The sequence below is a fragment of the Sulfurospirillum sp. 1307 genome, from assembly GCF_054408545.1.
Window position 1 is genome coordinate 1,850,172 of record NZ_CP176011.1, and the last position, 57,671, is coordinate 1,907,842.

At 30.1% G+C, this 57,671-nt stretch carries 62 protein-coding genes and 1 tRNA gene (2 of these 63 cut by a window edge); 44 read left to right on the forward strand and 19 right to left on the reverse strand.

Annotated features, from left to right (window positions below):
- Window positions 1-143: the end of a DASS family sodium-coupled anion symporter gene (locus tag ACKGJI_RS09365; protein WP_458700021.1), read on the forward strand. It extends 1,255 nt beyond the left edge of the window; 143 of the gene's 1,398 nt are visible here — the last part of the coding sequence; the start codon falls outside the window, past its left edge; it ends in the stop codon at window positions 141-143.
- Window positions 144-229: 86 nt separating this feature from the next.
- On the opposite strand, the gene ACKGJI_RS09370 is transcribed toward ACKGJI_RS09365, so the two are convergent.
- From ACKGJI_RS09370 to ACKGJI_RS09385, 4 genes are all read right to left on the reverse strand, one after another.
- On the reverse strand, window positions 230-982 hold the full coding sequence (locus ACKGJI_RS09370) for an acyl-CoA dehydratase activase (protein ID WP_458700022.1): 753 nt from the start codon (window positions 980-982) through the stop codon (window positions 230-232).
- A gap of 8 nt (window positions 983-990) precedes the next feature.
- The gene (locus ACKGJI_RS09375) at window positions 991-2,310 is read right to left on the reverse strand and encodes a double-cubane-cluster-containing anaerobic reductase (protein ID WP_458700023.1); all 1,320 of its coding nucleotides are present in this window, start codon (window positions 2,308-2,310) and stop codon (window positions 991-993) included.
- Window positions 2,311-2,497: 187 nt separating this feature from the next.
- Window positions 2,498-4,348, reverse strand: a complete 1,851-nt coding sequence (locus ACKGJI_RS09380) for a sensor domain-containing diguanylate cyclase (RefSeq protein WP_458700024.1) — start codon at window positions 4,346-4,348, stop codon at window positions 2,498-2,500.
- Between the two features lie 72 nt (window positions 4,349-4,420).
- Window positions 4,421-6,433 (reverse strand): thioredoxin domain-containing protein, encoded by a 2,013-nt coding sequence (locus ACKGJI_RS09385; protein WP_458700025.1) that lies wholly within the window; start codon window positions 6,431-6,433, stop codon window positions 4,421-4,423.
- A gap of 146 nt (window positions 6,434-6,579) precedes the next feature.
- Here ACKGJI_RS09385 and ACKGJI_RS09390 point away from each other — a divergent pair, with 146 nt between their 5' ends.
- From ACKGJI_RS09390 to ACKGJI_RS09400, 3 genes are read left to right on the forward strand one after another with little or no spacing between them, the layout of a single operon-like run.
- On the forward strand, window positions 6,580-7,668 hold the full coding sequence (locus ACKGJI_RS09390) for a transglutaminase-like domain-containing protein (protein ID WP_458700026.1): 1,089 nt from the start codon (window positions 6,580-6,582) through the stop codon (window positions 7,666-7,668).
- A complete protein-coding gene (locus ACKGJI_RS09395; RefSeq protein ID WP_458700027.1) occupies window positions 7,665-8,219 on the forward strand; it encodes a mercuric transporter MerT family protein in 555 nt (184 codons plus the stop codon). Before ACKGJI_RS09390 ends, ACKGJI_RS09395 begins: the two co-directional genes overlap by 4 nt.
- A 2-nt stretch (window positions 8,220-8,221) precedes the next feature.
- Window positions 8,222-8,494 (forward strand): heavy-metal-associated domain-containing protein, encoded by a 273-nt coding sequence (locus tag ACKGJI_RS09400; protein ID WP_458700028.1) that lies wholly within the window; start codon window positions 8,222-8,224, stop codon window positions 8,492-8,494.
- 3 nt (window positions 8,495-8,497) lie between these two features.
- On the opposite strand, the gene ACKGJI_RS09405 is transcribed toward ACKGJI_RS09400, so the two are convergent.
- From ACKGJI_RS09405 to ACKGJI_RS09415, 3 genes are read right to left on the reverse strand one after another with little or no spacing between them, the layout of a single operon-like run.
- Entirely contained in the window at window positions 8,498-9,646 is a 1,149-nt protein-coding gene (locus ACKGJI_RS09405) for a GGDEF domain-containing protein (RefSeq protein WP_458700029.1), read from the reverse strand.
- A gap of 5 nt (window positions 9,647-9,651) precedes the next feature.
- Window positions 9,652-10,065, reverse strand: a complete 414-nt coding sequence (locus ACKGJI_RS09410) for a hypothetical protein (protein WP_458700030.1) — start codon at window positions 10,063-10,065, stop codon at window positions 9,652-9,654.
- Window positions 10,062-11,978, reverse strand: coding sequence for a TonB-dependent receptor (locus ACKGJI_RS09415; RefSeq protein ID WP_458700031.1), 1,917 nt, complete (start codon window positions 11,976-11,978; stop codon window positions 10,062-10,064). The genes ACKGJI_RS09410 and ACKGJI_RS09415 overlap by 4 nt, the downstream gene beginning before the upstream one ends.
- A 188-nt stretch (window positions 11,979-12,166) precedes the next feature.
- Here ACKGJI_RS09415 and ACKGJI_RS09420 point away from each other — a divergent pair.
- A tRNA-Phe gene (locus ACKGJI_RS09420) sits at window positions 12,167-12,242 on the forward strand.
- A 140-nt stretch (window positions 12,243-12,382) separates the two neighbouring features.
- Entirely contained in the window at window positions 12,383-12,988 is a 606-nt protein-coding gene (locus ACKGJI_RS09425; protein ID WP_458700032.1) for a LysE/ArgO family amino acid transporter, read from the forward strand.
- Here the strand turns inward: ACKGJI_RS09425 and ACKGJI_RS09430 are convergent, their stop codons facing one another.
- Entirely contained in the window at window positions 12,989-14,392 is a 1,404-nt protein-coding gene (locus tag ACKGJI_RS09430) for a chloride channel protein (protein WP_458700033.1), read from the reverse strand.
- A 100-nt stretch (window positions 14,393-14,492) separates the two neighbouring features.
- A complete protein-coding gene (gene ciaB, locus ACKGJI_RS09435) occupies window positions 14,493-16,379 on the reverse strand; it encodes an invasion protein CiaB (protein ID WP_458700034.1) in 1,887 nt (628 codons plus the stop codon).
- Between the two features lie 20 nt (window positions 16,380-16,399).
- Between ciaB and ACKGJI_RS09440 the strand changes: the two genes are divergently transcribed.
- The 3 genes from ACKGJI_RS09440 (at window position 16,400) to ACKGJI_RS09450 (ending at window position 18,380) form a co-directional block, all read left to right on the forward strand.
- Complete coding sequence (locus ACKGJI_RS09440; protein ID WP_458700035.1) at window positions 16,400-16,690, forward strand: hypothetical protein; 291 nt, start codon at window positions 16,400-16,402, stop codon at window positions 16,688-16,690.
- Window positions 16,690-17,118: a hypothetical protein gene (locus tag ACKGJI_RS09445; RefSeq protein ID WP_458700036.1), complete on the forward strand. Its 429-nt coding sequence runs from the start codon at window positions 16,690-16,692 to the stop codon at window positions 17,116-17,118. Before ACKGJI_RS09440 ends, ACKGJI_RS09445 begins: the two co-directional genes overlap by 1 nt.
- 131 nt (window positions 17,119-17,249) lie before the next feature.
- Window positions 17,250-18,380: a hypothetical protein gene (locus ACKGJI_RS09450; protein ID WP_458700037.1), complete on the forward strand. Its 1,131-nt coding sequence runs from the start codon at window positions 17,250-17,252 to the stop codon at window positions 18,378-18,380.
- Here the strand turns inward: ACKGJI_RS09450 and ACKGJI_RS09455 are convergent.
- The 6 genes from ACKGJI_RS09455 to ACKGJI_RS09480 are packed head-to-tail and all read right to left on the reverse strand — an operon-like array spanning window position 18,377 to window position 22,415.
- Window positions 18,377-19,528, reverse strand: a complete 1,152-nt coding sequence (locus ACKGJI_RS09455) for a sensor histidine kinase (RefSeq protein WP_458700038.1) — start codon at window positions 19,526-19,528, stop codon at window positions 18,377-18,379. The genes ACKGJI_RS09450 and ACKGJI_RS09455 overlap by 4 nt on opposite strands.
- A complete protein-coding gene (locus ACKGJI_RS09460) occupies window positions 19,521-20,177 on the reverse strand; it encodes a response regulator transcription factor (protein WP_458700039.1) in 657 nt (218 codons plus the stop codon). Before ACKGJI_RS09460 ends, ACKGJI_RS09455 begins: the two co-directional genes overlap by 8 nt.
- Window positions 20,178-20,186: 9 nt before the next feature.
- Window positions 20,187-20,618 (reverse strand): HvfX family Cu-binding RiPP maturation protein, encoded by a 432-nt coding sequence (locus ACKGJI_RS09465; RefSeq protein WP_458700040.1) that lies wholly within the window; start codon window positions 20,616-20,618, stop codon window positions 20,187-20,189.
- Window positions 20,611-21,306, reverse strand: a complete 696-nt coding sequence (locus ACKGJI_RS09470) for a hypothetical protein (RefSeq protein WP_458700041.1) — start codon at window positions 21,304-21,306, stop codon at window positions 20,611-20,613. Before ACKGJI_RS09470 ends, ACKGJI_RS09465 begins: the two co-directional genes overlap by 8 nt.
- The gene (locus ACKGJI_RS09475) at window positions 21,299-22,111 is read right to left on the reverse strand and encodes a DUF692 domain-containing protein (protein WP_458700042.1); all 813 of its coding nucleotides are present in this window, start codon (window positions 22,109-22,111) and stop codon (window positions 21,299-21,301) included. The genes ACKGJI_RS09470 and ACKGJI_RS09475 overlap by 8 nt, the downstream gene beginning before the upstream one ends.
- A 16-nt stretch (window positions 22,112-22,127) precedes the next feature.
- A complete protein-coding gene (locus ACKGJI_RS09480; protein ID WP_458700043.1) occupies window positions 22,128-22,415 on the reverse strand; it encodes a hypothetical protein in 288 nt (95 codons plus the stop codon).
- A 160-nt stretch (window positions 22,416-22,575) separates the two neighbouring features.
- Here ACKGJI_RS09480 and ACKGJI_RS09485 point away from each other — a divergent pair, with 160 nt between their 5' ends.
- The 4 genes from ACKGJI_RS09485 (at window position 22,576) to ACKGJI_RS09500 (ending at window position 25,163) form a co-directional block, all read left to right on the forward strand.
- Window positions 22,576-23,553 (forward strand): SLAC1 anion channel family protein, encoded by a 978-nt coding sequence (locus tag ACKGJI_RS09485; protein ID WP_458700044.1) that lies wholly within the window; start codon window positions 22,576-22,578, stop codon window positions 23,551-23,553.
- Window positions 23,554-23,562: 9 nt separating this feature from the next.
- On the forward strand, window positions 23,563-24,018 hold the full coding sequence (locus ACKGJI_RS09490; RefSeq protein WP_458700045.1) for a permease: 456 nt from the start codon (window positions 23,563-23,565) through the stop codon (window positions 24,016-24,018).
- On the forward strand, window positions 24,015-24,506 hold the full coding sequence (locus ACKGJI_RS09495; RefSeq protein ID WP_458700046.1) for a permease: 492 nt from the start codon (window positions 24,015-24,017) through the stop codon (window positions 24,504-24,506). Before ACKGJI_RS09490 ends, ACKGJI_RS09495 begins: the two co-directional genes overlap by 4 nt.
- Window positions 24,507-24,629: 123 nt before the next feature.
- Entirely contained in the window at window positions 24,630-25,163 is a 534-nt protein-coding gene (locus ACKGJI_RS09500; RefSeq protein ID WP_458700047.1) for a DUF2062 domain-containing protein, read from the forward strand.
- Here the strand turns inward: ACKGJI_RS09500 and ACKGJI_RS09505 are convergent.
- Complete coding sequence (locus tag ACKGJI_RS09505; RefSeq protein ID WP_458700048.1) at window positions 25,160-25,978, reverse strand: mechanosensitive ion channel family protein; 819 nt, start codon at window positions 25,976-25,978, stop codon at window positions 25,160-25,162. The genes ACKGJI_RS09500 and ACKGJI_RS09505 overlap by 4 nt on opposite strands.
- Window positions 25,979-26,265: 287 nt before the next feature.
- On the opposite strand from ACKGJI_RS09505, the gene ACKGJI_RS09510 reads away from it, so the two are divergent.
- From ACKGJI_RS09510 to ACKGJI_RS09535, 6 genes are all read left to right on the forward strand, one after another.
- Entirely contained in the window at window positions 26,266-27,495 is a 1,230-nt protein-coding gene (locus ACKGJI_RS09510; protein ID WP_458700049.1) for an IS110 family RNA-guided transposase, read from the forward strand.
- Between the two features lie 614 nt (window positions 27,496-28,109).
- Window positions 28,110-28,532: an acyl-CoA thioesterase gene (locus tag ACKGJI_RS09515; RefSeq protein ID WP_458700050.1), complete on the forward strand. Its 423-nt coding sequence runs from the start codon at window positions 28,110-28,112 to the stop codon at window positions 28,530-28,532.
- A complete protein-coding gene (locus ACKGJI_RS09520) occupies window positions 28,525-28,809 on the forward strand; it encodes a hypothetical protein (RefSeq protein ID WP_458700051.1) in 285 nt (94 codons plus the stop codon). The genes ACKGJI_RS09515 and ACKGJI_RS09520 overlap by 8 nt, the downstream gene beginning before the upstream one ends.
- 58 nt (window positions 28,810-28,867) lie before the next feature.
- Window positions 28,868-29,869, forward strand: a complete 1,002-nt coding sequence (gene pstS, locus ACKGJI_RS09525; RefSeq protein ID WP_458700052.1) for a phosphate ABC transporter substrate-binding protein PstS — start codon at window positions 28,868-28,870, stop codon at window positions 29,867-29,869.
- 104 nt (window positions 29,870-29,973) lie between these two features.
- Window positions 29,974-31,692 carry a lysophospholipid acyltransferase family protein gene (locus ACKGJI_RS09530; RefSeq protein ID WP_458700053.1) on the forward strand — a complete coding sequence of 573 codons (1,719 nt, stop codon included), beginning with the start codon at window positions 29,974-29,976 and terminating at the stop codon, window positions 31,690-31,692.
- Window positions 31,692-33,056, forward strand: coding sequence for a PhoH family protein (locus tag ACKGJI_RS09535; RefSeq protein ID WP_458700054.1), 1,365 nt, complete (start codon window positions 31,692-31,694; stop codon window positions 33,054-33,056). The genes ACKGJI_RS09530 and ACKGJI_RS09535 overlap by 1 nt, the downstream gene beginning before the upstream one ends.
- On the opposite strand, the gene ACKGJI_RS09540 is transcribed toward ACKGJI_RS09535, so the two are convergent.
- A complete protein-coding gene (locus tag ACKGJI_RS09540) occupies window positions 33,031-33,828 on the reverse strand; it encodes a patatin-like phospholipase family protein (protein ID WP_458700055.1) in 798 nt (265 codons plus the stop codon). The two genes, ACKGJI_RS09535 and ACKGJI_RS09540, sit on opposite strands and share 26 nt — an antisense overlap.
- Window positions 33,792-34,535 (reverse strand): UDP-2,3-diacylglucosamine diphosphatase, encoded by a 744-nt coding sequence (locus tag ACKGJI_RS09545; RefSeq protein WP_458700056.1) that lies wholly within the window; start codon window positions 34,533-34,535, stop codon window positions 33,792-33,794. Before ACKGJI_RS09545 ends, ACKGJI_RS09540 begins: the two co-directional genes overlap by 37 nt.
- 154 nt (window positions 34,536-34,689) lie before the next feature.
- Between ACKGJI_RS09545 and ACKGJI_RS09550 the strand changes: the two genes are divergently transcribed.
- The 25 genes from ACKGJI_RS09550 to ACKGJI_RS09670 all read left to right on the forward strand — a co-directional run bounded on the left by ACKGJI_RS09550 (window position 34,690) and on the right by ACKGJI_RS09670 (window position 57,173).
- On the forward strand, window positions 34,690-35,424 hold the full coding sequence (locus ACKGJI_RS09550; RefSeq protein ID WP_458700057.1) for a GntR family transcriptional regulator: 735 nt from the start codon (window positions 34,690-34,692) through the stop codon (window positions 35,422-35,424).
- The gene (gene phnC, locus ACKGJI_RS09555; protein WP_458700058.1) at window positions 35,425-36,168 is read left to right on the forward strand and encodes a phosphonate ABC transporter ATP-binding protein; all 744 of its coding nucleotides are present in this window, start codon (window positions 35,425-35,427) and stop codon (window positions 36,166-36,168) included.
- A gap of 31 nt (window positions 36,169-36,199) precedes the next feature.
- Complete coding sequence (gene phnD, locus ACKGJI_RS09560; protein ID WP_458700059.1) at window positions 36,200-37,069, forward strand: phosphonate ABC transporter substrate-binding protein; 870 nt, start codon at window positions 36,200-36,202, stop codon at window positions 37,067-37,069.
- Window positions 37,070-37,135: 66 nt separating this feature from the next.
- Entirely contained in the window at window positions 37,136-37,993 is an 858-nt protein-coding gene (gene phnE, locus ACKGJI_RS09565) for a phosphonate ABC transporter, permease protein PhnE (protein WP_458700060.1), read from the forward strand.
- A complete protein-coding gene (locus tag ACKGJI_RS09570) occupies window positions 37,994-38,425 on the forward strand; it encodes a phosphonate C-P lyase system protein PhnG (RefSeq protein ID WP_458700061.1) in 432 nt (143 codons plus the stop codon).
- 8 nt (window positions 38,426-38,433) lie between these two features.
- Window positions 38,434-38,970 carry a phosphonate C-P lyase system protein PhnH gene (locus ACKGJI_RS09575; RefSeq protein WP_458700062.1) on the forward strand — a complete coding sequence of 179 codons (537 nt, stop codon included), beginning with the start codon at window positions 38,434-38,436 and terminating at the stop codon, window positions 38,968-38,970.
- Window positions 38,970-40,013, forward strand: coding sequence for a carbon-phosphorus lyase complex subunit PhnI (locus ACKGJI_RS09580; protein ID WP_458700063.1), 1,044 nt, complete (start codon window positions 38,970-38,972; stop codon window positions 40,011-40,013). Before ACKGJI_RS09575 ends, ACKGJI_RS09580 begins: the two co-directional genes overlap by 1 nt.
- Entirely contained in the window at window positions 40,014-40,838 is an 825-nt protein-coding gene (locus ACKGJI_RS09585) for an alpha-D-ribose 1-methylphosphonate 5-phosphate C-P-lyase PhnJ (protein WP_458700064.1), read from the forward strand.
- The gene (locus ACKGJI_RS09590; protein WP_458700065.1) at window positions 40,835-41,671 is read left to right on the forward strand and encodes an ATP-binding cassette domain-containing protein; all 837 of its coding nucleotides are present in this window, start codon (window positions 40,835-40,837) and stop codon (window positions 41,669-41,671) included. Before ACKGJI_RS09585 ends, ACKGJI_RS09590 begins: the two co-directional genes overlap by 4 nt.
- 9 nt (window positions 41,672-41,680) lie before the next feature.
- Window positions 41,681-42,385 carry a phosphonate C-P lyase system protein PhnL gene (gene phnL, locus ACKGJI_RS09595; RefSeq protein ID WP_458700066.1) on the forward strand — a complete coding sequence of 235 codons (705 nt, stop codon included), beginning with the start codon at window positions 41,681-41,683 and terminating at the stop codon, window positions 42,383-42,385.
- Window positions 42,369-43,514 carry an alpha-D-ribose 1-methylphosphonate 5-triphosphate diphosphatase gene (locus tag ACKGJI_RS09600; protein WP_458700067.1) on the forward strand — a complete coding sequence of 382 codons (1,146 nt, stop codon included), beginning with the start codon at window positions 42,369-42,371 and terminating at the stop codon, window positions 43,512-43,514. Before phnL ends, ACKGJI_RS09600 begins: the two co-directional genes overlap by 17 nt.
- Window positions 43,511-44,116, forward strand: coding sequence for a DapH/DapD/GlmU-related protein (locus tag ACKGJI_RS09605; RefSeq protein ID WP_458700068.1), 606 nt, complete (start codon window positions 43,511-43,513; stop codon window positions 44,114-44,116). Before ACKGJI_RS09600 ends, ACKGJI_RS09605 begins: the two co-directional genes overlap by 4 nt.
- Window positions 44,109-44,630, forward strand: coding sequence for an AAA family ATPase (locus tag ACKGJI_RS09610; RefSeq protein WP_458700069.1), 522 nt, complete (start codon window positions 44,109-44,111; stop codon window positions 44,628-44,630). The genes ACKGJI_RS09605 and ACKGJI_RS09610 overlap by 8 nt, the downstream gene beginning before the upstream one ends.
- Window positions 44,621-45,343: an MBL fold metallo-hydrolase gene (locus tag ACKGJI_RS09615; RefSeq protein ID WP_458700070.1), complete on the forward strand. Its 723-nt coding sequence runs from the start codon at window positions 44,621-44,623 to the stop codon at window positions 45,341-45,343. The genes ACKGJI_RS09610 and ACKGJI_RS09615 overlap by 10 nt, the downstream gene beginning before the upstream one ends.
- A 54-nt stretch (window positions 45,344-45,397) precedes the next feature.
- The gene (locus ACKGJI_RS09620) at window positions 45,398-47,173 is read left to right on the forward strand and encodes an EAL domain-containing protein (RefSeq protein WP_458700071.1); all 1,776 of its coding nucleotides are present in this window, start codon (window positions 45,398-45,400) and stop codon (window positions 47,171-47,173) included.
- 58 nt (window positions 47,174-47,231) lie between these two features.
- On the forward strand, window positions 47,232-48,164 hold the full coding sequence (gene pstC, locus ACKGJI_RS09625; protein WP_458700072.1) for a phosphate ABC transporter permease subunit PstC: 933 nt from the start codon (window positions 47,232-47,234) through the stop codon (window positions 48,162-48,164).
- Window positions 48,161-48,964, forward strand: a complete 804-nt coding sequence (gene pstA / locus ACKGJI_RS09630) for a phosphate ABC transporter permease PstA (protein WP_458700073.1) — start codon at window positions 48,161-48,163, stop codon at window positions 48,962-48,964. The genes pstC and pstA overlap by 4 nt, the downstream gene beginning before the upstream one ends.
- A gap of 3 nt (window positions 48,965-48,967) precedes the next feature.
- A complete protein-coding gene (gene pstB / locus ACKGJI_RS09635; protein ID WP_458700074.1) occupies window positions 48,968-49,756 on the forward strand; it encodes a phosphate ABC transporter ATP-binding protein PstB in 789 nt (262 codons plus the stop codon).
- On the forward strand, window positions 49,753-50,415 hold the full coding sequence (locus ACKGJI_RS09640; protein ID WP_458700075.1) for a PhoU domain-containing protein: 663 nt from the start codon (window positions 49,753-49,755) through the stop codon (window positions 50,413-50,415). Before pstB ends, ACKGJI_RS09640 begins: the two co-directional genes overlap by 4 nt.
- 8 nt (window positions 50,416-50,423) lie before the next feature.
- On the forward strand, window positions 50,424-51,089 hold the full coding sequence (locus tag ACKGJI_RS09645; RefSeq protein WP_458700076.1) for a response regulator transcription factor: 666 nt from the start codon (window positions 50,424-50,426) through the stop codon (window positions 51,087-51,089).
- Window positions 51,083-52,450 carry a sensor histidine kinase gene (locus ACKGJI_RS09650; protein WP_458700077.1) on the forward strand — a complete coding sequence of 456 codons (1,368 nt, stop codon included), beginning with the start codon at window positions 51,083-51,085 and terminating at the stop codon, window positions 52,448-52,450. The genes ACKGJI_RS09645 and ACKGJI_RS09650 overlap by 7 nt, the downstream gene beginning before the upstream one ends.
- Window positions 52,451-52,576: 126 nt before the next feature.
- Complete coding sequence (locus ACKGJI_RS09655; protein ID WP_458700078.1) at window positions 52,577-54,091, forward strand: nickel-dependent hydrogenase large subunit; 1,515 nt, start codon at window positions 52,577-52,579, stop codon at window positions 54,089-54,091.
- A gap of 1 nt (window position 54,092) precedes the next feature.
- Entirely contained in the window at window positions 54,093-55,031 is a 939-nt protein-coding gene (locus tag ACKGJI_RS09660) for a hydrogenase small subunit (RefSeq protein ID WP_458700079.1), read from the forward strand.
- Window positions 55,021-56,304, forward strand: a complete 1,284-nt coding sequence (locus ACKGJI_RS09665) for a GGDEF domain-containing protein (RefSeq protein ID WP_458700080.1) — start codon at window positions 55,021-55,023, stop codon at window positions 56,302-56,304. The genes ACKGJI_RS09660 and ACKGJI_RS09665 overlap by 11 nt, the downstream gene beginning before the upstream one ends.
- Window positions 56,292-57,173, forward strand: coding sequence for a DNA cytosine methyltransferase (locus ACKGJI_RS09670; RefSeq protein WP_458700081.1), 882 nt, complete (start codon window positions 56,292-56,294; stop codon window positions 57,171-57,173). Before ACKGJI_RS09665 ends, ACKGJI_RS09670 begins: the two co-directional genes overlap by 13 nt.
- Here the strand turns inward: ACKGJI_RS09670 and ACKGJI_RS09675 are convergent.
- Window positions 57,154-57,671, reverse strand: partial view of an OmpP1/FadL family transporter gene (locus ACKGJI_RS09675; protein WP_458700082.1) — the end only. 637 nt of this gene lie beyond the right edge of the window; 518 of the gene's 1,155 nt are visible here — the last part of the coding sequence; its start codon lies off the right edge, out of view — the gene reads right to left on this strand; it ends in the stop codon at window positions 57,154-57,156. The two genes, ACKGJI_RS09670 and ACKGJI_RS09675, sit on opposite strands and share 20 nt — an antisense overlap.

A 57,671-nucleotide genomic window follows, 5' to 3' on the forward strand; every position in this document is an offset into this window, starting at 1 on the left:
AAGGTTCATCTGCAAATGTTATTTATATTGGTAGTGGTTACATCAAAGCTGGCGAAATTTACAAAGTTGGTGGTATAGTAACTCTAGTTAATACCTTAGTATTCTTAACTCTTGGTTCAGCTTGGATGATGATGGTTTTATAAGTTTTAAAGGTCAATAGATTTTATTACTCCACCAATGAATAAACCGAACTTTTGGTTTATTCATTGGTGGAGTAATAACTATTGACCTAACTAACTTCCAATCCAGCCAGTGCAGCTCCTAGTGAGCCAACTAGTTGTGGAGAACTTGGCGAAATGACATTTTTATCTAGCTTTTGTGCTAAAAGGTGTTTTAAAAATGGATTTAAGGCCCCACCTCCCGTAAAAACTATATATTCACTCTTACTAGCAAACTTTCTTGCCATAGAAGAGAGTCTTGATGCGATAGACTCATGGACACCATAAGCAATATTAGCTGCACTCTCTTTTTTAGCAATGAGTGATATAACTTCACTCTCAGCAAATACTGCGCACATACTTGAGATTACTAATTCTTTGTCAGATTCAAATCCTATTTTAGAAAAACTTTCCATATCCAAGCCCATTCTATTGGCTGCGATTTCTAAAAATTTTCCTGTTCCAGCAGCGCACTTGTCATTCATACGAAAATCTACAAATCCACCGCTATTATCAAGCTTTATTACTTTACTATCTTGTCCACCAAGGTCTATTACCATATCTGCTTTTGGTTCACAAAAAAAAGCTCCTTTTGCATGAGCTTTTATCTCACTGATAACTGGACAAGCAAAAGTATCTTCTATCATCCTTCTTCCATAACCAGTTGAGACTAGCATCTCAACTGGTTTATCTTTTAGATACTCTTTTACTATCTCATCTTGATTTACGATAGTTGGTATAACCGTAGTATCTATTACCTCTTTGTTTTTATTAATCCCTGTTATTTTTGTATAGGTCGAACCTACATCAACTCCCCAAAACATAAAAACAATTACCTATTTTTAAAAGCTGCTGCTTTTTTCTTAAAAGTCAAACTCTCTAAAAATGCTTCAACACGAGTTTTAATCTGCCCCATATCTTCAGGAGAATAATCAGACTCTATAAGCAAACAAGGAATTCCCTCTTTTTCTAAAGCTTCTACTACAAGATGAGATTCTACGTTGTAAGTATGACAAAATGAAAGAGTATAGTAAATTACACCATCAGCCTTTCTATCTTTATACATTTGTAAAATCTTATCAATTCTTGGTCTGTTTGGAGTGAAACAAGCACAATCAACTTGTGAGTATCTTTGCATCAATCTACTCATAAGTTCATCTTCGCTTTCTACATTTTCTAAATCTACATTATCTTTATAATATCTATGCCCGATGCAAGATTCTTCATTGATGATGCAGCCTCCACTTCCTTCTACTGCTGTGTGAAGTTTCCAGTTTGGTGGTGCAAAAGGAGTTCCTAAAACCATCAGTCTTGGAGTATCTTTAGGAAATACACTTACTTTATTTTTTACTCTCTCTTCTAATTCATCGCATAATTCATTTACTTTTTGTGTGTATCTAACTGGATCATCTAAAAATCCCATTTGAGTAATAAAAAGCCCATCTTTTCCACTTATTGGCACAACATCAGGGTGCATTCCTCTAAGAGCATCTAATCTTTGAAGAGCTTTTCTTTTTTCATTGACTATTCTTGTTCCCTCTTTCATCTCTTCAAGACTTAGGTTTTTTTCTGTTACCTCTTCTATATGCTCTTTAAACTCGATAATTTCTTCTTTCCAAGATTTTAAATCTTTTTCTCTTTTCATATGAGGTATATTCATAACATGAACTGGGTGATGTTTATCTAAAATCTCCCATGTCTTTTTCTTTGCTTCACAAGTAGTCTCACCATAGATAAAATCTGAACTTTGAGTGTATGCACAAGTACGTTGTAGTTTAAATCCATGAGCAGATTTGATAAGTGGACAAATGTTTCTTGGTAACTCAGTTTCTGCATCTGCTATTGTCGCTGGACTTCCTCCACAAAGACCATAACAAGCTCCACCAGCTCCAACAACTATCTCTTCTGGAACAAAGATACAAAAAGTACCGACTGCTGGTTTTTTCTCAGCTCTAAGCTTGTTTATCTCAGCAATTCTATCTCCTTGAATTTCACTCATAAACCAATCAAAATATTTCATACCTTCTGGTCTATTTGGCTGTGATAAAAACTGTTTTTTGTAAGACTCTAACCCCATTGCCATCATTTTAGCATGTTTTTCGACATCCAATCCAATATTAGAAAGTAACTCTTTGTGTACCTCTACGCCCATAGTAGTATCCTTATAAATTAAAAATTATGCTGGAAAATTATTTTACATGTAGAAAAAGCGAAGTAAGAAGCATGCTTAATTCATGTTTGTCTAGACCTAGACCTACAGCATTGAGTAAAATTATAATATTTATAATATAAATATAAGTTTAAACGGTAAACTAACATTTACCGTTAAAGAGTTTGCGTTAAAACTTTTCAGAATCTTTCCACATCTCTTTTGTAAATCTTACACATTTGTTTCTGCCTGTCTCTTTTGCGCTATAAAGGGCAACATCGGCAAACTTGATAGCTTGCCAAAATGCGTTTGTATCTTTTGGAAATTCACTAACTCCAATGCTAATAGTTTTTTTAAGAGCTCCAGCTTTTGAAGATTGAAATTTTGTTTTTGATATGTTTTCTCTAATTTTTTCAGCAGTTTTAATTGCAAATCCTTCTTCAGAATCAATTAAAAGTATCAAAAACTCTTCTCCACCAAATCTAATAACAACATCAGACTCTCTGACTGATTCTCTTAAAACTCTCGAAGTTTCCTTAAGAACTGCATCTCCAATGTCATGGCCGTGTTCATCATTTACCTGTTTAAAAAAGTCCATATCACACATAATTAAACCAATTTGCTTTTTACGTCTTAATACACCTGCGATTATTTGGTTTGAGTGGTCTTGTAAAAATCTTCTATTATAAAGTCCAGTTAATCCATCAACTAGTGATGTTTCTCTTAGCGTTTGCATAAGCAATTTTGTTTCAATTACAGAGAGTGAATTTTTTATATAGCTTTCTGCTTTAAATATCTTCTCATTAATCCTTTCAACATCTTCATCGCTATTTTTCTTATCAAAAACAAATTGAACAACAACTCTTGGTTTTCCTGCTACCATAAGAGGGATACAAATATGTTCTTTATTTTCAGTATTTGTAAATTGTCTGCAAACTCCTTCGTACTCCAATGAAGAAATTTTATGTCCTGTTTTTTGCGCACGACATAAAGAGCAATCATGAAGTATTTCACTGTGACAATCCATGCTAGATTCAGTTGAAAGTGGAGGATGAACTATACCCATCTGCTCTTTTGCAACATTCACATCAAATATTTTAAAATCTTTTATCTTAGCTTCTTTTTCAAAAACTTCAGCTAACCTTGTATAAACAGCATCTAAAGAGCTATCCTCTTCAATAACTTTTTTAAATACAGTAACACCATAAACAGTATCTACTAACTTATTAAACTCTCTTGATAAAACTCCAATCTCATCTTCTGATTTGATAGTTAGCTTTTTGTTAAGATCAACTTCTCCTGTTCCAATTGAATGTATCTGATGAGTCATAGCCTCTATTGGCTTTGAAAATGCTCTTGTAAGCCACCTTGTGAAAAACCAAAGTAAAAATGTAGCAATTAAAAATACAAGGCCTATCGTATTTATTGCATACTTTATGATTTTATTGATTTGTTGGGTGTAATTGTTTAATTGAGAATTTGTTCTTTTTGAAAATTCTTCTAAAATGTTTTTAGTTTCTTTAATCTCTTTACGCAAAGGCTCAAAGATATTTTTACCTTTTTTAGATAGTAATTCATCCATATTGTTTATTTTACTAACAATAGCTTGAAGTTTTTGTTCTCCAATTAAATCCTCTTTTGAAAGTGTATAAGTTAAACTCTCTATAGCATTATAATTTTGATTTTGAGTTGCATTTATAGTAATATCAGAGATTGCACTTTTTATTTGATTTAATTCAAATATAATTTTTAGCATGTATTTTTCCTGATTCTCATCATTGAATGCCCATTTTGTAAATTCTTCTATGTTATCAATTTTCATAGAAATAACCTGTATTGCCTTAAAATACGGTATTGTTGTATTTGTAATTTGTGAGTATTTGTAATTTACAAAAGTTAGCGCAAAGATACTACATGTAACTATAGTAAAAAACCAAAAAAATGTGCCCATACCAAATAGTAAAAATTTTTTCTTAATCGGAAGATTGATAAAGGTAATAAATTTAACAAACCTATTCCAAAAAGTAATATTTTTTTGCATTATATACTCCAAGTTAAAAAAAATTAACTTAAAGTATACAACTTTTAAAATATTATATTTCTTAAAATTCTACTAATTGTTTTTAAAATCCTTAATTTGTTTCAAAATTTGTTCAAAATTATCAGAATATGCAAAACAACTATTTAGGGCACATGCTTGAAAAGTTGTAGCATTGGTTACTTTTTTTAGAATTCCTACTGATAACTTTTTATCTTTTAATAACTCTTTATTAGATTTTAAAACGACATATCCTTTGGTATAAAACATGTACGCTCTAACTAACCACGCTAAATTACTAGGTGAGAGATCAAGCATATAGGAATTTGTTTTAAAACTATCTCTTACAATCTCATAAAAATATAAATTACTCTTTAAATAGGCTAATTTTTCTAAATTATCAAGCATTAACGATAATGAACTTTTATATGAAGCATCATAAACTGAAGCAATTGTTTTAAAATCATCATCACTCATATACCAATTTTTTTCTTTATAAAATTTGCTAATTGCTTCTTTTGTAAGTGAAATTGCTAATGTTAAATCATCTTCATTCAAATTTACTTCATATGATTTTAAAAGTGCATCAATCAAAAAAGCATAATCTTCAAATAAGGCTTTAACCTTAGGCTTTTTACCTATTAGCTTTTGATGATATAAAATTCCATCTATGCGTAACTCTTTTATAAGTGTATTAAGTAGAAAATTTGCTTTTTCATTCAAACCAGCTTCAAATAATGAAGATATATACATAGCATTCCAAGATGTCAAAATCTTGTAATCAATAAAAGGATATTCTTTTTTCGCTCTTAAGGCTTTTAAATCATGTTTTATCTGCTGTAAATTCTCTGGTTTTTTGTTTGATGTTATATAAGGATTATTTGTATTGTTTTCAAAATTTCCTATTTTATTTATATTAAAGTAGCCCAATATCTCTTTAGAGTTTTTATAACCCAAACTCTCAAGATAGCTTTTTGTTTCCTCATAATCAAAAACAAAGTAAGCTCCCTCTTCTTTTTCATTATCTACTAAACTATCTGCATCACTTGCACTAAATAATAGTCCATCTTTTTCAAATCTAGCCTCCACAAAATTGACAATACTTTCAACTTGCTCTTTAAAAAACTCATCATTTGTTATCTCATATGCTTTTGCGTAAGAGCTCAAAAGTTCAGCATTTGTATAAAGCATTTTTTCAAAATGAGGTATCATCCAAGATTCATCTACACTGTATCTAAAAAATCCTCCTTCAATTTGGTCATTTATTCCACCTTTTGCCATAGCTCTTAGCATATTAGTAGCCATATTAAGAGCTCTTTTGTCACTATAAACCTCATAAATATCCAAAAGTGTTTGCATGGTTGAAGCATGCGGAAATTTTGGTGCACCTCCAATACCTTTGTTTTTTTCATCATAAGAACTACTAACTTCACTTACAAATTTTTTTATAATTTTATCATCAATACTAACACTCTTTTTTGCACTAGCTAGTCTTGAGTCTTTCAAAACTTTTTCAATTTCTAAAGAACTCTGAATTATTTTTTTAGGTTCACTTTGGTAAATTCCAACAATTTTTAAAAGTAGCTCTTTTATACCACTCATTCCATATCTTGGCTCTTTTGGTATATAAGTTGCTGCAAAAAATGCTTTTGCATCTGGACTCATAATAATACTAAGTGGCCAGCCTCCACCTCTTTTATTTAGTAAATTATGAACATCTTGGTAGTACTTATCAATGTGAGGCATTTCTTCTCTATCTACTTTTATGCTTACATAGTATTTATTTAAGATTTTAGCAACATCCTCATCTTCAAAACTCTCTTCTTCCATAACATGGCACCAATGACAGGTACTATAACCAATGGATAAGAATATTAATTTATTTTCATCCTTAGCTTTTTTAAAAGCTTCATCTCCCCAGGCAAACCAATTTACAGGATTGTGTGCATGTTGTTGAAGATAAGGAGAATCCTCTTTTATCAAAGCATTTGTATGTTTTTCTTGTGCATTTATATTTGTAATCATTCCAAATAGTATTATAATTTTTATTATTTGTAGATAAAAATTATTGGTTAAAGCTTTCATCATAATTTTTCCTTAAACTTAAATTTATCATAATATGATATCATTTTGTTGCATAACCCAAGGTTTGGGTAGACAAAAAGTACGTTATTCTACATGTAAAACACTTCCCTGTCACAAACTGCAAATTTTATACTATAAAGGAATTACAAATGTTAAGAAGAGATTTTTTAAAAACCTCTGCAATTGGGATAAGTGCTATTTCATTGGCTTCTAGCAGTCTACTAGCTGGAGAGAAAAGTAGAAAGTTTAGAGTAAATATGAACTTTGACCTTAAATATGATGAGAAAGAGTTTGGAGCAAAACTATGGAATCCAATACCTTTTCAAGCTGATTATCAAAAAATAAGATATTTTAAATTTGATGGTAATTATGATGAATACAATATAAATACAAATAATGAATATGATGCAAAAACACTTTTTGCTTCTTGGAAAAAAAGTGATAAGAAAAAATTACTCAATATCGTTATGGATATAGAAACAAAAGAGAGAAGTGTTGATATAAAACTCATAGAAAAAGCTAGTAAAGAAAACCTTCCACTTCCTGATTCTGTTAAAAAATATCTAGAGCCAACTGAGCATATTCCAACTGATGGAAAGATTAAAGAGACTGCTCTTAAAATCACAAATGGTATCAAAGATAATTTTGAAAAAGTAAAAGCCATATATGATTGGACAACTGAAACTACTTTTAGAGATCCAAAAGTAATTGGCTGTGGAGTTGGTGATGCTGGCAAAATGGTTGAGACTGGTTATTTTGGTGGAAAATGTACTGATATAAGTTCACTATTTGTTGCTCTTCTTAGAGCTGCTGGAATTCCTGCTCGTGAAGTATTTGGTATAAGACTTGGTAAATCATACTTTTCAAAAGCTTTAGGAAAATCAGATGAAAAAGGCTTTGCAAATATCTCAACTTGGCAACATTGTCGCGCTGAATACTACATAGCTGGAGCTGGTTGGATTCCTAGTGATCCTGCTGATATAACAAAATTAGAGCTTGTTGAAAAACTAGACTATAATCACCCAAAAGTAAAAAAATTAAGAGAAAAATACCTACATAGCTGGGAGATGAACTGGTTAGGATTTAACTGGGCTAGAGATTTTGTACTCTCTCCAAAACCAACGCAATTTCCTTTAAATATGCTAGGATATCCTTATGGTGAAATTGATGATGAAGTACTAAATTACTATAATCCAAAAGCATTTTCATATAAATTTACTTCTCAAGAAGAATTATGAAATTAGATTGTAAAAATCTAGTATGTCCTGAGCCTGTTTTAAGAGTAAAAAAGGCTTTGGATAACTCCGTAAGAGTTGAGGTTGAACTCAACTCTTACGCTTCAATAGAAAATGTAAAAAGATTTGCTAAAAATCAAAATATACATGTAGAAGAAAAAAGTAAAAGCAAAGAGTTTAGTATCCTAATCTTAGATAAAAACGCTGATTTTAAAAAAAGTGATAAAAACTTTTTTCTTTTATTTTTAGGCTCAATCATCTCAGCAATTTTAGCAAGTACTTGCTGTTTGGCTCCACTTTTATTTTTAGTTTTTGGAGTAAGTATGAGCTCACTCTCTTTTTTACAAATTTTTGCCCCATATAAAATATACTTTACAATATTTGCTATTTTATTTATTGGATATTTATGGTTTGATTATCTAAAAAAAAGAAAAACTCAGCTAGTATGTTCAACACCACTTTGTAGATATTACAAAACATATCTTATAATTGGTACAATTTTAGTTGGAATTTTAACAACTTATCCATATTGGATAAATTATATATTGGAGTAATTATGAAATTTATATTATCACTGTTTTTATTGTTTTCATTTAGCTATGCCTCAAAAGTTGCAACTATACATGTAGAAGGCATGACATGTCCTCTTTGTACTACTGCTATAAAAAAGAGCCTTAAAAAAATAGATGGCGTAAGTAAAGCTAAAGTTAGATTAAACAGCAAAAAAGCAACAGTCTTTTTCGATGAAAAAGTTAGCAAAGAAGCTCTTTTAAAGGCTATAAAAGATGCAGGATACACTGGAAAGATAGAAAAAATAGAAGATGAGTAATACTTACCCCTCGTAAACTTCTATCCTATTTCTGCCATTTAATTTTGCTTTATAAAGCATTTCATCTGCCTTTTTGATAGCTTCATTTATACTTTGAGACGATTTTACACCCAAATTTACGCCTATTGAAACTGTAACATTTACATTAAGCGATTCGTTAATTCTTATTGTATCTTTTTCTATACTTGCTCTAATTCTCTCTGCTATATCAAGTATATGTTGCTTATTTTGTGTAGATTTTATAAAAACTAAAAATTCTTCGCCACCATAACGAATCACATCATCATCTAATCTTGTAGCAGATAACAATTTTCTTGCTACTGATTGTAAAACCATATCTCCTACATCATGGCCATATTTATCATTTACACTCTTAAAAAAATCTATATCTATCATAAAAATAGCTAAATTGTTTTTATTTAACTTGTTTGACGTGTCCTCTAAAAAGTATCTATTATAGAGCTTTGTTAATGAATCAAACATACTATTTTTATACTGCTTATAATAAAGATAACCTTGTAATAAGATGACAAAAAAGATAATTGCCAAAGCAAATATAAATATGCTTAAAAAGTTTTCCAAAGGTGCTAATAATTTAATAAATTCTTGATACTCTTTAGTTGATATATCTAAAGCTAGGATAGCTTTTACTTTTCCATCTACAACAATAGGTGATAAGTAAGTTAACCATAATCCTTCAGCACTATCTTGTATATCATATACATCTACTTTTTTAGCTAAAACTTTCTCCCAAAGTCTCTCTTTACTAGGAGTAAATTTTTGATGAAAAGTAGCTTTATCTTCTAATTTTGAACCATCTGCAAGATAACGAAATGCTCCATGTTTATCTATAAAAACAAGATATATATATTTAAACTCATCATTTCTATAATAAGATAAAATCCTACTCAAATCAGGCTCTATTGTAGCATCATTGATAACATTCGATATTGAATTGTTGGTATATAAATTAATCTGTGGAATAATTGTTTTTGCAGTTTTATGTGCTCTATTTACTTCAATGCTATGAATTTTAGTTTGTTGCTGACCTATTACATTTTTAAAACTAATATAAAGGCATAAGCTTCCAAAAAAAACTATACTTGAGATGATAAAAAATAAATTTTTGCTATAAAACAAAAGTTTTTTCATAGCACTTACTCAACATATTTTTGAAATGCTTGGGAAAGTTTAATATTTGATTTTTTCAACATTGAAGATTTTATGATGATGTTAGGTCTTCCTTTTTGCCAAAAAAATACTCCTAGAACTTCTGTTGAGTTTTCATATAAATAATATGATGTAGAAAAGATATATTTAGTGTTACAATTTTTACTTATAGAATTTATATCTGATACAAAAACTATATCTGCTTTATCCATAGTTGTATAGTTTACGGAGGAGACTAATCCTTTTGTTTTTAGTAAATCTTTATCATCTGTACATATATTTACGACATCTTTATGTACAAACTCATGAGCAATTTTTGAGATTATTTCAGCCTTTACCTGTAAGGCATCAAAACTAAATAAAGATGATATGCTAAGTAGTATAATCAAAAATATTTTCAAAACTCATACTCCAAACCAAACCATACACTTCTATCTACGTTTGCGATACCATTTAGCTCTGTTCTTAAGCCAGTTAGAGGATTTATGCTCATGTAATTACTAGTAAGTGCTTTATTTAGCAAGTTTTTACCTTTAATAAAAAAAGATAATTTCTTAGAATACTGATATGTGATAGTCGCATTGTAATTCCACCCATCTGTTATATCTTTTTCACCGCTAACATAAGAGATAGAGTTATAAGTATCTAAACGATATAACTTTTTATAAAACGATAATGAACCTCCATATGCATTTTTATATCTGTCGCTAGAACTTTGACCATTGTCAACCACTATAGTCCATAAATTTAAATCAATTTTATCATGAGAGTTTATAAAGTACTTACTCTCAAAAGAAATAGTATCATATACATATCTATCCATTGAATTATGATAGTTTCCATCAAAATAAATAGCATTTTTATAATATGACCTTGCTAAAAACAAAGAGTTTTCCATATCATCATTTGTCCATAAAGACTTAGTAGAGATACTATAAGCAAGTTCTGAATCTAATTTGTTTGACCCATTTGTCAATAGATCATTAGATAACAATGCCAATGGAGATGGATGAAACTTTCCATAAAAAATAAATGATTTTTGAATAAAATTGTCTTTTTTATAAATATGCCCTAATCTAGTACCATATATGACTTCATCATCTATGTTTGCATTTTCAAAATATTTTTGCCCATTGATAGATAATATTATATTGTTGTTTTCATTTAATTGATGATTTACCTCTGCAAAAAGAGATAGTACGTCTTCTTGATTATAATCATATCTTGAAGAGTAGTCAGTTCCTCCAAGCTCATATTTATCGAAAGTAAATTTTTTAAATCTATTACTTATACCAAGTAAATATGACGTATCATTGATTTTATATCTTTTAGTGACTTTAGCATCAAATAAATGTTCTGTTGATTCTATATTTGCATCATAATATAGTGAATAAAAAGGAAAAACTGTAGAAGGAAGATACCCTAATGGTGAAGTAGATGATTCTATACGTTTATCTGTTAAAAACGAGTAATTAAAAGTTGCTTTTAAACTTTTATCCAAATTTGCCAAAGAGTAACTTGTAGAAAGATACTTAAAATCTACGCCATTTGTTTTAGGCGTCATATTCCAACTGTCACCTGCAAAAGCATCTAAACTTCCATCTATTGCTTGAATCTCAAAATTTGAATTTTCATTAGAAAACTGTCCATACACATGAGTTGTCTTTTTATCGCGAGATAACTCACTACCCAAATTTTGTACTTTATCTCTTTGTAAATCTCTGCGATTTACATAAGCAAAATATGAATAATCTTTTAATTTTTCAGATTTATATACATAAGCATCATAAGTTCCATGATTTCCAACAGATGTTCCAAAAGTTGTTGTATTTTCTCTCTTACCTATCTTTGTATATGCTTTTATAACAACTACTGAAGGCTCTATTGCTATTTCATAAGATGGAATTCCATGATACACTTCAATATGATCAATATAACTCGTATCCATCTGGCCTAAAAGTCTTAAACCAGAGCCAAAAAGAGGTGTCAAAATTTCTCTATCATTTATAAATAAACGTAGCCTTGATGGATTACTTATCTGATATGGTTTATAAAAAGCGTCATTTAGTCCTAGGTTATCAAGTTTGTTTCTTAAAAATGGGATTTTATCTATCAGTTCATCCAAAGATCTAATTTTCATACGATCTAAATCTTCACGAGTAAAAATAGTGATAAATCCGGCAGTATCTTTTTTTGTATATATTGATAAATCATCTTTTCTTGTTAACTCACTAAGTAAAGAATCAATATCTTTTGCAAACAGAGTGCTTGATAAGAAAAGAATTGATACAAAAAATAAATTTTTAAACCTCACTTTAATCTTTTCCTTACATTATAATAAGTTATATTACTACAAATAAGCTTAAAATAGATATAATATTTATGCAACAATAATATTACTTTATAAGTTTAGCTTAAGTATTAAATTTTTAGTTTCGAAAAACCTAGACAATAAGCTAAAATTAAAGTTATTTGGGTATACTTTCATCTCCTAAACAAGATGGCCTGATAGCTCAGTCGGTAGAGCAGATGACTGAAAATCATCGTGTCGGTGGTTCGATTCCGCCTCAGGCCACCACCTCCTTTTGAAATAAAATCACGAATATTTTTTTAATCAAAAAGGCTTGAGCAGATAATCTTTAATTATGTATTTATTGTTTTTATTCTATTATCTGCTTGGCTTTTTGTAATAGCTTAACAATAATAAGGAAAATTTTTTTGCATATAATAATCCAAGGTTTTTTAATCAGTATAGGTCTAATCGTAGCTATTGGTGCTCAAAATATATATGTTTTAAAGCGTGGTTTACTAAAAGAATCTGTTTTTATAGTTGCTCTAATTTGCTCATTACTTGATACTTTTTTTATACTCCTAGGAGTAAAAGGTGTTGGTAAATTTTTAGAAATTTTTCCATCTTTTATCACTTATATTACATGGTTTGGTATTGTTTTTTTGATTATGTATGGTTTTCTTGCATTAAAATCAGCACTAAATAAACACTCCCTTGATATACATGTAAAAAATACAAAAAAATCTACAATGAAAATTGTTTTAACAATCTTTTCACTGACTTTTTTTAACCCTCATGTATATTTAGATACAGTCGTGCTAATTGGAACAATTGGAAGTCAATTTAAGGGGATAGAGCAAAATCTCTTTGCTTTTGGTGCATCTTCTGCTTCATTTGTTTGGTTTTTCACTCTAGCATATGGTAGTAGGATTTTGATACCATTTTTTAAAAAGCCAGTTACTTGGAAGCTACTTGATCTTTTCACATCTTTTGTAATGTTTTTTATAGCTTACACACTATATAAAAGTTTATAATTATTTATCTTGTTTATGATGTTTATGATGTTTAACTTGCCATTTTAAGCTTTTATATCTTAGTTTACTTCTTATATGTTTGACTTTTTCAATATCTTCCATATTGACACTAATTGGAGTATGTTCGATATCATCTCCTTCACCCAAGTCAATATTGTCTGCTTTTGTTAGAGCAATCTTTTGAGAAGGAAAAACACTCCTATGTCCTGTAATCAAAAAAGAGATTACAACACTAACAGCAGCATAATGAGAAATTTGGGTTCCAAAAAGTTCAACGGCCATGATTATTGAAGCAATCGGCGAGTTTGTGGTTCCTGCTAGTACACTTACAAAACCAAGTGCAGCAAAAAGCTCAATATTATCTCCAATGATATGACCAAATGTTACACCACTAGTAGCTCCTACAAAGAAAATAGGAGTGATAATACCTCCACTTCCTCCAGCCCCTAAAGTCAATGAAGTAAATATAGTTTTTATAATAAAATCATACCAACTAATATTTTCAGTTAAAACTACATTTTCATGAAAAGCATCAGCGATTGTATCTAAACCCAAACCTAGATATTTGTCAGTAAAAATAAGTGAAAAAAGTGCCATAATCAAGCCAATTACAAATGCTTTTTTATAATCACTATATGGAATTTTTTTAATAAAAGCTTCGATTGAATTAATAACAGTTATAAAAGAATCTGAAACTATCCCAAAAAATATACCAGCAATTACAACCTTTCCAATTAAAACCAAGTTTAAATTTAAACTCCTAAAAAAATCAACATCATAGTAAGTATAGTGAACTCCTAAAAACTGAGCAGTTGTAAAAGCAGCAAATCCTGCAATAAAAGAAGGTAAAAGTACATCATACATAATTACACCAATGATAAGCACTTCTATCCCAAAAATAGCTCCTGCCACTGGTGTTCCAAAGATAGATGCAAAACCTGCGCTGATACCACAAATAACAAGTTTTTTTCTATCTTTTTCTGAAAATTTTAGAATTGTAGAAGCAAAAGAAGCAGCCCCTGCTCCTATTTGAGCACCAGGTCCTTCTTTACCAACTGAACCACCTGCAAAAATTGTAATAAGCGTTGCCATTAATTTCACAGGAATTACTTTTATGTTTATAAGTCCATTTTTTTTATGAATAGCTTCAATTACCTTTTCAGTTCCATGACCTGTTGCAGTTTTATCAAAAGTTTTTACTATCCAAATAGTAAGCACCAAAGCAAAGGGCAAAAGTAAATAATAAGGAAAAGGAACATCGCCTCTAGTGTGTTCTGCTAAATGCAAAAGCTTTATAAAAATTGACATTAGAGCGCCAATCATAACTCCAACAGCAGAAGATAGCACAAGCCACTTTGCAACACTAAAAAAAATAACAGTTTGTTCAGCTAAATGTTTTCTCACAACGATTCTTTATAAAGATGGTATCACTTATGAAATTATAACGCTTTACTTATAAAAAGTATATGATATTTTGGACTTCTTTTATAATTTAATAAATTTTTTATAACCAATCCTCTTTTTTTACCTCATCATCAACAATTCTTCCCATACTTTGATGTAAACTCCAATAAAAATCTACAAAATCTCTAACTTTTTCTTCACTTGGTTTATAAACACCATTTTCTTTTTTTGCATATTTTTCTAAGAAAAGATTTGCATCTAATTTATCAAGATAATGAGTTGCTAAATTGGTATATGTTTTTATATACCAGTTTTTAAGTTCATCATAATTTTCAAGCTTTATTTTTAAATTTTCTCCATCAAAACTTAAAACTTTTGTTTCAAACAATCCACTTAAATGAATCAATCCTTCACAATAATATGGCTCTACTTCTCCTGTTTGCATCCAAGCAATTAATCCAACTGCTCTTTTTATAAGATCGCTTAAAATATACTCTTTAATCTCTTCATCTTCATTCATAAAAAATGCCATCAAGCCACCAGTTGTAGCTTTAAATTCTTCTATATTTTTAAAAACTCCACTTTTATTCATCCTGCTTTCGCTATCGCTATCTAGCCATAAGATATGACCATATTCATGCCCAATAGTGCTTACTTCGTAAACTTTATGCCAAATTTCTGGTTTTTTAAATATGAGCTCTCTTTCGTGATCCATAAACTCTTTACCAAAAATCCTATTTTGAATCTTTAAAAATGGCTTTGCTCTTAAAGAATCTAATATATTGTCACTAAAAGCAAATATTTTTTTGCCCATCTCTTTTGTAACTTGTTCATCATTTGGCACAACTTGAGCTGAAAAAAGCCCATTAAATTCTGCTGCATAATAAAGTGCTGGTCTTCCAATATATAGTCCAACTCGATTTAGATTTGATATACACATATCTAAAACATGCTTGTTTTTATGATTTATTTTTTCAAATAAGGAGTTATACATGTAAAGGATATTTTTATATGTTTTATTTGCTCCTATATTTTTTGGATTACTAATCCTAACATCCCACTCTAGCGCAACTGCTTTTCTGTAATGATCTTCATAATACTCCAAAGGATGTCCAACTTGTATAGGACTTGTAACTCTCATCCAAGCTCTATCTACATCTTGCCATTTTTTAACAAGCTTGCTTCTATCTTTTTCACTAAAAGCATCTTTTATAGCTTTAAAATACTCTATATAAGCCTCTTTTTGATTGGTTTGACAATCTTCTAGTGTACTTAACTTTTCTATCAAACTATCTAGCTCTTTTACAACTGCTTTTACCTCTTTATCGAAAAATTCAGCATATGTTTTTACTTCAAACTTATCTTCAATTTGCTCAATCACTGAATAAGACCTATCTGAAACACTTCCATCTTCATACATATCAAAAAGATTATTATCAGCTAAAAACTTTACCGCCTCATCTTTAAACTTTTCTTCTAAAAGTTTATTTTGAATGTTGATTATATATCTAGTCCAACTACTTTGCCAATCGCTTAGTTTTATACCAACTTTGTGAACACCTTCAAGTAAGGCTATATAAAACTCACTCAAAAGATTTTCTTCTTTGATAGATTTGATTAAATCTGCATGATGTTTTAAGTAAAACTCTTTTACCCACAAATAAGCAATCTCTTTTATCTCTTCAATCTTTTCTTCACTAAAACCTTCTTTTAAAAGTGATTGTACTAACTGCTCATCTCTTAGTGCAATTAATCTTGTTAGGGCTGAGAGTCTGTTTTCTTTATCGCACTCAAGTCCTATTTTTTTTAAAAAAGTATCAATAAAATTTTTTTCCTCTTCAAAACCATCTTTATTTTCAACTATCTTAAACCAATCTCCTAAGATTTTTTGTTTCTTTCCAACCAATTCATAAACTTTTTTTAAATCATCTGTAAAATTCTTGCTCATTTTTCTCTCTTCTTTTAATATATTTGATATAATAGACATAATTATACCAAAGGAATCTTATGTACATACTCATGCCAACAGATAGTGATAAAAATTTATGCAAAATAGACAGTATAGAAAATTGGCTTGTTGTACTTTTAGATGGTGGTGAAACTAAAGAGATAAAAACATATAAGAAAAAAGATGATATAAATGAATTCATTGATTATGTGATACTTAGCAGTAAAAATGAAGATATTAATGAGTTTTTAGAAGAAGGAATTAGCGTTTTACTAGCTCCATTTCAAAAAAGTATCGAAGATGTCATTGAAGCTTATATGTTTCGTGAACTACACGAGGTTACAAACTAATGAAAAATTTTGAAAAGATTTTTGAACTTATCCCAGGCTATCCAGGAAGTTATATATCTTTGATATGCCCTAAAGATTTTGATGGTATCCAAGATTTACAAAAATTTTGCAACTCAATCAAAGCAACTCTACATGTAAATATCATAAATGAAGATTTTTCATATGAAGATAAAAAATTTAATAAACACGCAGTTCAGTATGATTTTGTTTTTTTAATTGATGATATAGAAGATATCATGATAACAAAAAAAATATACAGGATTCTTAAAAATGCTGGGCATACTTTTATATTGTGCAAAAAAGACTCTACATGTAAAACCTTTGATTTATTAGAGAACTCAAACTTTGTAGCATTAAACCAAATAGATTTAGATGATAAACACGATATAATATCAGCAAAAAAAATGCACGGGTGGATGAGAGTATGAAACACTCATATCAAATTCTTGACACAAATAAGAATGAAAATCTTAAGGTTTCATTTCTTGCCCAAATGGGCAAAGCTTCAGTGAGAGGAATTTTCATTGAAGCTTTGCTTTAATGAAAAGGAGATTTTAAGGTGAAAGAAAATAGAGAATTTAAAATAAATCAATTTCTAACAAGAGGTGTTATAGAATCAAATATAGAGTTTGCAAAAACTCATAAAATTCCACTTAGTGTAGTAAAATTTGGCTATGATGTAGATTTAGAAAATGGATACTTTTTTAAAGATTTAATCAGTTTTATTCACTCATATTCAGATTTTAACTCAATCTTACAACAACCAAACGATACATTCTTAATCTTTCTAAGAGATTGTAAAATTCACGAAGCAAAATCAATTGTTTCGCAAATGGTTAAAAAAATAAAATTTAAATTTAAAGTTGATATTAAACATATTGGCATTACTCTTTTAGATGCTAGTGATGATTTTAAAAGTTTACTTGATAGATTGGATAAATACTATGTTATGTCAAAACTCTCAAAAAAACAAAAGATTTTTTATGGTACTTTGGATTTTGACTTTTATGAATCACAAAATGATAAAAAAGTATTAGAAAAAATCTTTGATAAATTAAGAATGGTTAAACTATTTAATTTTTACCAAGGATTGCCAATAAGTGAAAAAGTAAAAATAATCAACTTTATAGAAGGGGTTATACAAGTAAGGATAGAGCCATCAAAAATGGCTTTTTATGAAAATGAAAAATTCACTTTTATCCAACATGACTTAATTCCAGCAGTAATCAAAGCTAGTATCATAAAAGTTGATGCTAAAAAAAGTCTGATGGCTTTTGGTAAGTTGGAATTTTTAGATTCATCTCCTGTTGAGAGAAGCGGTATAAGGGTTGAGCCTGAAAGAGATATTTTTGCCTCTTTAAGTCTTGATTCTAAAAAAGTTGCAGAAGGACATATAGTCTCGATTTCAGAAAACTCAATACTCATAGATTTAAAACAAGAAGTAGCAGATGAGCTCTCAAAAAAACAACTTTGGGGAGTAGATTTGACTTTGCAATTTCAACTTCCAACTCAAAAAAGCTTTTTAACTCTTATAAAAACAAAAGCCAATATTTATAGTATTGTAAATACAAAAGTTGTACTTCATATATCACCAAATAGCTTGATAAAATCAAAACTTAGAAATTACATCTCACTAAGGCAAGGTAGTTTACTTCTTGATTTGAAAAAAGAGTTAAAAAAATACTCTTAAGGAAATGTTAGATAAAAAGTAGTCCCTTTTGAAAGTTCTGATTTTAACTCAATCTTGATATTGTAAGCTTTACAAACTGTTTTTACAATATCAAGTCCTATGCCAAAACCTCCACTTTCTTTATTTTTTCTCTCATATCTATTAAATATAGATTCTTGATCTTCTTTGGCAATTCCAACACCCTCATCTTGCACCATTAATACTCTATCTTTTAGTTTTATATCTATCCTAGTATTTTGATATGAATATTTGATTGCATTTGATATAAGATTGTTAATCACTTTTTGTATACGAGATCTATCCATAAAAACCATAGTTGATTCTAATTCACAAATAATCTTTAGATCTTTTGATTTAGCAATTTCATCAAAAAACTTTACACTCTCAATTACACTATCTTTTAAATCAAACTCTTGATCTAAAACTTCATCTTTCTCATTAAATGCTAAAAATGAAAGTGAATTATATATCTGGGATATCAATTTTGCACTAATTGAAATATGGTTTAAAACTCTTTTATCAATTTTTTCTTTATTTCTCAAAGATGACACACTCATCATAAGAGCTGAAACTGGGGTATTTATATCATGTGCACTGTCTTTTATAAAGCGATTTAATTTTTCTACTCTATCTTTTATAGGAGCAATTAGCATCTTGCTTAATAGATATCCAATAAAGCCTATAAAAATCATAGAAGCAAAAGAGACAGCACTTATAAGAAGAATCAGCTTTAATTTTTCACTTTTTACTTGATTGCCTTCAATGACTATGTATTTGATACCATACATTAGGTGGTTTAGCTTATGTATGTGATATTCGTGTTCGCCATCTCTATAAGCATTTTGAGATAATAAAACATTTTTAGATTTTAAATTTGAGTATATTTCTTCGCCATTAGGTCCAAAAAGACCTACATGTAAATTGCCAGAATCTTCTTTAAAATTATATTTTTTATGCTCCATAAAACTATTCATAAGGTCTTTTTCAACCATCATCGCTTTATTGACCATCTCTATGGAGCACTTATCTTCTATTGCTACAAGTTCCTTTTTATAGTATAAAAAGCCTATTATTAAAACCAAAATAAGAGCCGAAAAAAGATATATCGTTAAAAATTTTATTAAAGCTTTTTTCTCTTCTTTATTCAAAGTAATACCCACTTCCTCTTATAGTTTTAATCCTATCTTTTCCAAGAATATTTCGTAAGTTTTTTATATATACTCGTATAGTAGCATCGCTTGGCATTGTTTCGTATTCCCAGAGATTTTGCATAAGCTCTTCAGAAGATACTACTCTTTTTTTGTGTGAGCTTAGATACAAAAGTATTTCACACTCTTTATTTGCTATTTGATACTCTTTGTTTTTTACATGTAGTCTGTTTTTATTAGGGCTTAAAAAAATTTCATCTCCTAAATCAATCTTATCATCAACCTCTATACCAAATCTTTTTTGAATATTTTTAATACGCAAATCCAGCTCTTCTAAATCAAATGGTTTTTTGATGTAATCATCAGCTCCATTTTCAAATCCATTTTTCATATGAACTGTATCTTGGTATGCTGTTATTATGATTGATGGTGTTGTATTGTTATACTCTCTTAATGTTTTTATGACTTCTAAACCGCTTTTTTTAGGTACATTTATATCAAGTATCATTAAATCAAACTTTGAATCATACGCCTTATCAAGCGCACTCTCTCCATCTTCTACATGTACAACATCAAAGCCACTCTCTTTTAAGTGGCAAGATAATATATCTGATAAAATTAAGTCATCTTCTAAGAGTAAAATTTTCATGTCAACATTTTACTCTTTTTTCGATAAAAAATTATCCAAGCTGATTTTACCTGCTCCAAAAGATGTAAAAATCATCAAAAACAACATATAATAAAATGGTATTTCAAAACCATTATCAGATGCTGCAAAACCATTTGATAGATGAACTGTAACGATAGCTACTATCATGATAACTATCAAAGGTATACTAATCAATCTTGTAAAAAGACCAAGTGTTAAAAGAACAACTCCAAGTGATTCAAAAGTAGCAGTTGCATAAGCATTTAAAAGTGGAAATGGAATTCCCATTGAACCAAACCAGTTTGCAACATTTTCTATGCCACCCCATTTTTTCATTGCAGGCTCATAAAACCCATAAGCAACAGTCAATCTTGCTAAAAATAGCGAAATACTTTGAAAATTACTAGTTATATCCTCTACTTTACTATAACATTTAAACATTTTTAATCCTTATTACATGTTTTTCACAAAGTTCTTCAAGAGTAGTTTTAAAAAACTCTTTTACCTTTGTTTTGCTCTCTTGGCTTGATAAAGCAATCTTTTTTATTGCACTTTTTAAACCTTTTTTTTCTAACTCTTTTAAAAACAGATACAAAAGTTCTGATATCTCTCTATAAAAAACCATTTCTTCATCAAAATCATAATAAGCTAAAAGATAAAAATTTGATTTTTCATTGAAACTTCCCTTTTCAAAAACTTTATATTTTAGCTTTTTAACGCAAGCGCTACTGCTCAATTTATACTCATTTTTAAAAGAAAACTTTTTCCTCTTTTTACTCTTGCGACTTTTCATCATAATCTTAACTTCAATCCACTCAAACCAAAGTAAGTCATTTAAGTATTTTGTTTCTTTAAAAAATTTGGACTTTTTTAAAAATTTCCTATACTCATTTGGCATTTTCCACATAACATCACTTTTAGCACCATATCTCATAAATTCATAAAGACTTTTTTTAAATTTTTCTTTATCAACTTCTTCATACCAAAGAGGAAATGCATTGCTTAAAACTTCAAAAAAACGATGAAAAACTAAAGCTTTATATACTTTATATCCTTGAACATCTACTGGAAATTTAGCATTTTCAAAAGCAACATCTACTAGTTTTTTTTGTTCATTAAACTCACGCATTACAAACTACTTTTTGCATGGTTTCAAACTCTCTTTTCATAGCTTTATAGCTAGGAACATTGTTATCTCTTTCAATCATTGCTGGGATATCTATCTTATTTAGTGTATATTTTAAAAAATCCCAAACCTCATCTTTTACTTTCATTCCATGAGAATCAATAAGCATTCCTAACTCTTTATCCTCATAGTGTCCAGCTACATGTATATAAGCAGCGTGTGATAAGTCAAGATTGTTTATAAATTCATATGCATTAAAATTGTGATTTATAGAGTTTACATATATGTTATTTACATCTAAAAGCAATTTAGCACCACTTTTACTCATCAATTCATTTAAAAAATCAACTTCACCCATATCAGAATCTGGCACATAATAATATGTCGCATTCTCTAATATAAGTGATCGCTCTAGCACATCTTCTACAATTTTAACTTTTTTACTAATTGTATCTATGGTCTTTTTAGTCATACTAAGGGGTAATAAATCATAAGTTTGATGCCCCCTAAGAGATGTAAAACTGATATGATCTGAATAGTGCTCTATATTGTATCTATCTAAAAACTTTTTCATTTTCTTCAAAAATTTCATATCAACAGGCTCCATTGAGCCTATTGATAATGACAAACCATGTGCGACTACAGGTCTTAGCGAGATTACTTCTTCAAACTTTTCTCTATGATGAACTGGTATATCAAACCAATTTTCTGGTGCTATTTCCCACCAATCTGGCAAGAATCCATCGCTATTAATTTCTTGAAGAAAATCTCTTCTAAGACCAAGTCCTAATCCATTTATGTTGTTCATAACTTGAACCTTTAGATTATCCACACTTACCTGTACCACATTTGGCATCGGCATCTTTGTTAGCTTGTTTCATTTTTTTAGATTTATCATCCATCTTTTTAGTTGCAGCCTTATCACCACAACTTCCAGCTCCACACTTTCCATCTTTTTTCTTTAACATCATCTCTTTTTCAGATTTTGTTTTATTTCCACATTTACTTGCACCACATTTACCATCACTTCCACCAGCCACTGCAGTAGTTGCAGTCATTAGCGTTGCTCCCAAAAGGGCTCCTGCTAATTTTAATTTGTTTTGAGACTTCATTTGCTCTTCCTTCTTTTAAGTTATGATAAAATTGTAACAGTTTTGTGTGTAGTTAATATTTAGTCATATTATAATTTCATATTATTTTTATTATCAAAACTATTGACAATTTAGTTTTGATTGGCTATAATTTTGAACATATGTTCAGAAAGGTTTAATAATGAGTTTAGAAAACAATACACCATTAAGTGTTCCTAATCGATTACAAAATTTCCCTATCATGATGTTTTCCATCACTATGGGGATATCAGGCTTGGCGATAGCTTATGAAAAAGCTGCAGAATTATTTGGTTTACCTCACATTATAGGTTTGAGTTTAGCGTATTTAGATATGATTGTCTTTTTAGCTATATTTTTTACATACGCAACAAAAATGCTAATTTATATCAAAGAAGTAAAAGGAGAATTTTCCCATCCTGTTAGAAGTAACTTTTTTGCTGCTGTATCTATATCATTTTTATTGGTTTCAATTACATATCATGGAATCAGTTCTCAAATAGCACAAAATTTTTTCTATGTAGGAACTATACTTCAAACATATTTTACTTTTTATACTATTAGTTTTTGGGTAAATAACAACCTAAAACTAGATCACTCAAATCCAGCGTGGTTTATACCTATAGTAGGAAATGTACTTGTTCCTGTAGCTGGTCATGGTTATATAAACAATAGTTTTCTTATGTATTATTTTTCAGTAGGGCTATTCTTTTGGATTGTTCTTACTGCTATACTTATCAATAGAATTATATTTCATCATCAATTAGCTGGTAAGTTTATGCCTACACTATTTATATTTATAGCACCTCCTGCTGTAGCGTCTATCGCTTACACAAAAATGTATGGTCATTTTGATATATTTTCAAACTTTCTATACTCTTTAGCGCTATTTTTTACTTTTTTACTTTTATTTATGTTTAAAAACTTTCTTAAGCTAAAGTTTTTTATCTCTTGGTGGGCATTTACATTTCCACTAACAGCTGTAACTATAGCTTCTATGCTTGCTTATAAAAAAACTGGATTGATTGCATATAGCTATTTTGCATATCTATTTTTAGCTTTTTCTACGCTTGTTGTTTTCATAGTAGCACTAAGAACAATCCAACATATGTTTAAAAAAGAAATATGCGTATTGGAGTAATAAACTAAATTGATTACAAAAGAGAAAAAACAACCCGATAAAAAACCAACTTTTTTTATATCTCTAAAAAAAGCAACTTTAGGATTTATCTCTTTACTGCCAACCATACTTGCTGTGGTTGGTTTAGTCGCTTGTTTTCAAGTATACATAACACCACAAATGCTATCAAATCTCTTTGGGCATGGAATTATATTTGATATATTAGATGGTACATTCTTAGGTGCTATTTCTTCTGGTAATGGTGCTATTAGTTATGTTGTAGCTGAAGGATTGAAAAATCAAGGTGTGTCTACATATGCACTTATAGCATTTATCATGGCATGGACAACTTTAAGTTTTACTCATCTAGCAGCTGAAGCTTCAGTATTTGGAGTAAAGTTTACTGCTTTACGTAATCTTTTAACATTTTTAAGCACTATTGTTATAGCTTATCTATCAACTATAACACTGGGATTATTTTCATGAAAAAGTTTGAATTTAAAGGATTGAAATTTCTTGCAGTTGTTATTGGGTTGTTTATATGTTTAGCAATATTTGATTCTTCTAATATATCAAACATCATAAACAAATTTGGGATGACTCTATACAAAATCATCCCTATATTTATATTAGTTATTTTTGTTACTGCAATCATAAACTATTTTTTAAAACCAAAGCAAATTATGAAGCATTTAGGTAAAGATAGTGGCAAAAAAGGTATTTTTTACTCTTTGATTGGTGGTATCCTAAGTCATGGACCAATGTATGCATGGTATCCTATGCTTGAAGACATGAGAAAACATGGTCTTAGCTTTGGATTAATTGCAACTTTTATGTATGCAAGAGCAGTGAAAATCCCACTCTTACCATTTATGATCGCTCTATTTGGACTTCCTTTTACAATCATAGTCAATCTTTATATTTTGATTTTTGCCATTATCCAAGGTAAAATCATCGATAAAAATATATATTAATTATACCAACTTAGGGGTACTTCATCTATCTTTTTTTTATTCACTATCATAAACCTTTTAATCCCATAATTTGTAAGTGATATATAATGAAATAGTTAAAAACTTATGGTATACTTCCATCTTATGATTAGGAAGATATTCAAAAGAAGTCCCAAGAAGGGCAAATTAGATGCATTTATAAAAAAATATAAAATTCCAAGAGAATACCTATCAATAAATCAAAAATCTATAACAAAAGGTGTTGCAATAGGAATTTTTTGGGGATTTATACCTATGCCTATGCAAATGCTAGCTGTGGTATTAACAACCCCACTTGCAAGATTTAATGTCCCAATAGCAGTTAGTATGGTTTGGTTTAGCAATCCTGTTACTATGCCATTTATGTATTATATGGAGTATAAAACTGGTGCATTTTTACTTGGGATGGATTCTTTACATGTAGAATTAACTATGCAGTGGTTTAAACATCACTTAGGAGATATTTTTATACCACTTTATACTGGAACATTTTTTTATGCCATTAGTGTTTCAATACTTTCATATTATGCAATAAATTGGCTATGGATTCACTCTGTAAGAAAAGAAAAGCGTCACCAAAAAAGAAAAGACAACAGAAAGAAAAGACAACAGAAAGAAAAAGAAAAAATAACTCTCTAAGAGAGCATCCTAATTTCCATCTGTGAAAATGGTATATCTATATTTTCTTTTTTAAGCACATTAAAAACTTCTTGATTTATTGCGTATTGGACTTTAAAATAACTATTAGTTGGTGCCCAATATCTATACCCAATATCAACAGAGCTATTTGCAAACTTTTCTATACCAACAATTGGCTCATTGTCTTTTGAAACTTCATCGTGATTTAATAAAACATTTTTTATAAGCTCTATTGCTTTTTGCGTGTCACTATCATACGCTATGCCTACACTTCCTTCAACCAAACGATAAGAAAAAGAGTTAACTAAAACATCTCCTATCATGTACTTATTTGGAATTGTGATTTGCTCTTTATCTTCGTTTATCAAAACTGTATATGCTAATTTGATATCTTGTACCTGACCAAAAACACCATGTACGGTTATAGTATCATCTATTTTAAAAGGTTTTGTTATGATCAAAACTACTCCAGCAGCAAAGTTAGAAACACTTCCTTGAAGAGCCAATCCAGCAGTCAAAGAAGCCGCACCAAGAGCTGCTATAAATGGAGCTATTGAGATACCAAGTTTTCCAAGAGCTAAAATCCCCATCATAGCTATAACTAAAAAACGAACAAAATTAGATATAAAATTAACAATTATCTCATCTAGTTTAGTTTTTTGCAAAAGTTTTATGGTGTATCTTTGTATATATTTTGAAGCAACAATACCTATAAGCAGTATTATAAGTGCACCTAAAATCTGAAATGAATAATTTGTTATAAACTCAATCACAGTATTATAAAACTTTGTAACTTCTTGTAATTCTTGTTCCATATTTTCTCCTCGTATAATAAATTTATCAAGTTACTAGATCAATTTAGAGTAGTAATTTGATAATCATTTAGACTTTGGTAAAGTTTTATTAGTTTTACCAACATCTAAAACAACTTACAGTTAAAGAGTTGAATGACAGTCTTTTTTCCTTATGAACTTGTATCTTCAAAGAAAGCATACTGCGTTTAACTAAAGTAACTTACATATAGGATGCAAAGATAGAATTTATTTCTAATCTTCTATCGTTACGAGGCTGTAAGAAAAAGTTAGACATAAAAGGATCAGTCATGTATTTCGTAGGAATAGATATAGCAAAAAGTTTTCATGTCGCAGCAGTGCTTAGTATTGAAAGTGATAAAGTATTAAATACTTTAAAATTAAACAATGATGAAGAAGGGTTTGAAAAGTTATTCTTGCTTCTATCATCTATTGATGAAATATCAAACTTCACTATTGCCATGGAAGCCACTGGGCTATTCTTTGAAAATCTCTATCTTTATTTGAAAGCAAAGGGGTTTAAGGTAGTATTACTTAATCCCTATCAAACAAATAGATTCAGAGAAATGGATACAATGAAGAAAGTTAAAAATGACAACATAGATGCACTAATGATTGCAGCTTTGATAAAATCAGGTAGATATTCCAAAGCGTATGTAAGTGAAGACTCATATCAAAGTATTAAATCTTTGTATAGACATAAGTCTAGCTTACAGGATGAACTAAAAAAACATAAACGACAAGTAAGTACTCTTCTTGCAGTTGTATTTCCAGAGATGGAACAAGTGATCAAAGATCCATTTAATGTTACTGGACTTGCACTGCTTGAAAAATATCCAACAGCAAAGCACTATCATCATGCTAGTGTAGATAGAATACTTAAAACTTTTAGAGGCATCAAGGGCAATAATTTCAATGAAAATAAAGCTACAAAGCTTTTAGAGTTAGCTAAGCACTCTATCTATCAAGGCAATGGTGTTGATGAGAGAGCATTTGTGATTCTATCTCATATTAGACAAATCAAATTTATCAACAATGAGATTGAGCAATGTGAAACTCAAATGTTAGCTCTTTTTAATCAACAACCAAAGCTTGATACAAATGAAGAGCAAGAGGTTATGAATATCATTGATAATCTCAGAACCATACCTGGAGTATCTGATAAAACCATCTTTGCCCTTATGAGTGAATGTGGTGATCTATCTAGATTTACCAATCAAAACAGTTTCATAGGTTATCTTGGTCTTTATCCAACACTAGAGCAATCAGGCAATAAAACAGTTCATGGACCAATTGCAAAGCGTGGAGCCAAGCTAGCCAAAAAAGCACTCTACCAAGCTGCCATTGCTAGTATTAGACACAACAAAGAGCTTAATAAACTCTTCTACGACAAAGTCTCTTCTGGAAGAGCTAAAAAAGAAGCTGTTGTTATAGTTGCTAGAAAACTTGCTCATATCATTTTAGCTATTTACAAAAATAATGTTGCCTATAACCCACAAAGGGTATTCGTCACATCTTGATCTTTATCATTCAACTATTTAACAATAAGTTGTAATAGAACTTGGCAAATAAACATTGAGCCACATAGTGTCTCAACCATACCATTGTCAAACCAAACATTTTTAGTGTTTGATTATCAAAGCACTCTAGTAAAATTCTAGATACTTACCTAAAATGAGTGTTTCAAAAATCAAACATTAGCAAGAAAAAATCTCTTGCTATGTTCTTTAAAATTTCACTGTTAATATACTATTGTCTTTTTTAAATTTTACCTTTCGTTTAAGCTATTCTTTATAGGATTGCTTTTAAGTACCTAACCACAAATAAAACCAATTAACAGCGATAAGCAAAAGGTGTAGATACAAGGCAGATTTTTGAAATCCTAGCTGCTGCTAAGATGAAAAAATCTAACGAAGTAGATGCGCCTTTTGCTTATCGCCCAAAGGGAGTTCTAAAATGACAGCTATTAGTGCGTTAAAAACTTTTGAAGCTACTAGTAGCTCCTGCAAGTTTTTGCCTTCTACTAACTATCATTTTAGAACTCTGTTATTTGGTCTTATTTGTGGTTAGGTACTTAAGCATTTATTATACCAAAAAATAATATGATATAACCTATCTTCTTTAAGGAGCTTATATGCACAATATGGGTGAACCTCGCATAAAAATTGTAGCAATGCCAAAAGACACTAACCCATCTGGAAATATTTTTGGTGGTTGGATTATGTCTCAGATTGATATAGCTGGAGCCTTAGCAACAAGAGATTTACCAATCCACAGAGTTGTAACAGTTGCAGTTAATTCTATGAGCTTTAGAGAGCCAATTTTTGTAGGAGATGTAGTAAGCTTTTATGCAAAAGTTATAAAGGTAGGAAATTCTTCAGTAAAAACAAAAGTAGAAGTAACAGCTGAGAGAAGTAATGATGATGGCTTTAGAAGATGTGTACATGTAACAAGTGCAGTTGTTACTTATGTATCAGTCGATGATGATGGGAAAAAACAGAGTATTGAGTGTTCCAATAACTATCTAAGAGCTTTAGGATTAGATGAAAATGAATAAATTTTCTTTACATGTAGATACTTTTAAGTACTGGCTTGATAATTTTAATAAAATAAGTTTTGATATTGAAAAAGAAGATTTAGAAGATACAAAAGCTATGCTTAACAAATTAGTCCAAAACCAAGATATAGACCAATATGAGATAGAACTATTATACACTCTTAGTTTAGATAATGCCACTATGCAAAAAAATGATTTTATCAAGTTTCAAGCTAAAAAACTTGTAAATTTTATAAACGAGAAAATTCTTACAAATATAAATAAAGAGTTATTGTAATCTTTTTGTAACCAACTTAATTTATAATTCCATCATAAAACTTGAAAAGGAATTAAAAATGAAAAAAATCGTTACAATCGCAGTAGCTGGTTTAATCGCATCAACTGCACTTAATGCAGCTGACATAAAAGGTAGTGGAGCATCATTTCCATATAGTGTATATCAAAAGTGGTTAAAAGCTTACCATAAAGACACTGGTGTAAAAGTTGATTATATATCAAAAGGTTCTTCAAAAGGTATCAAAGATATCAAAGCAAGAGCAGTTGATTTTGCTGGTAGCGATAAACCTCTTAGCCCAAAAGCACTTGCTGAAGCAAAACTTTATCAGTTCCCTGCAGTTGTTGGGGCAATCACAATGGGATACAATCTTCCAAATGTATCAGGCTTAAAACTATCTCGTGCAGCAATAGCTGAAATAGCACTTGGTAACGTAAAATACTGGGATAACGAACTAATCGCTATGTCAAATCCTGGCGTAAAACTTCCTCATAAAAAACTTACTTTTGTTCACAGATCAGATGGAAGTGGTACAACTTATAACTTTACTTACTATCTAAGTAAGAGTAACTCAGAGTGGAGAAAAAACTTTGGTGCTAAAAAATCAGTAAATTGGCCTGGAGATCACCATATAGGTGGTAATAAAAACACTGGTGTTGCATCTCTTATCAAGCAAACTCCATATGCTGTTGGCTATATTGATTATGCTGATGCAAAAAATAACTCTATCACTATGGCAACTGTTGAGAACAAAGAAGGTTACTACATCAAACCTGAACTTAAAAACTTTCAAACTTCAGCTGCAAAAGCTAGTTTTGATCCTAAAAAAGACTTTTATGCAATCATAGCTGATCCTAGCGGAAAAGGCTCTTACCCAATGGTAGCAGCAACTTTTATACTTCTTCCAAAAGAAAAAGCTGATACTAACAAAAAAGTAACAGCATTTTATGACTGGTCATATAAAAATGGGCAAGATTTAGCTGCAAGCTTAGGTTTTGTTCCACTTCCAGATGCTTTAACTACTAAAATCAAAGCTTACTGGAGCGAAAAAGGTATCAAGTAACCTTTTTTAAACCTCTAAAAGCCCTGCTATATCTTTTATAGCAGGGCTTTTTTTGTTTCTAAAATGTAATCCTTTTTGATTATAATTTTCAAAAAGGATTTACAATGGTTAACATTCAAAAAGCTATCTGTGTCAAATACCCAGCTATTACAAATCTACCATTTATCATTAAAAAGCCAATCTTTGGATTTGTCAAAAGGCTAATACGAGAAAATGAGATAAATGCTTTTTTAAAATCATATGAAAATGTAGGGCCATTTGAATTTGTAGATGGAGTTTTGGATTACTTCAACTTTTCATATAAAGTTTCTAGTAATCAAATAGAAAACATTCCTTGTGAAGGAAGAGTTATCATCATAGCAAACCATCCTCTTGGTGCTCTTGATGCACTTTCTTTGATAAATCTTGTTAAAAAAGTAAGAAGTGATGTAAAAGTTTTAGCAAATGATGTTTTAGCTCAAATAGATCAGTTAAAACCAATACTTTTAAGTATAGACGCATTTGGCTCAAAAACTTCAAAACAGACATTGGAGCAGATTTATAACTCTCTTGATAAAGAAGAAGCGATAATCATTTTTCCTTCAGGAGAAGTATCTCGCGCTCGTCCTGATGGGATAAAAGACACAAAATGGCATAAAGGTTTTTTAAAATTTGCACTCAAAAAAAACACTCCAATACTTCCTATTTATATAAAAGCAAAAAATTCTGCTTTTTTTTATACCATATCTACTATAAATAAAAAACTCTCTGCAAGTCTTCTTCCTTGGGAAATGTTTAATAAAAAAAATAAAAGTTTAGAGTTTGTTATAGGAGAAATCATCCCTTTTAAAAGTTTTGAAAAAAACACATTTAACATCAAAACTAAAGTTAAACTTTTTAAAAAACATTTATATAATATTTCTAAAAATAAAACTCCAATTTTCGCAACACAAAAATGCATAGCACACCCTGAAGATAGAAAAAAAATAAAAGAGGAATTAAATGCATCAACTCTTTTAGGAAAAACTAGTGACGGGAAAAAAATATATCTTTATGAATATGAAAATGAATCATCTGTTATGAAAGAAATAAGCCGTTTAAGAGAGTTTACATTTAGAAAAGTTGAAGAAGGTACTGGCAAAAAAAGAGATTTGGATGAGTTTGATGAGTACTATAAACATATAGTTTTATGGGATGAAGACAAACTTGAAGTTATTGGTTCTTATCGCATTGGTGAAAGTGATTTTATAAGTGAATATTTTGGGCAAGAAGGCTTTTATAGTAATTCTTTGTTTTATTTCAATCAAGAGTTTGAAGAGTATTTGAGTAACTCAATAGAGTTAGGACGAAGCTTCGTACAACCAAAATACTGGGGCAGTAGAGCATTAGATTATCTTTGGCAAGGCATAGGGGCATATTTATATAAAAATCCACATATAAGATATATGTTTGGTCCAGTTTCTCTAAGTTCATCAATACCAAAAGGTGCTCAAAATCTCATCATATATTATTATTCAAAATATTATGGCGCTAATAACAATGCAATAAATCCAAAAAATCCATTTGTTTTTAATAAAGATGAAAAAACAGAAATGCAACAAATATTTACAGGAGAAGATAAAAAAGAGAACTTTGAGCTTTTAAAAGAGCATTTAGCCTGTTATGGAGTTAGCGTCCCTGTACTGTATAAACAATATACAGAACTTTGTGAAGAAGGTGGTATATCTTTTATGGGATTTAATATAGATGAAAATTTCAACAATTGTGTTGATAGTTTTATTGTTGTTGATATAGAAAAAATTAAAGACAAAAAAAGACAAAGATATATTAAAGGTCAGTTATAATGAGCGAAAAAGTTTTTATTGTAGATACAAACATAATCCTACAAGGTCTTCACAACATCATAAATCTATCACAAGGTGGTGAAAATGTAGTCGTAATTGCTGAAACAGTACTACTTGAAGTTGAAAACAAAAAAAAGCAGCTCGATGAAGTTGGTTACAATGCAAGAGAATTTGCAAGATTTTTGGCAAATGCAAATGTTGTTGAAATTGAGCAAAATCTTGGTTTCAAAATTGTAAGAATGGCAAAAGATGATATTGTTCTTGATATCATATCAAAAGATATTTATGAAAATAGTATAGAAGAAAATAACAGAGCTGAAAGCAACGATAAAAGAATCATCGAAATAGCTGAGATATCAAAAAAACACTACAAAAAAAGAGAAGTCATTTTTTTATCTATTGATGTATATGCAAGAATATTTGCTCTTTTAAAAAAAGTAGAAACACAAACTCTAAAAGAAGATAAAGCAGAAGTTCCAAAAATAGAGTTATATAAAACAATAGAAGTTGATGAAGATATACTAGAAAATTTAAACAATGAAAATATAACTACTATAGATGAAGAATACAAACCATCTAATAGAAGCTATGAATTTACAACTCCAAATGGAAATAAAAAATATGCAATTATACATAATGAAAAAATATATACGCATGAAAAAAATGACTTTCACGGATATAAAATCAAACCCATAAATATCCAACAAAAACTCTTCATGAAAGCAATAACAAGTAACTTATACAACCTAATTGTAGTAGATGCAAAAGCGGGAAGTGGAAAAACTTTACTCTCTATATATGGTGCTATGAGAATGGTTTCAAAAGGTTTGTATGATAAGATAGTATATACAAGAAACTCTATTGAGAGTTTAGATAGAGGTGAAGATATTGGTTATCTATCTGGAAATGAAGAAAAATTTCGCATCTACAATATGGCACTAAATGATACAGTAGAGTTTATTGCAAAAAGTATGTTGAAAAAACAAAAAGATGAAAACATAGAATCTATAAAAGCAAAAGCAGAAGAGCTAATAGAAAAAAACCACATAGAAAAGCTATGGCCAGGAGAAGCAAGAGGAAGAACTTTAAGCAATGCTATTGTCATCTTAGATGAGTGGCAAAATAGTTCACAAAAAACAACGCAACTAATTCTCTCAAGACTTGATAACAGCTGTATGGCTATTGTTATAGGCTCAAACAGACAAATCGATAATCTCTATTTAAACAAATACAACAATGGACTAACAAGCTTGATAAAACAAACAACCCATCAAGACAAAGAGTTATCAATGTTTGCCATAGAGTTACAATCAGCAGTTCGTGGAAAATTTGCTGAATTTAGTGAGAGGATATATGAGAGTTAACATGCTCTTCACACCACTTTTGACCATACTCATAACCTAAATCAAATCCTTTTTGTAAGCTCTTAAAAGAGAACATTTTGTATTTTAATATCTCTTTTGGAGCTACGTAAAAATCACACATTTTTATGCTTTTTTGTAAATTTGCTGAGGTCAATATACTTAAAAGCTTCATTATAACTATCTTTAAACTGTTTTTTTTGTAAGCTATGCTTGGCATGATATTTATACCTAAAATCTTCTCATCAAAACTTTTAAGTGGAGCAACAGGCATCAAATCCAATATACCTCCATCAACCAAAACTTTTTCATCGTAGATAATAGGACTAAAAAATGGAACCAACGCACATGAAGCACATATAAGCTCTTTAGCTGGACCCTCGTTAAAATATAGAGCTTTTTGTGTATCTAAATCTGTCACACAAGCAAAAAAAGGAATTTTTGTTTGAGATAAATCATCATACAAAAACAACTTATCTAAAATCTTTGCTTCCAAGTCAATTTTAAATAGCCCTTTGGAAAACCAAGTAAATTTAAATATCTTTTTAAACTCTTTTGATTTAAATATTTTGAGTGTTTGCCTAGGAGAAATTCCACAACTTATAGCTCCTCCAACCAAAGCTCCAGCACTTGAGCCACTGATAGCTTTTATAACAACTCCATTTTTTTGTAAAGCATCTATGAAGCCCAAATGAAAAGATCCTCTTGCAGCTCCTCCTGAGAGAGCTAAACATACTTCTAATGTTGGTTTGGTTGTAACTCTATGATTTTCCATTTTCCCTCCAAGTTTTCAACGACAGCACTGCAGTTTTCTACCCAATCACCACAATTTAAATATACTAAATCATCGATTATTTTATTTTCTGCTTTATGAATATGTCCACATATAACACCATCATAATCTAACTTTTTTGCATGCTCTGTCAAAATTTCTTCAAAATCCGTTATAAAGCTAACTGATTTTTTAACATTGTCTTTTACGTACTTTGAAAAAGACCAATATTTTCCTATACCAAGTATTCTTCTTATTTGATTTATTCTTTTGTTTAGATATAAAAGTAAATCATATCCAACATCACCTAGATGAGCAAGCCATTTTTTAGTCATAGTTATACTATCAAAAAAGTCCCCATGCGTTACAAGATATTTTTTACCATCAATCCCATAATGCGTATACTCATTTGCTATTTTCAAACTATCTCCTAAAAGCATTGGTATAAATGGTCTCAAAAATTCATCATGGTTGCCTGTTATATAAAAAACATTTGTACCTTTTCTTGCTTTTCTTAGAATCTTTTGAATCACATCAGAGTTTGCTTGTGACCAATAAAACTTTCTCTTTATCGCCCAACCATCAATAATATCGCCAACAAGATAAAGATTTTCAGATTCATTGTCTCTTAAAAACTCCAAAAGTTTTTCAGATTGAGAAAATCTAGTTCCAAGGTGAATATCTGATATGAAAATCGATTTATATTTCATTACAATAATCCTTTCTATTAATTTTACTAAACATTATTAACAAAAGGATTACAACTCCAATATATACATGTAGAGCTACTTGTATAGCCTACATGTAATCCTTATGTAACTTATATCATTTATACTTACCGTAAATAATTTAGAGGAGGTATAAATGTTTAAAAAAACAGATAAGCCAATTTATCTACATATATACAATGCAATTTTAAATGACATAAAAAACAAAAAGTACCAACCTCTAAAGGCTATACCTTCTGAAAATAGCTTATCAAAAATGTACGATGCAAATAGGCACACAATTAGAAAAGCATTAAAAATTTTAAAAAATGAAGGGCATATCTATACAAAAAGAGGCCTTGGAAACTTTATAGCGAGTATAAATATACCCTACTCTATTACAGATAAGAGTAGCTATTCATCAAAAATTGCTGATTTAGGATATACACCAAAAACCAAGCTTTTACATGTAGATATCGTTGAAGCCAATAAACAAATTGCAGAAAAATTAAACTTATCTACAAAAACTAAAGTCATAAAACTAAAGCTTCTAAGATTTGCGGATGATTTACCGATACAAGTTACATATAATTATTTTGATGCATTTAGATATAAAAAGATTCTTGATTATTTAGATTTTAAGCCATTTTCTTTGTATAAAATTTTAGAACAGTGTTATCCAGACTTGGAAATAAGAAAAATATCAACACAATTTGAATCTTCCCTCTCTTCAAAAGAATTTAGTAAAGACCTTGATATAGCTAAAAATACTCCTATTTTATCAGTTCATACTATCTCAAAAGATCAAAACAATAACTATGTAGAGTATGGGATTAGCAACTTTAGAGGTGATATATGCAAAATAAACGTAGATTTAACAGGAGATAATTAGATGATAAATATGAAAAACTTAGTGCTCGGATATAAAAAAGAAAAAATACTAAGTAATGTAAATTTGAAAATCAAAAAAGGTGAATTCATATCTATAATAGGACCAAGTGGAGCTGGAAAATCTACGCTTATGATGTCTGTCGTAGGTGGGATAAAAGTTTTTGATGGAAAATTCAAAGTTTTAGATTACGATATGGATAAAATCTCCAAGAAAAAATTAACAAAAATTAGAGCACAAATAGGGATTATCTTTCAAGGTTACAACTTAGTAGATAGATTAAGTGTTCTTGATAATGTCGTAAGTGGAATGTTAAGTGAAATTCCAATGCCAAGAGCGATAATAAAATACTACAAAGAAAAAGATTTAAAAAAAGCCAAAGAATACATGGAAATAGTTGACATTACAAAATACTCTGCAAAAAGATGTGATGAGTTAAGTGGTGGACAAAGACAAAGAGTTGCAATTGCTAGGGCCTTGGCAGGTGAGCCCAAAATCATCCTTGCAGACGAGCCTATATCTGCACTTGATCAAAAAAGTGCAAAAAAGGTAATGGATATCTTAAAAAAGGTGAATGAAACCTATGGTGTAACCATCATAGCAAATCTTCATCACCTAGAAGTTGCCAAAGAGTACTGTGACCGTATCATTGGAGTGAATAGTGGCACAGTCGTCTTTGACGGTACGAGCGGTGAACTATCAAAAGAGATAGTTGAAAAAATCTATGCTACTGATACCAAAAAGTAGTGTAGCAAAATACAAATTTCAAGGAAATAAAATGAGAAGATCATTTCTAAAAAAAGCTGTTCTAACTACACTTGCACTTACTCTAGGTGCATCAACATTAAGTGCTACACAAAAAGATTGGCCAAAAGAACTTAACTTTGGTGTAATCCCTGTTGCTGGTTCAACTACTATGGATGAGACATTTGGTGGACTTACAAAATACCTACAAAACAAATTAGGTATAAAAGTAAAACTTTCTACAGCTAGTGACTATGCTGGTGTTATTTTAGCAATGGCACACAAACATGTTGATCTTGCATATTTTGGACCAAAATCATACGTAGAAGCTGCAAAAAGAGCAAATGCTGAAGCAGTTGCTGTTGAAGTAGATGCTGAGACTGGTATTCCAGGATATTATGGAATCATTATCACAAAAAAAGGAAGTGGCTTAAAAAGCATAGAAGACATCAAAGGTAAAACTTGGGCATTTACTGATACTCATTCAACTTCAGGCACATTGGTTCCTAGCGTTATGTTTGCAAAAAAGAATATCAAACCAGAGAATTATTTTTCAAAAGTTATTTACTCAGGTGGACACGAAGCATCTTTACTTGCAGTAAAAGCTGGAAGAGTTGATGCTGCATCTACTAATAACCTTGATTACCAAAGAGGATTAGACAAACACTGGAAAGCAAGTGATTATAATATCATTTATAAATCAGATTTAATTCCAGGTTCTCCAATGGCTGTTAGAAAAGACTTACCTGAATCTCTTAAAATGGCAATAAAAGGTGCGTTAATTGCATTTAAAGATAAAGAAATCTTAAAAAAGATGAAAATTGATGGATATCAAAATGTAGATGATAGCATCTATAACCCTGTTAGAGAACTTATAGAGTTTAAAAAATCTCTTAAAAAATAATACACGATATTAGTGGCGAACAATTTCGCCACTAAACTTAAATCCAAATTAACAAAAAGGTAAATTATGACGATTGATGACTTAAAAAAACAATCAAACCCATTTAAAATATTTAATCTATTTATCATATCACTTCTTGTTTACATCTTTATCCAAAGTTGGACAAGTACCGAAATGAGTATTAAAGCCTTGATTGATGGCTGGGGATATATGGTTTCATATATACAAGGAAATCCTGATATAAAAGGGAGTGGTTTTTTCCCACCAAGTTTCTATCATGATGAATTGGTTAAATATTTTTGGGCGATGGTAGAAACTGTTGAAATGGCATTTGTCGCACTCATTTTATCTATAATCATCGCAGTACCACTTTCTTATATCACTTCCAGAAATATTTTACAAATACTAATTCCTGGAAAAAGTCTTTTTCATGAAGGTTTTAGAAAAACACTTTATGGACTAGGAATTACAATAGCAAATATATTTAGATCTGTAAATGAACTTATCTGGGCACTTATTTTTGTAAGTGCTGTTGGGCTCGGTCCAATGGCAGGTATACTAGCACTTAGTATTCATACTGCTGGAGTTTTAAGTAAACTTCTTAGTGAAGGCAATGAAGCAATTGACCCAGGTCCTGTAGAAGCACTAACTAATAGTGGTGCAGGATTTATTAAAATACTAGTTTATGCTGTAATTCCTCAAACTATTCCTCATTTTGTATCAATGGTTCTTTATCGTTTTGAGAGTGATGTAAGAAGTGCTGCGATATTAGGTTTTGTAGGTGCTGGAGGAATTGGTTTTTATCTTTTTGATAAATTAAGAGGTTTTGAAAATGCTGAAGTAAGTACTATTTTATTATTTATAATCACAACCGTTTGGGCACTTGATAAGCTAAGTGCAATGATAAGAAAAAGGTTTATATAAATGAATACTATCAAAAGAGAAGATTTAAACTTTATACTTCAAAAAGCAGATATAAAGAGTTTAAAAGAGTTATATAAAAATATAAAAGACAAGTACAAAGTGACTATTTTACAAGCTCCAACCATGCAAACACTTTTGCAACCAATTGTTGATCCTATTAGTGATGGAGAATTTTATGCTGGTGAAGTTCTTGTAACTACTACAATAGTAAGTGTAGGAGACAGTTCCAATAAAGGTTGGGCAATGGTGCAAGATGATGATGAAAAACTATCTTTATATATAAGTGTATGCGATGGTGCATATGGTGCTGGTTTTTTTAAACACGAGATTGAATCATTAGCCAAAAAAATAAAAATCAATATGCAAATTAAACAACAAAAGATAAATCAAAAAATCAACTCTACAAAAGTTAGTTTTGATTTAATGGCATAAGGTAAGATATGAAAAGCGTAGATTTAGAAAAATTAAATAGAAAAAATTTTAGAGCTATGATAAATGCTTTATCGATGCCTGGAAATATAGACAAAATAAAACCTCTTTATGATTCATATCTTCTAGCATTAGCAAATATTTTGCTATATAGCGAAATCTCTTTTTTTTATGAAGGAAAAGAAGATATGAGTATCGTTGAAGCTATAACAAATGCAAAAAAAGAGTCTATTGAAAATGCAGATTATATTTTTTGTGATGTTGTGGAAAAAAACCTAATAACAAGAGCTAAAAAGGGAGATTATATCAACCCTGATTTTTCAGCAACTCTCATCTTTACATGTAAAGATAACATAAGCACAAAAGCAGTTTTAAGTGGTCCTGGGATAAACAATACCAAAGAAGTTAATTTACCATGTGATAAAAATTTTATAGAAGAGTTGATGAAAAAAAACAGTGAGTATCCGTTGGGTATAGAAGTTTTTTTTCTTATGAATGATGGTGAGATACTAGCACTAAGTAGAACAACCAAAGTAGAGGTAATATAATGGGATATGTTGCTATAAAAGGTGGTGAAGAAGCTATAAAGAATTCTTTAGCATTTTATGATGATACATTCAAATACAAAATAAAACCTAAAGATATAGAAAAATCTCTAAGTTTTGCAGTAGACAAAGTCATGAGTGAAGGTAGTTTATATAGTAAAAAATTATCTGCCATTGCGATTCAAAAAAGTGGTGGAGACTTACTAAATGCAGCATTTTTCTTAAGAGCCCATAGGAGTTCTTGTGCAAGAGTAGGCATAGCAAAAGTAATAAATACAGATGATATGAGAGTAACAAGACGAATCTCATCTGCTTTTAAAGACATAAAAGGTGGGCAGATTTTGGGTCCATCAAATGACTATGAAGTAAAACTAATACTAAAAAAGGCATCAAATAAAACTTTATGGAGTATGTATAGTGATGAAGATGTTTTTGTAGAATCTGCACTAAAACCACTTAGAGATCAAAACCTTGTAAAAACACTAAAAAAAGATGAAGTTACTTCTGATATCACAAGAGTTTTTCCAGCACCACCTTACCCAAGAAGCGCTGTTATGCAAATCATGAGCAGAGGCGAAGGTGGAAGTATGTTAGGTTTTGCATATACTACTATGAGAGGCTATGGTGATGTGCATCCTACTATTGGTGATCTTAGAATTGGAACTTGTGATGTTAAATTTACTCACCCTTTTACAAAAAAAGAGGTGAAAATCTGTGAAATAGAAGCAACATCTTGTGAAGTAGCAGCAACTTTTGAGAAACAAGAAGATGGATCAACAAAACTTTCAACAGGATACGGGTTTTGTTTTGGAGTTAATGAAACAAAAGCCATAAGCATGGCCATACTTGATACTTCTTTATACAACAGTGCTCACACCATAGGTGAAGGTAGTATAGCAGATAACTTTGAAATGATAGTTCATCATATAGATGGAATAGAATCTATGGGCTTTACAAATCACTACAAATTGCCACATTATGTGACATTTCAAGCTGATTTACAAGTATTTTCAAATGCCCAAAAGCATTCTAAAGGAGAAAACTAAATGAGATATGCCTTTTTAGATGAAGATGCAAAAAAAGAGATAAGAAAAGCCACATTAAAAGCTATTGCAATTCCTGGATATCAAGTTTCATTTGCCTCAAGAGAATTACCAATCGCAAGAGGTTGGGGAACAGGTGGTCTTCAAGTTACACTATCTATCATGAATGAAAAAGATACTTTGAAAGTTATAGACCAAGGTTGTGATGGAAGTGTAAATGCTGTTAATATAAGAAACTTTATCTCTTCTGTTACAAAAGTTAAAACTACAGTTGATATGAATGAAGCAAGTATCATTCAAAGTAGACACAGAGTTCCTGAAGAGCCTATGAACGAAGGGCAAATACTTGTACTTCAAGTTCCAGAACCAGAAGTGCTAACAAATGTAGAAGCTGACAGTTTCAAACAAAAAATCATGCATGCAAATAGCGACTATGCTAAATTGTGGGTACTTTTATATGAAGATACTGCACAATTTGGCGATAGCCGTATCGGTCATAGATACCCAGTTATGGTAAACGATAGATATGCTATGGATCCAAGCCCAATACCAAAGTATGATACTTTGAAACTAAACAAAAACAAAGGGCTAATCTTACTTGGAGCAGGAAGAGAAAAAAAGATTTATGCCTTACCTCCTTATACAAAAGTAGAACCTTTAAAATTTGAAGATAGAGAGTTCAAAATAGAAAAATTTGAAAATATAAAATGCGAAAGATGTGGTGCAAGTGGAGTGTTTATGGATGAAGTTCACACTGATGATGGAAAAGTCAAATACTACTGTAACGATACAGCCTATTGTGATAAACAATTAGAAGGTAAACTATGATTTTAGATTTAAAAAATATATGCAAAGTATATGGCTCTTTTTGTGATAAATGTTTAGAATCAACAGGCGAAAAATTCGATAGTTCGATTTGTCCTCACTGTGGCAGTGTCGTAGCTGTTAACAATGTAAGCCTACATCTTAAAAAAGGCGAGATATTAGGAATAGTGGGAGAGAGTGGAAGTGGAAAATCTACTCTTTTACAACTCATATACCAAGATCAAAAAGCCTCTAGTGGTATCCTATATATGGATAGTTTTGTAGATAAACTAGGCGGATACAAAAATGTTTTAGAAGCCAATGCAAGTGAACTAGGATACCTAAAAGATGAACTCATGTCTATGATATATCAAAATCCTGTGCTAGGGCTGAACTATCAGTTTAGTGCAGGTGGTAACATAGCTGAAAAAGTTATCATGAGTGGCACTAAAAAGTATGAAGACATTAGAGAGCGAGCCTTATACTTTTTAGATAAAACTGAAATCCCAACTAGCAGGATTGATGATTATCCGGATAGATTTAGTGGTGGTCAACAACAAAGAATCCAAATCTCAAAAGCCCTTTCAAGTAATCCTAAAATTTTACTTCTTGATGAACCTACAACAGGACTTGATTTATCTGTACAAGCAAAAATACTAGATCTTATCAAAGTTCTTCAAAAAGAGATAGGATTTTCTATGGTTATAGTTTCTCATGATTTAGGTGTTATAAAACACTTAACAGATATCTGTATAGTTATGAAAAACGGTGAAATTGTGGAGTATGGCCTAACAGATCAGATTTTAGAAGATCCACAACATGCCTACACTCAAGTGCTAGTTTCTAGTGTACTTTAAAGGGAAAATATGTACAAAATAAAAGTAGAAAATTTATCAAAAACTTTTAAAATTTATAGTAGAGGTGGTTTAGAAATAAAAGGTTATGAAGATATAAACTTTGAAGTAAAAAATGGCGAATTTATCTCTTTATTTGGACCAAGTGGCATGGGGAAATCTTCTATATTAAAAGCACTATATAGAACATATACAACAACTAAAGGTGATATTTTATTTACAAAAGAAGATGGAAATATCGTCAATATAGCAACTTGTAATGAAAGTCAAATGTTAGAGCTTAGAAAAAATGAGATTGGCTATGTATCACAGTTTTTACAAATATTGCCAAGAATTAGTGCAGTAGATGTTGTAGCAACTCCTTTGATAGAAAAAGGAGAATCTGAAGAAAAAGCAAGAGATAAAGCAAAAGAGATGCTTAGTTATTTATCTATAAAAGATGAACTTTTTGATGTTTCTCCTTTGACTTTTAGTGGAGGTGAGCAACAAAGAGTAAATATAGCAAAAGGTATCATTGCTCCAAAATCAGTTCTTCTTTTAGATGAACCAACAGCTTCATTGGACAAAATAAACACTATGAAAGTGATTGATAAACTAAAAGAGATAAAAAAAGAAGGTGTTGCAATGGTTGGCATTTTTCATGACTTAGAAGCTATGAGTGCTATAAGTGATAAAGTATTTGATATCAAGGAAAAAAAATATGCAAACTATAATTAGAAGTAAAAATGTACTAATAGATGGTAAATTTAAAGCTGCAGACATAGTTATACAAGGAAAAATAATTACTTCTGTACAAAAATACAAATCAATAGATGTAGCTATTGATTTAGGTGAGAGAAGAGTAGTTCCAGGTTTTGTTGATTTACACTCAGATGCAATTGAAAAAGAGATAGAACCACGTCCTGGAGCTAGATTTCCTGTCCAAATGGCAGTAGTTGAGCTTGATAAAAAACTATCAATGTCAGGTATTACAACAATGTATCATGCTGTTGGGTTTAATGATGAAGAGCTTCATAAAGGTAGAGGTACAAAAGAATCCAAAGAATTGATAGAAGAAATTTATAAAGCAAATCAATCACATCTAGGGGTTGACAATCTTATACATGTAAGGTTTGAAATCACAAGCCATAGCTCAATAGATACTATTAAAAATCTTATAAAAGAAGATAAAGTAAGTATGCTTTCAGTGATGGACCACTCCCCTGGACAAGGACAGTTTAAAACACTAGAGAGTTGGAAAAAACACCACTTGGCATGTTATGAGATAGAAGAACATGAGGTTGAGACATATATAAAAAGTAAAAATTCAAAAGATAAAATTGGTGTTGTTGAAGATTTGGTTGACTTTGGGTTGTCACATAATTTACCAGTTTTGAGTCATGATGATGATACCGAGGAGAAAATCAACACATTAAAAAAACTTGGAGTAACTTTTTCTGAATTTCCACTCAGTGTAGAAGTAGCAAAATATGCAAAAAGCCTAAACATAAGTACAGGTATGGGTGCTCCAAATGTTGTAAGGGGAGGAAGCCAGAGTGGAAATATAGCTGCAAAAGAGCTTGTGAAAGAGGGAGTTTGTGATTATCTTTGTAGTGATTATCACCCTTCATCGATGCTACTTAGTCCATACAGATTAAAAGAAGATGTAAATTTAAATCTAGAAGATGGGTTTTCTATGATAAGTACTACTCCAGCAAAACTTGCAAATCTTCAAGATAGAGGTGAGATAAAAGAAAATATGCTAGCAGATATCGCTGTTATTGATGAGTCTCATTTTCCAAAAATCGTTCTGACTTTTAAAAGTGGAGAAGTAGTTTACAATGGGATAAGAGGTTTTAAAATATGAAAAAAATACTAGGTGATAAACCATTTATAGGAAAAAATACCACTCTAGTAGAATCCTCATTTGGAAAGTATGTGGAAATTGGAGCATATAATGATATAACTGAAAGTTTTATGGACGATTATAGTTATACAAGCATGAACTGTCAAATCATATACTCTAAAATAGGTAAATTTGTCAATATTGCTTCTTATGTAAGACTAAATCCAGGGCAACATCCAAAAGAGTGGGTTTGTCAACATCATATGTTATACAGAAAAGAGATGTATGGCTTTGGTTTAGATGATGAAGAGTTTTTTAATCATAGAAGAGAAAAACAAGTTTTGGTAGGACATGATGTTTGGATAGGACACAATGTCACTGTTATGGGAGGTGTAACTATAGGAAATGGAGCAGTTATTGGTAGTGGTGCTATCGTTACAAAAGATATTCCTGCTTATGCAATAGTTGTTGGTAATCCTGCTAAGATTATAAAGTTCAGATTTAACTCAGAAATCATAGACAAATTACAAGAGATACAATGGTGGAACTGGGATAAAGATAAAATAAAAAATTCTTTAGAAGAGTTCAAAGATATAGAGTCTTTTGTAGAAAAATATGCATAAAATAGTTTTAATTGTAGGAGCAAGTGGTGTCGGAAAGGACACGTTATTACAAACTATCAAAGACAAAATCAATGCAAACTTTATTACTAGATATATAAACAGAATACCTTCAAATAGTGAAAACAATTACTATGTAGATAAACAAGCATTTAATACTTTAAAAGATAATGATTTTTTTGTCTCTACTTGGGAAGCCCATGAAAACTTATATGGAATTGCTAAAAATCAGATAAAAAAAGGACTCAATATCATATCTGTATCAAGAAGTGCTATTAGTGATTTTGAAAAATTATATGCAGATGTTGTTACTATAGAGATAACACTTTCTAAAGATATTTTATATGATAGACTAAAAAGTAGAGGTAGAGAAACTGAAGAACAAATACAACAAAGATTAAATAGAGTATATGATACAATTAAGGCAAATAGATTAATCAAATTTAAAAATGACAAGTCTATACAAGAGTCATCTAAAGAATTTGTAAATCTTTTAAAGGGGATTCAATGGAACTAAAGTTTTTAGGGACAGCTGATAGTGGTGGAATTCCAAGTTTTAATTGTACATGTAGTGTATGTCAAGAATACAGAAGCAAAAACTTAGTAAACTTAGCAACTTGTGCTTATATAGAGTCTAAAAATGGTGAAATAATACTTTTAGATGCTGGACATGATAGTATATCTACAACTTTTGATAAACAAACAATAAAAGCTATATTTTTAACCCACTTTCATGCAGACCACTGCCTTGGTCTTTTAAGGCTTAGATATGGTAGTAGTCAGATTGATTGTTATCACCCAAAAGATGAGAAAGGATTTGCTGATTTGTATAAGCATCCTAAATCAATAAGTTTTATACAAAACAAACCATTTGAGCCAATCATATTAAATGAATTTAGCTTTACTCCGATTCCTCTTAAACACTCAAAAAATACAACTGGATATCTCATCCAATCAGATAGTAAAACCATAGCTTATCTAACTGATTGTGCTGGCATAGAAGAAAAATCTATGCAGTACTTAATGAGCTTTGATATAGATGAGTGTTACATAGACGCTTGTTTAGCTCCTAATTTTGACAATGGAAATCATCTTAACTATGAACAAGCAAGTGAAATTTTAGATATATTAAAAGCAAAAAAATCATACTTCATCCATGCAAGCCACTACACTTTAGAGTACATAAAATCTAACAACATAAAAACTAAATACAATTATGTTTTACTATAATTAGTAACCAAATTGAAATAAACAAGTAGTATTATTCTTGTGTGGAGGATAATAATGCTAAATGAGAAATGGATAAAAATACTAAAAAAGCTAGACTTTGCTTTTCAACCAATAGTCAATATAAAAAGTGGAGAGATTTATGCAGTTGAAGCACTTCTTAGAAACTTTAAAGAAGCAGGTGGGTTTCACTCTATATTTGCTCTTTTTGATGAAGCATTTCATGATGGTGTTTTATATCAACTTGATATAGAATTACGACATATTGCTATCAAAAAGTTTTCTAATATAGATATAAAAAAACTAAAAATCTTTTACAACTTAGATAACCGTATTTTATATGCCCCTGATTTTAAGATAGGCAATACTGAGTTAATCTTAAAAAAATTTGACTTAAAAAAAGAGGTGGTATGTTTTGAACTTAGTGAGCGAGGAACACTAAAAGATCCTAGTTCTGTCTCAAACCTTGTAAAAAGATATAAGCAAAGTGGTTTCAAAATCGCTATTGATGATTTTGGAACTGGAGTATCTGGATTTCAAATGCTCTATTATGCCGAAGCTGATTTCATAAAAATAGATAGATTTTTTATACAAAACATACAAAATGACAATAAAAAAAGACTTTTTTGCACTCACATCATAAACATAGCTCATATAATGGGTATAGTCGTGATAGCTGAAGGTATAGAAACAAAAGAAGAGTACTTTACATGTAAAGATATTGGAGCAGACTTTATACAAGGTTATTTTGTTCAAAAACCCAAACAAAACATTAGTAAAATTTTACCTAAATATAATGAAATTGAAAAATTACATGAAAATGATTTAAGAGATAAAAAATCAAATACAATAGATAAACATATAATCAAATATATAAATCCTTTACCTATAGAAACTTTAGATTTTATGACAGTATTTAGATACTTTAAGAAACATAAAAATTCATCTTTTGTTCCAATCATTGATGAAACAAACACCTTAAAAGGCATAATAAAAGAAGAAGATATAAGAGATTTGTCATACTCGCAATACGGTATTTCATTAGCTCACAATACAAACTTTAAATCATTAGTAGAAAAACATATAAATCATATAGTATCTGCTGATATTAATTGGACAGTTGATAAAATTTTGGAAATTTATAATGTAAACACAGATATCACAAATGGTATTTTTATGTTAGATAATGGAAAATATTATGGCTATATAGACTTAAAAAATCTTCTTAACCTTTCATATAAAAGAAACATAGAAATAGTATCTGAACAGAATCCTCTAACAAAACTCCCTGGTAATCAATCAATAGAGCTATACCTCAACAAAGTCTTTAAACCAAATGCAAAAGACACTTACTCTTTAATTTATTTTGATTTTAATAATTTCAAGCCATTTAACGACACTTATGGCTTCAGAAAAGGTGATAGAGCCATACTTGTTTTTAGAGATATTTTAAAGAAAAAATTAGGTAGCAACTTTTTTATAGCTCATATCGGAGGAGATGACTTTTTTGCTGGTATTAAAAATATGCCATATGAAGATGTTTTTAAATTGATATCTAAAGTACAAGAAAGCTTCAAAAACCAAGTTTCATCTTTGTACTCAAAAGAAGATAGAGATGCAGGTTATGTTGAAATAAAAGATAGATTTGATATAAAGAGAAAGTTTGATTTACTAAGTGTATCTTGCGCCATTATAGAGATATGCTCAAACATAAAAAAAGAAGAGTTTGATGAAATCATAGGTAGTCTAAAAAAAGAATCAAAAAAAAGAACTACACCTACTGGTGCTAGTATAATTTGCAACCAGATTACATGTAATAATTCAACAATGTAACCAAATTGTAACCATTTTTTTATAAAATCCGTAAAATTATAAATTTACGGATACTTATATGGAAAAACTCTTTCAAAAAATCTCATTTACTAGTGCTTCGCTTGTTTTGGTGGTTTTAGTTGCGATTTTTATCACTCTATTTGAATTTGCCAAGCCTGCAATTAATGAGTTTGGATTGGGATTTATAACTGATTCTAGGTGGAATCAAGAAATTCGGTTAGAAAATGAAACAGCAAATATCCACCATGATGATGAAATAATTGCTGATGAAGATGAAATTATAGACGAAGACAATGCAAATACAAAAACAGTTTTTGGTGGTTTAGTACCAATTATTGGGACTCTTTTATCTACTCTTATAGCATTAGTTTTTTCTTTACCCATAGCTATGGGAATTGCTGTTTTTTTAGCTGAACTTGCCCCAAAAAAAATCTCTCACATAGTTGGAATTGCAATCGAACTTCTTGCAGCAATTCCTAGTATCATATTTGGTATGTGGGGGCTTTACTATTTTGCACCAATTATTTCAAACCTTTTTGGAGGCTATCAAGTATCACTTTTAACTGCTGGACTTGTTTTAGGGGTAATGATACTTCCTTTTATGGCAGCGATTACAAGAGATAGTATGAATACAACTCCTGATGTTCTAAAAGAATCAGCTTATGCTTTAGGAGCTACAAAGTTTGAAGTTATAAAAGATATCATTTTCCCATATTCAAAAGTTGGCATAATTGGTTCAATCATTTTAGCACTTGGAAGAGCTTTGGGTGAGACTATGGCTGTTGCTTTTTTGATAGGTTCAGTGTATTCTATACCATCAAGTATTACAAGCCCAACAGTTTCTATACCAGTTGCAATGGCAGTTAACTTTGGTGAGGCAAGTGGTTTAGGAGAGAGTGCTCTTTTTTATCTCGCACTTATACTTTTTATCATTTCATTTAGTGTCATTAGTATCGCTAAATTCTACTTTTTAAGAGGAAATAAAAAATGAGACTACTTCTTAATAAATTTGTTTTGGGACTTTCAACATTTGCAGCAATACTAGGTTTAGCATTTTTAGCTTGGATACTAATCACTCTTTTTATACAAGGTCTTAGCTCAATTCATTTTAGTCTGTTTTTAAATGATCTTGTAAATGGAGGGCTTAGAAATCTCATAATAGGACAATTAATTCTAGCTGGTCTTGCAAGTCTAGTAGGAATACCTCTTGGAATGATAGCTGGAATCTACATAAGAGAGTATGGGCAAGGTAAATATGCAAATATAATTAGAAATTTAAGTGATATAATGGTTTCATCTCCATCGATTGTAATAGGTGCTTTTGTATATGCACTAGTAGTTGTACCAACTGGTGGAACAAGTGGATTTGCTGGAGCAATTGCACTTTCTATTATGATGATTCCTATCATCATAAATACAACTGACAGTATGCTCTCACTCGTTCCAAAAGAGCTTAGAGAAGCTGGGATTGCACTGGGAGCTAGTAAATACAAAGTCATCATTGACATCGTTATAAAATCAGCAAAAGTTGGGATTATGACTGGTATACTACTAGCATTTGCTAGAATTGTTGGAGAGACTGCGCCACTTCTTTTTACGAGTGAAACAAGTAACTATTTTAACTTGGATTTAACAAAAGCATTTCCCTCTCTTACTGTTAGTATATATGACTTAGCAAATGAACCTGAAAAATCAAGCCGTGATTTGGCTTGGGCAGCTTCATTTATACTTACTGTTATGGTTTTAATCATAAACCTAACAGGTAGATTTATAACAAGAAATAAAGGTTAAAATATGTCTGATATAATAATGAATATAAAAAAATTTAGTTTTACTTACGCAGGGGCTCCTGCACCATCACTAAAAAATATAAACTTACCAATAGAAAAAAACAAAATCACAGCTCTAATTGGGCCAAGTGGTTGTGGAAAATCTACGCTTTTAAGATCAATGAACCGCATACACGACCTATACCCTGGAAATCACTATGATGGCAAAATTGAGCTTTTAAATACACAAACTAACGAGATGGAAAATATACTTGATATTAAAAAAGAAAACGAGTTCATAGAGCTTCGTCAAAAAGTTGGTATGATATTTCAAAAACCAACTCCATTTCCAATGAGTATATTTGACAATGTTGCATACGGCTTAAAAATAGCTGGTCTTAAAAACAAAGATGAAATAAGAGAAAAAGTTGAAAATGCACTAAAAGGTAGTGCTTTATGGAATGAAGTAAAAGATAGATTAAATGAATCTGCTATGGGACTTAGTGGCGGACAACAACAACGTCTTTGTATCGCTAGAGCAGTTGCAGTAAAACCTGAACTTTTGCTTTTTGATGAGCCAACTAGTGCGCTTGACCCTATAAGTACAGGTGCAATTGAGGAGCTTATAGTAGAACTAAAAAAAGATGTAAGCATTGCTATTGTTACTCACAACATGCAACAAGCAAGTCGTATTAGTGATTATACAGCATTTATGTATCTTGGAGATTTGATTGAATTTGACAAAACAGAAACAATCTTTTTAAATCCAAATGAGAAACAAACAGAAGATTATATAACAGGGAGATTCGGATGATAAAAAACTATGACATAGAACTTAAAAATGTTAAAAAAGATATCTTAAATATTTTTGAAGGACTTAAAAAAGCAAATGATTTGATTTTAGAAGGCATGAAAGAGTGCAATAAGGACACTTTTGAAGGAGCAAAATCCAATATAAAAAATACAACAAATAAATTAAACAATATTGACAATAGCATAATAAAACTTTTGGCTCTTTATGCCCCTGAAGCAAAAGATTTAAGAGAAGTTGTTGCATACTTAAAAATCACAACTGAACTTTCAAGAGCATCTACAAACACTAGAAGTTTTATAAGAGGTTTTATAGATACTTGTGAAGACATAGATAAAAATATGATCAATGAGTATGCAATGCCTCTACAACGCTCAACTATAAAGGCTCTTGATATTACTATTGGTATGTTTCATGTAGATTGTCCTGATGAAATAAGAGATTGTTTTAATGAAGTTTTAATTGAAGAAAATAAAACTGATGACTTATATGAAATATTAGAAAAAAATATTTTAAAAGATTCCAAAAAAGTTGATGATTTTGAAAAGATTCATAAAATCCTAAGAGCTTTTAGAAAAAGTGCTAAAATAGCAGATAGAACTATAAGCATTGCTAACTTATTAGTTTACATTAAGGTTGGTGGAACTCTTCAAAAGGTATAATTTTACTTATGGAAACTATTTTAATCGTTGAAGATGAAGAAGACATATTAGATTTGTTAGAGTATACACTCAGCAGTGATGGATACGAGTGTATATGCTGTGTGGATACTCTACATGTAAAGAATATCTTAGATGAAGAAAATGTTGATTTGATTTTGATGGATAGAAATTTGCCGTCACAAGAAGGCTCCGTTTTTATCAACTCTATTCGCAAAGAGGGTTATAATATACCTGTTATTTATCTAAGTGCAAAAGATAGCCCTCAAAATATACTTGAAGGATTTGATAGAGGTGGGGATGATTATATAACTAAACCTTTCAATACGCTCGAACTTAAAGCAAGGGTAAGAGCTCTTTTAAAAAGAGTACAAAAAGATGATGAAGTTATAAAATTTAGAGATATTACATATCACTCTTTAAATAAAACATTTTTTATAGATGGCGAAGAAAAAAGTTTAACTACACTTGAGAAAAAATTACTCTTAGAGTTTATGAAAAATCCAAATATTATTTTGAGTCGTGGTACACTTTTGGAAAAAGTATGGCCAGATAGCTTTGATAAACAAAGTAAAACCGTAAATGTGGCTATAAAAAGACTCAAAGAAAAAATAGACCCAAGTGGTGAAAAAAATTATATAAAAACAGCTAGAGGAGAAGGTTACAAGCTTTGTTAAAACTTCATCAAATCTATTTTAGAAAGTTTATACTTCTTTTTATATTACTTTTCAATATAGTCGGCATTATAGTATATGTATGGCTAAAAGATATGTATATAAATCAAATAGAAAATTCTCTTTTAGAAAATATCAATATCGTTTCTATACATGTAAAAGATGGTGCCAATTTAGATAAACTTGCAAAAGATATAAAAAACACTATAAATACAAGATTAACTATCATCAAATTAGATGGAACAGTTATAGCAGAATCTCATAAAGACAAATTAACTATGGATAACCATAAATACAGAGAAGAAATTCTTGAAGCTAAAAATCAAGAGTATGGCAAAATAATCAGACATTCTCACACTATCAACAAAGATTTGATTTATGTAGCAAAAAAATTTGGTAATCTTTATATAAGAATGGCCAAGGAGATAAATCCGATTTATGAGAGACTTATTTCACTAGCTATCAAAATAGGTATTGCTCTTATTATATTTTTTATAATTGCTTTTTTCATTGCATATAAAATTAGCGTAAATATCGAAAAAGAAACACTTAAAATTTTAAGATTTTTGACTGAATTAACTAAGAAAAAAAAGGAATTATTTATAAATTCGAACTTTTCAAAAGAGTTTTATGAAATCACAAAACTTTTAACAAAAATTTCAAGAATTTTATATAAAAAAGACAAACAAAAAGCCAAGTACACAGCAAAACTTAAAAAATTAAGCGAACAAAAAGATGATATAATCTCAGCAATCTCTCACGAATTCAAAAACCCAATAGCCGTTATAAATGGCTACTCTCAGACACTTTTGGATGATAAAAACATAAATGAAAATATAAGAGAAAAATTTTTAACAAAAATCCATAACAATGGAGAAAAACTATCTTTACTAATAGACAAATTAAGACTTTCTATTCAATTAGATGAAAAAAAATTAAGACTCAATAAAAGTACTGTAAATGTAAATGCACTAGTAAAAAATACAATTGAAGACATTATGCAAAATTATAAAAATAGAAATATAAACTTAGAAGAAAAAGATACAATAAGCATTGATGCAGATAAAACACTCCTAGAAGTAGCAATCTTAAATCTTATAGAAAATGCACTAAAATACTCAGAAGATGATGTACATGTAGAAATAACAAAAGAGTATATATCCATAAAAGACAGTGGTATAGGGATTGCTAAAAAAGAGTTGGAACAAATCACTAAAAAATTTTACAGAGTATCACAAAACAATTGGAACAACTCCTTGGGACTTGGACTCTCTATAGTATCAAATATCATAAATCTACATGATTTTAAACTAGAAATTGAGAGTTCACAAAATATTGGCTCAAACTTTAAAATAGTATTTTAGTTTAAAAAAAACTCGCAGATACGGTTTAACTTAAAATTTACTTTCATAATTATTCTTAATAAAAAAATATAGAAAACTCCAAGAAAATGTAGTATAATTATTTTGCTGGTTATATGGAGTAATAAAATGCCAAAAAAAATAATAGTAGACCCTTTGGTGAGGATTGAAGGCCATTTAAAATTTTCAACAACAATACAAAACGATACTATAACCGATGCTAAATGTTCTGCTCAACTATACAGAGGTATTGAAAAAGCTATGATAGGCTATGATGCGAGAACTGCTACTCAAATAACTCAAAGAATTTGTGGAACATGTAACTATGCTCATGCAGAAGCTTCGGCTTTAGCTTTAGAAAATGCCATGGGAATAAAACCAAATAAAAATGGCTACCTTTTAAGAAACCTTATAACTGGTGCATATCAAATACACGATTATCTTTTTCATTTTTATCTTATGAGTGTTTTTGATTTTATAGATATAAATTCTATCTTGAGTTACAAAGGAAATGATGAAAATCTACTAAAACTTAAAAAGTGGGTAGAAAAAGAGCAAAAAAGCAACAAAATTTTTCCAATGACTCCTTTTTTACAACACTTTAAAAGCATTTATCAAGAAGATAAAAATTTAGACTTTTTTTCAATAAAAAACTATCTAGAAGCTTATGAGATAATGCTTAAACTTGATAAAGCAGTAGCTATTTTTGGAGGAAAATCTCCTCATCCTGTTACAATTGAAGCTGGAGGAGTTACTACAATTCCAACTGAATTAATGATACAAAAATATAAACTACTCATAAAGGACGCTGAAGATTTCATAAAAAATCAATATCTTCCAAATGTTATAGAAATCTCTAAAAAATATAAAGATTATTTTAAAATCGGAAAAGGTTATACAAATTATCTTTCAGCTCCTTATTTTCCAGATGAAAATGGCGAAAATCAACTGTTTGTTGGAGGATTTGTAAGTGATTTTAAATATGAACAAATCAATATCTCAAAAATAAAAGAGGATATAAAATACTCTTACTATGAAGATGAAACAAAACCAATAGATTATGATACATTTAAAAAAGAGCAAATAAAAAATGATGGCAAATATAGTTGGTCTAAAGCTCCACGATATGACAAAAAAGTAGTAGAAGTAGGACCAATCGCAAGATTGATAACCACATACTTTAGTAGGAAAAGACCAAAGATAAATGCTTTTATAGATAAAATAAATAAAGAATTAAATATAAATTTCGAAGATTATAACTCTGTGATGGGAAGGCATATAAGTAGGGCTCTTATATCTTACATAATTATAGATAAACTTAAAGAGGATTTGAAAAAAGTTGAACCAGAAGTAAATGCTTATGAAGACCACGAAGTTCCTCCAAATATAAAAGGTATTGGATTAACTGAAGCTACAAGAGGCCCTTTAATTCATTCAATAAAAATAGATGAACAAGGATTGATAAAAGACTATAATGTCATCTCTCCCACAACTTGGAATATATCTCCAAAAGACAGTGAAAATTCATTAGGTGCAGTTGAAAAAATGCTAGTTGGAACTAAAATAAAAGATCCAAAAAACCCGATAGAATTAGCAAGGATTGTTCGCTCAACAGATCCTTGTATGGCTTGTTCGGTGCATTGAAATGACTAGAAGAGATGCTTTAAAACAGATATATAATGTTATTGTAGGAATTGGTGCATCATCATTTTTTAGTTTTGATGATTTGATGGCGATAGAGGATACTAAATTTGAAAAGCCAAATCTTCTTTGGATGCAAGGAGCTTCTTGTTCAGGGTGTACTCTTTCTATGACTGACCTTGAAGATATACCATTTGTTGATTTTATACTTAATTTTGTAAATATCATTTATCATCCAAATATCTCTTTAACAAATTCTGAAGATATTAAAGAACTGCTAAAAAAAACACAAAAAGAATTAAAAAATCAGTACTTATTGGTAGTAGAAGGCTCAATCCCAGCAAAAATTCCTCATGCTTGCTTATTTAATGATAGGCCATTTGTTGATTGGATAATTGATTTATCAAAAAATGCAAATACATGTATAGGAGTTGGAACTTGTGCTTCTTTTGGGGGAGTGACAAATATGGGGACAGCTTTTAGCAGTGCTTCACCTCTTATGGAAGTGTTAGATAAAAACAATATAAAAACTCCGTTAATAAACCTTCCAAACTGCCCAATTAAGCCAGAGCATTTTGCTTATACGATACTTTATTATATAAAATTTAAAAAACTTCCTCCTCTTGATTCTTTTAAGAGACCAAGAAAGTTTTTTTCAAAAACAATCCATCAAACATGCATTCATTACAATGAATTTAAAGAAGATATTTTTGCAACTAAAATTGGAGAGCCTGGTTGTCTTTTAGAACTTGGATGCCAAGGGCCAGTTACTAGAAGTGATTGTATGATAACAGGACACAATGGAAATACAAACAACTGCATTAAAGCAGGACATCCTTGTATAGGATGTGCAAGTGAGCATTTTCCAAGACAAATTATGTTTCGCTCATACTATGATGAAAGAGTGATTGAGCCTCTAAAGGAAATATACTTTGAAAAATAGTTATGATAAAATCAATGTTTTAGCGATTAGTATCATTGTTTTTGCTTTTATATTAATGTCTGTTCTATATTTTTTCCAAAAAACTCAACTAGAAGAAAATATAAGAAAAAGTGGTTACTCAATCTTAAATGCACTCGTAACAGATACTAGACACTCTTTGCAAAAAGGAGAAAGAAATGTATTTCAAGGTGTACTTGATAAGATAGGAAATCTTGAAAATGTAAAATATGTAGCTTTATATACTCCAGATACTCTTATGACGTATAAATCAAATGAAATGTCAGTTGGATTACCTTTTTTAAAACAAGGAGATAAACTAATCAATCCAAATGAAGAGTTATATATCAAAACAAATGGAAGCTACCTAAGAGATGATTGGACTTTTAGTAAAAACAATATGGGAAATCATGATAAATTTCCTAAAAAGTATAAATATTTTGAAAACATTAAATCAAAGGATTGTAGTGCTTGTCATGTAATGATGCCTAAAAACTTGAGCTATGATCATGCCGGAAAAACACATATAATTAACAAAAAAGAGTCGCAATTTTTTTATGATATTCCTGTACAAAAAGAGTGTATAGAGTGTCATACACATTGGAAAATTGGCCAAAGTGCCGGATATTTGAATGTTGTCATGGATAATCAAAACCTGACAAATCAAGCAAATAATAGATTAAAATACTTTTTCCTTATCCTTTTAGGCGTTATTTTTTCATTTTTATTAATCATTTATTTTATAAAAACACTCAATAATAGATTAAGAAAAACTCAAGTTAAACTCAAAGAGCAAGTAACACATGACCCTATGACTCAATTATATAATAGAAGATATCTTTACGAAGTAGCCCCAAAAATAATTCAAAGATGCCAAAATAAAAATAGTGAACTTTCTCTTTTGATGTTTGATATAGACAACTTTAAAAAGATAAACGATACATACGGGCATGATGTGGGAGACAAGGTCATAATCACACTTGCGAAAGAAGTTCTTAAAACCATAAGAAATAGCGATATACCTGTTAGATTTGGTGGAGAAGAGTTTTTAATCTTGCTTCCCGAAGTAACAATAATAAATGCTAAAATGATAGCTGAAAAAATAAGAGCTAATATTGAAGCTTTAGAGGTTGAAAATATAAAATTTACAGTAAGTATTGGTCTTACTTCTTATGATTTCAAAAAAGATGAAAAAATCGATGATACAATTAAAAGAGCAGATTTAGCGCTATATGATGCAAAAGAAAGCGGGAAAAACAGAGTTTGTCTACAATAAAAGCAATTGAGCTATATTGCGGTATAGGAGGTTTTGCAAAAGCTAGTGAATCTTTTGGTATAAATATTACTAAAGCATATGACCAAAATGACAATGCTCTTTTAACATATAACCATAACTTCAATCACAAAGCAGAAAAATTTAACTTAGAAAAGTTTAGCCATACAATGCTAAATAATATTGACTTTGTTTGGATGTCACCTCCATGCCAGCCTTATACTTCAAAAGGAGCTAAAAAAGAGCTTGAAGATCCAAGAAGTATCAGCTTTAAACATATACTCAAAGAAATCACAAAAAACCCTCCTCTTCATATAGGATTTGAAAATGTAGAGGGCTTTAAAAACTCAAAAGGAAGAGATTTACTTGTAAATACTCTTAAAAAATGTGGCTATCACATAAGCGAAACTCTTTTGTGTCCAAGTGAACTTGGAATCCCAAATAGACGCATGAGGTACTATCTTTGTGCTTCGCTTAAACCATTAAAACCTATGATTAAAAGTTCTACATGTAAAGAATTGAGTGAATTTATAAATGAGCCAAAAGAGCCTTATCTGCTTCCAAAAGAAAAATTAAAAAAATTTAAAGATGGTTTTAGAATTTTAGATAAAAATGATAAAAATGCCTATACTACATGTTTTACCTCATCTTACTCAAAATCACTAATGCACTCTGGAGCTTATCTTACATGTAAAGATGGAGTTAGGTTTTTTGAACCAGATGAAATTTTAAAACTGATGGGTTTTGAAGATTTCGAGTTTCCCACTAAGCTTAGCAAAAGACAATGCTATAAGATCATAGGAAACTCGATAAGTGTGTACGCTCTAAAAGCTATACTAACTCAGTTTGATTTTAAAAATTATACCTCATAGAAAAGGCAACTGAAGTTTCTTGGTGTTCGATTTTTAAAGAACCTATTGTTGTATTCAAAGTAACATCGTTGCTTGGAGAGTAAACTACACTACAATCTAAAGATAAATTTTTAGTTATATTAGTTCCAGCACCTAGCGTAAAGTGTTGTTCACTAGTAGCTGGGAACATCAAATAATTAAACATATTCAAAGCTGCACCAGATGCTGTTGTAGCATCTTGAATTTTTATTGGATTTTTAGCATAGTTATAACCAATAGCATACCAAGTACCATTTTTCTCATACTTTGCACCTAAGGCATATACATTTTGGTTTTCCCAACCAAAATCTTTATATCCTTTTGCTTCTCCCCACATAATTCTTTTGTAATCAAAAGAAACATTAAAATTATCTATATCATAACTAACGCCTGCACCAATTTCCGCTGGTTGAGTTAAATCATCCGCAAATGCTGAAGAAAATACACCCATTCCTACAAATGGAGAAGATGCTACGCTTA

Coding starts and splice junctions, on each gene's coding strand:
- ACKGJI_RS09370 (WP_458700022.1), bottom strand. CDS start 982: ATGTTTTGGGGAGTTGATGTAGGTTCGACCTATACAAAAATAACAGGG.
- ACKGJI_RS09375 (WP_458700023.1), bottom strand. CDS start 2,310: ATGGGCGTAGAGGTACACAAAGAGTTACTTTCTAATATTGGATTGGAT.
- ACKGJI_RS09380 (WP_458700024.1), bottom strand. CDS start 4,348: ATGCAAAAAAATATTACTTTTTGGAATAGGTTTGTTAAATTTATTACC.
- ACKGJI_RS09385 (WP_458700025.1), bottom strand. CDS start 6,433: ATGATGAAAGCTTTAACCAATAATTTTTATCTACAAATAATAAAAATT.
- ACKGJI_RS09390 (WP_458700026.1), top strand. CDS start 6,580: ATGTTAAGAAGAGATTTTTTAAAAACCTCTGCAATTGGGATAAGTGCT.
- ACKGJI_RS09395 (WP_458700027.1), top strand. CDS start 7,665: ATGAAATTAGATTGTAAAAATCTAGTATGTCCTGAGCCTGTTTTAAGA.
- ACKGJI_RS09400 (WP_458700028.1), top strand. CDS start 8,222: ATGAAATTTATATTATCACTGTTTTTATTGTTTTCATTTAGCTATGCC.
- ACKGJI_RS09405 (WP_458700029.1), bottom strand. CDS start 9,646: ATGAAAAAACTTTTGTTTTATAGCAAAAATTTATTTTTTATCATCTCA.
- ciaB (WP_458700034.1), bottom strand. CDS start 16,379: ATGTCTATTATATCAAATATATTAAAAGAAGAGAGAAAAATGAGCAAG.
- ACKGJI_RS09440 (WP_458700035.1), top strand. CDS start 16,400: ATGTACATACTCATGCCAACAGATAGTGATAAAAATTTATGCAAAATA.
- ACKGJI_RS09445 (WP_458700036.1), top strand. CDS start 16,690: ATGAAAAATTTTGAAAAGATTTTTGAACTTATCCCAGGCTATCCAGGA.
- ACKGJI_RS09460 (WP_458700039.1), bottom strand. CDS start 20,177: ATGAAAATTTTACTCTTAGAAGATGACTTAATTTTATCAGATATATTA.
- ACKGJI_RS09465 (WP_458700040.1), bottom strand. CDS start 20,618: ATGTTTAAATGTTATAGTAAAGTAGAGGATATAACTAGTAATTTTCAA.
- ACKGJI_RS09470 (WP_458700041.1), bottom strand. CDS start 21,306: ATGCGTGAGTTTAATGAACAAAAAAAACTAGTAGATGTTGCTTTTGAA.
- ACKGJI_RS09475 (WP_458700042.1), bottom strand. CDS start 22,111: ATGAACAACATAAATGGATTAGGACTTGGTCTTAGAAGAGATTTTCTT.
- ACKGJI_RS09480 (WP_458700043.1), bottom strand. CDS start 22,415: ATGAAGTCTCAAAACAAATTAAAATTAGCAGGAGCCCTTTTGGGAGCA.
- ACKGJI_RS09485 (WP_458700044.1), top strand. CDS start 22,576: ATGAGTTTAGAAAACAATACACCATTAAGTGTTCCTAATCGATTACAA.
- ACKGJI_RS09495 (WP_458700046.1), top strand. CDS start 24,015: ATGAAAAAGTTTGAATTTAAAGGATTGAAATTTCTTGCAGTTGTTATT.
- ACKGJI_RS09500 (WP_458700047.1), top strand. CDS start 24,630: ATGATTAGGAAGATATTCAAAAGAAGTCCCAAGAAGGGCAAATTAGAT.
- ACKGJI_RS09505 (WP_458700048.1), bottom strand. CDS start 25,978: ATGGAACAAGAATTACAAGAAGTTACAAAGTTTTATAATACTGTGATT.
- ACKGJI_RS09510 (WP_458700049.1), top strand. CDS start 26,266: ATGTATTTCGTAGGAATAGATATAGCAAAAAGTTTTCATGTCGCAGCA.
- ACKGJI_RS09515 (WP_458700050.1), top strand. CDS start 28,110: ATGCACAATATGGGTGAACCTCGCATAAAAATTGTAGCAATGCCAAAA.
- ACKGJI_RS09520 (WP_458700051.1), top strand. CDS start 28,525: ATGAATAAATTTTCTTTACATGTAGATACTTTTAAGTACTGGCTTGAT.
- pstS (WP_458700052.1), top strand. CDS start 28,868: ATGAAAAAAATCGTTACAATCGCAGTAGCTGGTTTAATCGCATCAACT.
- ACKGJI_RS09530 (WP_458700053.1), top strand. CDS start 29,974: ATGGTTAACATTCAAAAAGCTATCTGTGTCAAATACCCAGCTATTACA.
- ACKGJI_RS09535 (WP_458700054.1), top strand. CDS start 31,692: ATGAGCGAAAAAGTTTTTATTGTAGATACAAACATAATCCTACAAGGT.
- ACKGJI_RS09540 (WP_458700055.1), bottom strand. CDS start 33,828: ATGGAAAATCATAGAGTTACAACCAAACCAACATTAGAAGTATGTTTA.
- ACKGJI_RS09545 (WP_458700056.1), bottom strand. CDS start 34,535: ATGAAATATAAATCGATTTTCATATCAGATATTCACCTTGGAACTAGA.
- ACKGJI_RS09550 (WP_458700057.1), top strand. CDS start 34,690: ATGTTTAAAAAAACAGATAAGCCAATTTATCTACATATATACAATGCA.
- phnC (WP_458700058.1), top strand. CDS start 35,425: ATGATAAATATGAAAAACTTAGTGCTCGGATATAAAAAAGAAAAAATA.
- phnD (WP_458700059.1), top strand. CDS start 36,200: ATGAGAAGATCATTTCTAAAAAAAGCTGTTCTAACTACACTTGCACTT.
- phnE (WP_458700060.1), top strand. CDS start 37,136: ATGACGATTGATGACTTAAAAAAACAATCAAACCCATTTAAAATATTT.
- ACKGJI_RS09570 (WP_458700061.1), top strand. CDS start 37,994: ATGAATACTATCAAAAGAGAAGATTTAAACTTTATACTTCAAAAAGCA.
- ACKGJI_RS09575 (WP_458700062.1), top strand. CDS start 38,434: ATGAAAAGCGTAGATTTAGAAAAATTAAATAGAAAAAATTTTAGAGCT.
- ACKGJI_RS09580 (WP_458700063.1), top strand. CDS start 38,970: ATGGGATATGTTGCTATAAAAGGTGGTGAAGAAGCTATAAAGAATTCT.
- ACKGJI_RS09585 (WP_458700064.1), top strand. CDS start 40,014: ATGAGATATGCCTTTTTAGATGAAGATGCAAAAAAAGAGATAAGAAAA.
- ACKGJI_RS09590 (WP_458700065.1), top strand. CDS start 40,835: ATGATTTTAGATTTAAAAAATATATGCAAAGTATATGGCTCTTTTTGT.
- phnL (WP_458700066.1), top strand. CDS start 41,681: ATGTACAAAATAAAAGTAGAAAATTTATCAAAAACTTTTAAAATTTAT.
- ACKGJI_RS09600 (WP_458700067.1), top strand. CDS start 42,369: ATGCAAACTATAATTAGAAGTAAAAATGTACTAATAGATGGTAAATTT.
- ACKGJI_RS09605 (WP_458700068.1), top strand. CDS start 43,511: ATGAAAAAAATACTAGGTGATAAACCATTTATAGGAAAAAATACCACT.
- ACKGJI_RS09610 (WP_458700069.1), top strand. CDS start 44,109: ATGCATAAAATAGTTTTAATTGTAGGAGCAAGTGGTGTCGGAAAGGAC.
- ACKGJI_RS09615 (WP_458700070.1), top strand. CDS start 44,621: ATGGAACTAAAGTTTTTAGGGACAGCTGATAGTGGTGGAATTCCAAGT.
- ACKGJI_RS09620 (WP_458700071.1), top strand. CDS start 45,398: ATGCTAAATGAGAAATGGATAAAAATACTAAAAAAGCTAGACTTTGCT.
- pstC (WP_458700072.1), top strand. CDS start 47,232: ATGGAAAAACTCTTTCAAAAAATCTCATTTACTAGTGCTTCGCTTGTT.
- pstA (WP_458700073.1), top strand. CDS start 48,161: ATGAGACTACTTCTTAATAAATTTGTTTTGGGACTTTCAACATTTGCA.
- pstB (WP_458700074.1), top strand. CDS start 48,968: ATGTCTGATATAATAATGAATATAAAAAAATTTAGTTTTACTTACGCA.
- ACKGJI_RS09640 (WP_458700075.1), top strand. CDS start 49,753: ATGATAAAAAACTATGACATAGAACTTAAAAATGTTAAAAAAGATATC.
- ACKGJI_RS09645 (WP_458700076.1), top strand. CDS start 50,424: ATGGAAACTATTTTAATCGTTGAAGATGAAGAAGACATATTAGATTTG.
- ACKGJI_RS09655 (WP_458700078.1), top strand. CDS start 52,577: ATGCCAAAAAAAATAATAGTAGACCCTTTGGTGAGGATTGAAGGCCAT.
- ACKGJI_RS09660 (WP_458700079.1), top strand. CDS start 54,093: ATGACTAGAAGAGATGCTTTAAAACAGATATATAATGTTATTGTAGGA.